The sequence below is a fragment of the Kocuria sp. KRD140 genome, assembly GCF_017168375.1.
Taxonomy (GTDB): Bacteria; Actinomycetota; Actinomycetes; order Actinomycetales; family Micrococcaceae; genus Kocuria; species Kocuria marina.
On sequence record NZ_JABFAW010000001.1, the window covers coordinates 260564 to 317382 of the forward strand.

Annotated in this window: 50 protein-coding genes and 1 pseudogene (1 of these 51 cut by a window edge); 19 read left to right on the top strand and 32 right to left on the bottom strand. The window is 69.9% G+C overall.

Annotation, left to right across the window (positions count from 1 at the left end; translation table 11 throughout):
* Positions 1–239: 239 nt before the first annotated feature.
* The 17 genes and pseudogenes from J1M36_RS01150 to dinB form a co-directional block, all read right to left on the bottom strand.
* Entirely contained in the window at positions 240–1052 is an 813-nt protein-coding gene (locus J1M36_RS01150; protein WP_064845733.1) for a YggS family pyridoxal phosphate-dependent enzyme, read from the bottom strand.
* On the bottom strand, positions 1052–1786 hold the full coding sequence (locus J1M36_RS01155; RefSeq protein WP_206478387.1) for a polyphenol oxidase family protein: 735 nt from the start codon (positions 1784–1786) through the stop codon (positions 1052–1054). The genes J1M36_RS01150 and J1M36_RS01155 overlap by 1 nt, the downstream gene beginning before the upstream one ends.
* Before the next feature lie 200 nt (positions 1787–1986).
* Positions 1987–3231, bottom strand: coding sequence for a cell division protein FtsZ (ftsZ, locus tag J1M36_RS01160; protein WP_064845735.1), 1245 nt, complete (start codon positions 3229–3231; stop codon positions 1987–1989).
* Between the two features lie 244 nt (positions 3232–3475).
* Complete coding sequence (locus J1M36_RS01165; RefSeq protein WP_342358262.1) at positions 3476–4693, bottom strand: FtsQ-type POTRA domain-containing protein; 1218 nt, start codon at positions 4691–4693, stop codon at positions 3476–3478.
* Between the two features lie 32 nt (positions 4694–4725).
* Positions 4726–6132 (bottom strand): UDP-N-acetylmuramate--L-alanine ligase, encoded by a 1407-nt coding sequence (gene murC / locus J1M36_RS01170; RefSeq protein ID WP_318281348.1) that lies wholly within the window; start codon positions 6130–6132, stop codon positions 4726–4728.
* Between the two features lie 32 nt (positions 6133–6164).
* A complete protein-coding gene (gene murG, locus J1M36_RS01175) occupies positions 6165–7298 on the bottom strand; it encodes an undecaprenyldiphospho-muramoylpentapeptide beta-N-acetylglucosaminyltransferase (RefSeq protein ID WP_206478389.1) in 1134 nt (377 codons plus the stop codon).
* A complete protein-coding gene (gene ftsW / locus J1M36_RS01180; protein WP_206478391.1) occupies positions 7295–8653 on the bottom strand; it encodes a putative lipid II flippase FtsW in 1359 nt (452 codons plus the stop codon). The genes murG and ftsW overlap by 4 nt, the downstream gene beginning before the upstream one ends.
* Positions 8653–10172: pseudogene (gene murD, locus J1M36_RS01185) on the bottom strand (UDP-N-acetylmuramoyl-L-alanine--D-glutamate ligase). Before murD ends, ftsW begins: the two are co-directional and overlap by 1 nt.
* Before the next feature lie 94 nt (positions 10173–10266).
* Positions 10267–11400, bottom strand: coding sequence for a phospho-N-acetylmuramoyl-pentapeptide-transferase (gene mraY / locus J1M36_RS01190; RefSeq protein ID WP_064845739.1), 1134 nt, complete (start codon positions 11398–11400; stop codon positions 10267–10269).
* Between the two features lie 4 nt (positions 11401–11404).
* Positions 11405–12883 carry a UDP-N-acetylmuramoyl-tripeptide--D-alanyl-D-alanine ligase gene (murF, locus tag J1M36_RS01195; protein ID WP_206478393.1) on the bottom strand — a complete coding sequence of 493 codons (1479 nt, stop codon included), beginning with the start codon at positions 12881–12883 and terminating at the stop codon, positions 11405–11407.
* A complete protein-coding gene (locus J1M36_RS01200) occupies positions 12880–14568 on the bottom strand; it encodes a UDP-N-acetylmuramoyl-L-alanyl-D-glutamate--2,6-diaminopimelate ligase (RefSeq protein ID WP_206478395.1) in 1689 nt (562 codons plus the stop codon). Before J1M36_RS01200 ends, murF begins: the two co-directional genes overlap by 4 nt.
* Before the next feature lie 97 nt (positions 14569–14665).
* Positions 14666–16519, bottom strand: a complete 1854-nt coding sequence (locus J1M36_RS01205; protein ID WP_286737652.1) for a penicillin-binding protein 2 — start codon at positions 16517–16519, stop codon at positions 14666–14668.
* Between the two features lie 84 nt (positions 16520–16603).
* The gene (locus J1M36_RS01210; RefSeq protein ID WP_206478397.1) at positions 16604–17224 is read right to left on the bottom strand and encodes a hypothetical protein; all 621 of its coding nucleotides are present in this window, start codon (positions 17222–17224) and stop codon (positions 16604–16606) included.
* Positions 17221–18204, bottom strand: coding sequence for a 16S rRNA (cytosine(1402)-N(4))-methyltransferase RsmH (rsmH, locus tag J1M36_RS01215; RefSeq protein WP_064845743.1), 984 nt, complete (start codon positions 18202–18204; stop codon positions 17221–17223). The genes J1M36_RS01210 and rsmH overlap by 4 nt, the downstream gene beginning before the upstream one ends.
* Positions 18205–18448: 244 nt before the next feature.
* Positions 18449–18880, bottom strand: coding sequence for a division/cell wall cluster transcriptional repressor MraZ (gene mraZ / locus J1M36_RS01220; protein ID WP_206478399.1), 432 nt, complete (start codon positions 18878–18880; stop codon positions 18449–18451).
* 265 nt (positions 18881–19145) lie between these two features.
* A complete protein-coding gene (locus tag J1M36_RS01225; RefSeq protein ID WP_206478401.1) occupies positions 19146–19562 on the bottom strand; it encodes a DUF3040 domain-containing protein in 417 nt (138 codons plus the stop codon).
* A 53-nt stretch (positions 19563–19615) separates the two neighbouring features.
* Positions 19616–20854 (bottom strand): DNA polymerase IV, encoded by a 1239-nt coding sequence (dinB, locus tag J1M36_RS01230; RefSeq protein WP_206478403.1) that lies wholly within the window; start codon positions 20852–20854, stop codon positions 19616–19618.
* A 352-nt stretch (positions 20855–21206) separates the two neighbouring features.
* Here dinB and J1M36_RS01235 point away from each other — a divergent pair, with 352 nt between their 5' ends.
* On the top strand, positions 21207–22316 hold the full coding sequence (locus J1M36_RS01235) for a polyprenyl synthetase family protein (protein WP_206478405.1): 1110 nt from the start codon (positions 21207–21209) through the stop codon (positions 22314–22316).
* 20 nt (positions 22317–22336) lie between these two features.
* Here J1M36_RS01235 and J1M36_RS01240 read toward each other — a convergent pair whose 3' ends face one another.
* A complete protein-coding gene (locus tag J1M36_RS01240) occupies positions 22337–22723 on the bottom strand; it encodes an Rv2175c family DNA-binding protein (RefSeq protein ID WP_206478407.1) in 387 nt (128 codons plus the stop codon).
* Positions 22724–22865: 142 nt separating this feature from the next.
* On the opposite strand from J1M36_RS01240, the gene J1M36_RS01245 reads away from it, so the two are divergent.
* Positions 22866–23987, top strand: coding sequence for a LysM peptidoglycan-binding domain-containing protein (locus tag J1M36_RS01245; RefSeq protein WP_206478412.1), 1122 nt, complete (start codon positions 22866–22868; stop codon positions 23985–23987).
* A 4-nt stretch (positions 23988–23991) separates the two neighbouring features.
* Positions 23992–25920, top strand: a complete 1929-nt coding sequence (locus J1M36_RS01250; RefSeq protein WP_206478420.1) for a protein kinase — start codon at positions 23992–23994, stop codon at positions 25918–25920.
* 151 nt (positions 25921–26071) lie between these two features.
* Here J1M36_RS01250 and J1M36_RS01255 read toward each other — a convergent pair whose 3' ends face one another.
* Positions 26072–27466 carry a class II 3-deoxy-7-phosphoheptulonate synthase gene (locus J1M36_RS01255; RefSeq protein ID WP_064845750.1) on the bottom strand — a complete coding sequence of 465 codons (1395 nt, stop codon included), beginning with the start codon at positions 27464–27466 and terminating at the stop codon, positions 26072–26074.
* Positions 27467–27475: 9 nt separating this feature from the next.
* Positions 27476–28351, bottom strand: a complete 876-nt coding sequence (locus J1M36_RS01260; protein ID WP_318281345.1) for a lysophospholipid acyltransferase family protein — start codon at positions 28349–28351, stop codon at positions 27476–27478.
* A 120-nt stretch (positions 28352–28471) separates the two neighbouring features.
* Here J1M36_RS01260 and J1M36_RS01265 point away from each other — a divergent pair, with 120 nt between their 5' ends.
* The 3 genes from J1M36_RS01265 (at position 28472) to J1M36_RS01275 (ending at position 31649) form a co-directional block, all read left to right on the top strand.
* On the top strand, positions 28472–29263 hold the full coding sequence (locus tag J1M36_RS01265) for an alpha/beta fold hydrolase (RefSeq protein WP_206478422.1): 792 nt from the start codon (positions 28472–28474) through the stop codon (positions 29261–29263).
* Positions 29260–29673, top strand: coding sequence for a hypothetical protein (locus J1M36_RS01270; RefSeq protein WP_035961177.1), 414 nt, complete (start codon positions 29260–29262; stop codon positions 29671–29673). The genes J1M36_RS01265 and J1M36_RS01270 overlap by 4 nt, the downstream gene beginning before the upstream one ends.
* 167 nt (positions 29674–29840) lie before the next feature.
* On the top strand, positions 29841–31649 hold the full coding sequence (locus J1M36_RS01275; protein WP_206478423.1) for a long-chain fatty acid--CoA ligase: 1809 nt from the start codon (positions 29841–29843) through the stop codon (positions 31647–31649).
* Between the two features lie 70 nt (positions 31650–31719).
* Here J1M36_RS01275 and J1M36_RS01280 read toward each other — a convergent pair whose 3' ends face one another.
* Positions 31720–33147 carry a mycothione reductase gene (locus J1M36_RS01280; RefSeq protein WP_064845755.1) on the bottom strand — a complete coding sequence of 476 codons (1428 nt, stop codon included), beginning with the start codon at positions 33145–33147 and terminating at the stop codon, positions 31720–31722.
* 59 nt (positions 33148–33206) lie between these two features.
* On the bottom strand, positions 33207–36656 hold the full coding sequence (locus J1M36_RS01285; RefSeq protein ID WP_064845756.1) for a pyruvate carboxylase: 3450 nt from the start codon (positions 36654–36656) through the stop codon (positions 33207–33209).
* A 280-nt stretch (positions 36657–36936) separates the two neighbouring features.
* Between J1M36_RS01285 and J1M36_RS01290 the strand changes: the two genes are divergently transcribed.
* Complete coding sequence (locus J1M36_RS01290; RefSeq protein WP_206478425.1) at positions 36937–37776, top strand: ParA family protein; 840 nt, start codon at positions 36937–36939, stop codon at positions 37774–37776.
* Between the two features lie 35 nt (positions 37777–37811).
* Here J1M36_RS01290 and J1M36_RS01295 read toward each other — a convergent pair whose 3' ends face one another.
* The 5 genes from J1M36_RS01295 to gcvH all read right to left on the bottom strand — a co-directional run bounded on the left by J1M36_RS01295 (position 37812) and on the right by gcvH (position 40729).
* Positions 37812–38354 carry a MerR family transcriptional regulator gene (locus J1M36_RS01295; RefSeq protein ID WP_064845778.1) on the bottom strand — a complete coding sequence of 181 codons (543 nt, stop codon included), beginning with the start codon at positions 38352–38354 and terminating at the stop codon, positions 37812–37814.
* Positions 38355–38591: 237 nt separating this feature from the next.
* Entirely contained in the window at positions 38592–39104 is a 513-nt protein-coding gene (locus J1M36_RS01300; RefSeq protein WP_064845758.1) for a bifunctional nuclease family protein, read from the bottom strand.
* Positions 39101–39856 carry a MerR family transcriptional regulator gene (locus tag J1M36_RS01305; RefSeq protein ID WP_064845759.1) on the bottom strand — a complete coding sequence of 252 codons (756 nt, stop codon included), beginning with the start codon at positions 39854–39856 and terminating at the stop codon, positions 39101–39103. Before J1M36_RS01305 ends, J1M36_RS01300 begins: the two co-directional genes overlap by 4 nt.
* An 8-nt stretch (positions 39857–39864) precedes the next feature.
* A complete protein-coding gene (locus J1M36_RS01310) occupies positions 39865–40308 on the bottom strand; it encodes an FHA domain-containing protein (RefSeq protein WP_064845760.1) in 444 nt (147 codons plus the stop codon).
* Between the two features lie 34 nt (positions 40309–40342).
* The gene (gene gcvH, locus J1M36_RS01315) at positions 40343–40729 is read right to left on the bottom strand and encodes a glycine cleavage system protein GcvH (protein ID WP_064845761.1); all 387 of its coding nucleotides are present in this window, start codon (positions 40727–40729) and stop codon (positions 40343–40345) included.
* A 149-nt stretch (positions 40730–40878) separates the two neighbouring features.
* Here gcvH and J1M36_RS01320 point away from each other — a divergent pair, with 149 nt between their 5' ends.
* Entirely contained in the window at positions 40879–42318 is a 1440-nt protein-coding gene (locus J1M36_RS01320; protein ID WP_082943210.1) for a TrkH family potassium uptake protein, read from the top strand.
* Positions 42319–42384: 66 nt separating this feature from the next.
* A complete protein-coding gene (locus J1M36_RS01325; protein ID WP_064845762.1) occupies positions 42385–43074 on the top strand; it encodes a TrkA family potassium uptake protein in 690 nt (229 codons plus the stop codon).
* An 8-nt stretch (positions 43075–43082) separates the two neighbouring features.
* On the opposite strand, the gene J1M36_RS01330 is transcribed toward J1M36_RS01325, so the two are convergent.
* The gene (locus J1M36_RS01330; protein WP_098055232.1) at positions 43083–44087 is read right to left on the bottom strand and encodes a GTP-binding protein; all 1005 of its coding nucleotides are present in this window, start codon (positions 44085–44087) and stop codon (positions 43083–43085) included.
* Between the two features lie 13 nt (positions 44088–44100).
* On the bottom strand, positions 44101–45129 hold the full coding sequence (locus J1M36_RS01335) for an LLM class flavin-dependent oxidoreductase (RefSeq protein WP_098055229.1): 1029 nt from the start codon (positions 45127–45129) through the stop codon (positions 44101–44103).
* Between the two features lie 347 nt (positions 45130–45476).
* Between J1M36_RS01335 and J1M36_RS01340 the strand changes: the two genes are divergently transcribed.
* The 6 genes from J1M36_RS01340 to J1M36_RS01365 are packed head-to-tail and all read left to right on the top strand — an operon-like array spanning position 45477 to position 51363.
* On the top strand, positions 45477–48428 hold the full coding sequence (locus J1M36_RS01340) for a DUF4040 family protein (RefSeq protein WP_206478433.1): 2952 nt from the start codon (positions 45477–45479) through the stop codon (positions 48426–48428).
* Positions 48425–48754: a cation:proton antiporter subunit C gene (locus J1M36_RS01345; RefSeq protein ID WP_098055225.1), complete on the top strand. Its 330-nt coding sequence runs from the start codon at positions 48425–48427 to the stop codon at positions 48752–48754. The genes J1M36_RS01340 and J1M36_RS01345 overlap by 4 nt, the downstream gene beginning before the upstream one ends.
* On the top strand, positions 48751–50352 hold the full coding sequence (locus tag J1M36_RS01350) for a monovalent cation/H+ antiporter subunit D family protein (protein WP_206478434.1): 1602 nt from the start codon (positions 48751–48753) through the stop codon (positions 50350–50352). Before J1M36_RS01345 ends, J1M36_RS01350 begins: the two co-directional genes overlap by 4 nt.
* Positions 50349–50735 (top strand): Na+/H+ antiporter subunit E, encoded by a 387-nt coding sequence (locus J1M36_RS01355; RefSeq protein WP_064845768.1) that lies wholly within the window; start codon positions 50349–50351, stop codon positions 50733–50735. Before J1M36_RS01350 ends, J1M36_RS01355 begins: the two co-directional genes overlap by 4 nt.
* Positions 50732–50989, top strand: coding sequence for a monovalent cation/H+ antiporter complex subunit F (locus J1M36_RS01360; protein WP_035961140.1), 258 nt, complete (start codon positions 50732–50734; stop codon positions 50987–50989). The genes J1M36_RS01355 and J1M36_RS01360 overlap by 4 nt, the downstream gene beginning before the upstream one ends.
* Positions 50986–51363 carry a monovalent cation/H(+) antiporter subunit G gene (locus tag J1M36_RS01365; RefSeq protein WP_098055217.1) on the top strand — a complete coding sequence of 126 codons (378 nt, stop codon included), beginning with the start codon at positions 50986–50988 and terminating at the stop codon, positions 51361–51363. The genes J1M36_RS01360 and J1M36_RS01365 overlap by 4 nt, the downstream gene beginning before the upstream one ends.
* Positions 51364–51456: 93 nt before the next feature.
* Here the strand turns inward: J1M36_RS01365 and J1M36_RS01370 are convergent, their stop codons facing one another.
* A complete protein-coding gene (locus J1M36_RS01370; RefSeq protein WP_206478440.1) occupies positions 51457–52602 on the bottom strand; it encodes a MalY/PatB family protein in 1146 nt (381 codons plus the stop codon).
* A gap of 28 nt (positions 52603–52630) precedes the next feature.
* Positions 52631–53104, bottom strand: coding sequence for a hypothetical protein (locus J1M36_RS01375; protein WP_064845771.1), 474 nt, complete (start codon positions 53102–53104; stop codon positions 52631–52633).
* A 280-nt stretch (positions 53105–53384) separates the two neighbouring features.
* On the opposite strand from J1M36_RS01375, the gene J1M36_RS01380 reads away from it, so the two are divergent.
* Entirely contained in the window at positions 53385–54152 is a 768-nt protein-coding gene (locus tag J1M36_RS01380) for a hypothetical protein (RefSeq protein ID WP_206478442.1), read from the top strand.
* A gap of 482 nt (positions 54153–54634) precedes the next feature.
* Here J1M36_RS01380 and J1M36_RS12965 read toward each other — a convergent pair whose 3' ends face one another.
* Positions 54635–54763, bottom strand: a complete 129-nt coding sequence (locus J1M36_RS12965; RefSeq protein ID WP_274606010.1) for a hypothetical protein — start codon at positions 54761–54763, stop codon at positions 54635–54637.
* On the opposite strand from J1M36_RS12965, the gene J1M36_RS01385 reads away from it, so the two are divergent.
* From J1M36_RS01385 to J1M36_RS01395, 3 genes are all read left to right on the top strand, one after another.
* Positions 54762–55298: a type 1 glutamine amidotransferase domain-containing protein gene (locus tag J1M36_RS01385; protein ID WP_342358271.1), complete on the top strand. Its 537-nt coding sequence runs from the start codon at positions 54762–54764 to the stop codon at positions 55296–55298. The genes J1M36_RS12965 and J1M36_RS01385 overlap by 2 nt on opposite strands.
* Positions 55295–55597 (top strand): antibiotic biosynthesis monooxygenase, encoded by a 303-nt coding sequence (locus J1M36_RS01390; RefSeq protein ID WP_206478443.1) that lies wholly within the window; start codon positions 55295–55297, stop codon positions 55595–55597. The genes J1M36_RS01385 and J1M36_RS01390 overlap by 4 nt, the downstream gene beginning before the upstream one ends.
* A gap of 141 nt (positions 55598–55738) precedes the next feature.
* Positions 55739–56819: the 5' portion of an FAD-dependent oxidoreductase gene (locus tag J1M36_RS01395; RefSeq protein ID WP_206478445.1), read on the top strand. Its footprint extends 50 nt past the window's final position; the window shows 1081 of its 1131 coding nt (coding positions 1–1081); its start codon is at positions 55739–55741; the stop codon falls past the right edge of the window.

The window sequence follows — 56819 nt, forward strand, 5'->3', positions numbered from 1 at the left end:
GTACTCGGGGGACCGGCGGGCCATGGAGGTGCTGCCGGTCTCGCTCACCGCAGTCGTGGAACCGCTCGAGGCGTGCTGGGGGGTCTCCCGAGGGCGGGGGGTTTCTTCGGAGTGGTACTCGTCGTCGCTCTCGGCCAGCCCGAGATAGACCATGGTGCGACGCAGCGCTCCGGCCATATTCTCTCCTCAATCACAGAACGGACCGACTCAGGTCGGCCCGCATGTCGTCCGTCCTTACGCTACCGCACGGCGGGCCGCGGCCCGAGAACATCCGAACCGATCCGCACGTGCGTGGCCCCCGCGGCCACGGCTGCTTCGAGGTCTGCGCTCATGCCTGCGGAGATCGCCCGCGCGTCCGGGAATTCCCGCTGCACATCCTGGGAGAGCTTCCACAATGTCTCGAAGGCCTCACGGGGTTCGGCGCCCAACGGGGCCACCGCCATCACACCGCCCACGCGCAACCCCTCGGTCCCCTCGAGCGTCCGCGCGAGCTCCAGGACGGTGTCCGGGTGCGCTCCCCCGCGGTGACCGTCCGGCTCGGCAACCGGGTCCAGGTTGACCTGCACGAGACACGGCAGATCGGCGTCGTCGCACGGGGCGGGCCGCGCGTCCCCCGCGAGGGCCGCGTCGCGGTGCGAACGCACCGCCTTGCCGAGCGCGGTGACGAGCGAAGGTCGGTCCACGGAATGCACCCAGGACGCGTACTTGACCACGTGCTTGGCCTTGTTGGACTGCAACTGCCCCACGAAGTGCCACGCGGGAGGGCTCACGGGAGGCTCCTGTCGGGCGAGGGTCTCAGCGACCTCCGCGGCCTTGGGCCCGGCCTCCTGGTCCTTGTTCTCCCCCACCGCACGCACGCCCAGTTCCCGCAGGCGCAGGACGTCCTGGGCGGGGAAGAACTTGGTCACGACCACGAGCGAAGGCAGCTCGCCCCCGCGGGCGCGCTCGGGCGCGCGGTCCTCGGCCGCGCGCAGGATCCGTTGGCGCACCGCGGACAACCGCTGCGCGAGTTCCGCGGTGCGACCCGCGTCCTGCGGATCAGTGGTGTCCATTATGCGGTGCCCCTCCCGTTGCGGGCCCACACGAGCCCGGCCAGTCGTTGCGGTGTGGTGTCCCGGCGGTACGAGTACAGCGCGCGGTGCTCGAGCGTGCACCAGGCCTTGCGATCCGTGCCTGCGGTCGCGACGCTCACGCCCCGCTCACGCAGCAGCGCGTCCGCGGCACTCGGCAGGTCCAGGCCGGGGGTGCCCCACGCCGTGGTGGTCGCGATTCCGGGCAGCGCGGCCTCGGCCGCCTCGGCCATCTCCGCGGGTACCTCGTAGCAGTCCCCGCACACCGCGGGGCCGATCCACGCGGTGATCCCGGTGGCACCGCGGTCCTCGAGCGCGCCGACGGTGTGCTGCAGGACCCCGTCCAGCAGACCCTTGCGGCCCGCGTGGGCCACCGCGAGGACCGGCGCCGCGGCGTCGTCGTTTGTGCGGCCCACGAAGACCACGGGAAGGCAGTCCGCCGTGAGGATCCCCAGGGGCGTGCCGTCCGTGCTCACGGCCGCGTCCGCCTCGGGGGCCTGTTCGGGGGCGTCGGTGCCCGTGGCGTCGTGCACGGTGGTGCCGTGCACCTGGTGTACGAACCGCACGCCGCGCGCCCCGGTGCCCAGCTCGCGCTCCACCGTACGACGCCGCTGCCGCACCACCGCGGGATCGTCGCCAGTGTGCGTGGCCAGGTTGCCCTCGGTCGCATCCGTGAACGCGATCCCCACACCGTGGTGCTCGCTGCGGAACCACATGCCGCTCTCCTTCCAGTGCCGCGCCTCGCGATGGGCGCGGGAACGTCGGCGGGGTGGTCACCTCAGCGGTGACCACCCCGTCGTGCATCCGTGGGCCGTTCGTGCCGTGGGGTGCTCGGGCGCCTCGGTACCGCGTGCCCGCGGCCACCGGACCCGGTGTCAGTCCCCCGGAACGGTGCGCGCGACGCGCACCGCCGGACTCACTTCAGGAAGTCCGGGAAATCCAGGGAGTCCTTGCGCCCGGAGGTGTTCGAGGACGACGGCGCGTCCGACTCCGCGGGCAGGTCGACGTCGAAGCCCGCGTCGTCGGGGATGTCGTCGTCCTGGTTCTGCCGGGACCCGAAGCCCCCGGCGGGAGCGCCGTAGGACGAGCCGCCGCGCTGCGGGGAACGACCCAGACCCGAGGGCCGGGTGGCGTCCCCGCCGAAGGCCGCGCGGGTGTTCTCCGCCTGGCGCTGCGCGGGAGAGGAGTTGTTCGCGTTGGTCTCCTGGGAGACCGAGTCGAAGCCGGCGGCGATGACGGTCACGCGGGCCTGGTCCCCCAGGGCGTCGTCGATCACGGCACCGAAGATGATGTTTGCCTCCGGGTGGGCGACCTCCTGCACGAGGCGCGCGGCCTCGTTGATCTCGAACAGACCGAGGTCCGAACCGCCCTGGATGGACAGCAGCACACCGTGGGCGCCGTCGATCGAGGCCTCGAGCAGCGGGGACGCGATCGCGAGCTCCGCGGCCTTCACGGCACGGTCCTCACCCTGGGCGGAGCCGATGCCCATGAGCGCGGAACCGGCACCCTGCATCACGGACTTGACGTCCGCGAAGTCCAGGTTGATCAGGCCCGGGGTGGTGATCAGGTCGGTGATGCCGGAGACACCGGACAGCAGCACCTGGTCCGCGGACTTGAAGGCGTCCAGCATGGACACGTTGCGGTCCGAGATGGACAGCAGGCGGTCGTTGGGGATCACGATGAGCGTGTCCACCTCGTCCCGCAGGGTCTCGATGCCGTTCTCGGCCTGGTTGGACCGGCGCCGACCCTCGAAGGTGAACGGGCGGGTGACCACACCGATGGTCAGCGCGCCGAGCGAGCGGGCGATGCGGGCCACGACGGGCGCGCCACCGGTACCGGTTCCGCCACCCTCACCGGCGGTCACGAAGACCATGTCCGCGCCCTTGAGGACCTCCTGGATCTCTTCCTCGTGGTCCTCGGCGGCCTGGCGTCCCACGTCCGGGTTGGCGCCGGCGCCGAGACCGCGGGTCAGTTCGCGGCCGACGTCCAGCTTGACGTCCGCGTCCGACATCAACAGCGCCTGGGCGTCCGTGTTGATGGCAATGAACTCGACGCCGCGCAGACCTTCTTCGATCATGCGGTTGACGGCGTTGACACCGCCGCCGCCGATGCCGACCACCTTGATGACGGCCAAGTAGTTCTGGGGGGTTGAGGAGTCCATATGCACCTAACTCGCGTGGGCTTGCGGAACAAGGGATGTTCGATTGGGGGTAAAGCTTCAACCTTGAGGTGAAACTCGTGAGGTATTGACACCCGCGGGTGCAATATTCCGATCAGGGCAAGGATAACAACCCCGCCCGGTTCTCCGTATCATGCTCCCACGTGTTACCGGAGTTTGCCATAAATCCCCTGGTCACGCCCAACTTTGAAGTTTCAGGAACTGGTTGAACGATTCCGACCCCTTCTCACCGGACCACGGGGTGCAGTGGTGCGGACACGTCGATGAGCGTGGCGTCCTTGGTGGCGTCCGAGTTCACGAGGGCGGCCACGACCTGGGATTTCAGTTCGCTCTCCCCCGCGTCCCCCCACAGGACCTTCTTGCCGCCCTTGAGGGTCAGCTCCACAGCTGAGCCGGACGGGGCGTCGGCCGCGTCCAAACGGGACAGCACATCCGCTGGCAGGGCGGCCAGGACCTCGGACACGTCGGTGAACTTCTGGGTGCTCAAGACACCCCGGCCACCCGCCACGAGGGGCACGTCCGGGCGCTGGGCGCGGGGCACCGTGCTGAGGGGTTTGCCCTCCGAATCAACGAGCACCAGGTTGGCTGCGTCCTCGACCACGGCCACCCCCACGCGTTCGTGCAGGTGCACCGTGATGGTGTGCGGGGGTCGCAACACCACGTCCACCGATTTCACCTGGGGGACGTCGCCGACCGAGTCCATGATCTCCTGCTTGGAGATCCGGGTCATGGGGACTCCCTCGTACCCGGCCAGGGCCTGCTCCACCGTGCGGGGGTCCGTGAGGGTCGCACCCTGCACGTCGATCGTGCGGGTCGCGAACAACGGCGAGAAGAAGACCACGAGCGCCAGCGCCGCGAGCACCACGAGGCTCAGCAGCAGTGCGAGCAGGCGGCGGCGCCGGGCGCGCCGATGCGGGCTCGGCGGGAACGGGACCACGGTCGTGGAGTCCTCGTCGGGCTCGACCGCGGTCTCCTCGGGTGCCTCCTCGGTGGCGCGAGCGGCCCGGCGCTGGGCCCGCCACGTCGAGAACCGTCCACCGGCACTCGGCACGGTCTCGAGTTCGTCCGTGGCCACACGCGTGACCTTGGCACCGCCGTGCACGCGGACGAGGGTCTGTTCGTCCGGGGCAACGCCCATCGCGTCCTCGGGCGCGCTGCCGCGGCCGCGCGCGGACCTCGACCCACCCGAGGACGCACCGGGCGTGCGTCCCCGCGATCCCCGACCCACGGCCGACGACCCCATTCCGGTGGGGCTCGACGTCGGGAACGGGAGGTCCGCGTCCCACGGGGTCGAGGCGTCCGTCCCGGTCCCGGAGATGTCAGAGATGCCGGACGTGTCGGTGGTTCCGGACGGGTCGGCGGTCCCGGTGCCAGGCTCGGCACCGGACGGATCGACGGTGTCGCGCGCGGCGGCGTCGTCCGCGTCGAATGGAGCGCCGCCCACACGGGGCTGGTGCGGAGGGACGGAGCGTGCCATCAGCGCTGCGCCAACGCGGAGAGGATCCGCGGCCCGAGAGCGGTCACGTCACCGGCGCCGATCGTCATGATCACGTCCCCGGGACGCGCGCGGGCCACCACGGTCTCGATCGCCTCCTCGGCGCTCGGGGTGGAGACCACCCGGTCGTCGGAGGCGTGCCCGGTGATCGCGGCGCCGGTGATCCCCGGCTGGGGTTCCTCGCGCGCGCCGAAGACGTCCGTGACGCACGCGAGGTCCGCGATCTCGAGGGCGCGGCAGAACGCCTCCGCGAACTCCCGGGTGCGCGAGTACAGGTGGGGTTGGAACACGGCGAGCACGCGGTGACCCTGGGCGACGTCGCGCGCGGCCGTGAGCGCGGCGGCGACCTCCGTGGGGTGGTGAGCGTAGTCGTCGAAGACCCGCACCCCGCCGTCCTCGCCCTTGGGGTCGAAACGCCGTGACGAACCGTGGAACGAGCCCAGGCCCTCGGCGAGCAGGTCCGGGTCCGCGCCCGCGGCAAGGCCCGCGGTGAACGCCGCCGCGGCGTCGGCCACGTTGTGCGCTCCGGGAACGGCGAGCGTGAGCGCCACGGTGCGCCGGGCGCCGTCGCGGTCGAACGTGAGCGTGCAGGACGAGCCCGTGCCGTGCGGCGTGGCGTCCGAGACGACGACGTCCGCGGCCGGGTTCTGCCCGTACGTGAGCGCGGCCTCCCCGCGGTCCCGACGACGCCGCGCGAGTTGCTCCGAGCCCGGATCGTCCGCGCACGCCACGAGGGTCCCACCGGGGCGGATCGTGTCGCAGAACTCGTCGAAGGCGGCGTAGAACGCCTGGGCGCTGCCGTAGTGGTCCAGGTGGTCCGGTTCCACGTTGGTGATGATTGCGATCCGCGGGTGGTAGGTCAGGAAGGAGCCGTCCGACTCGTCGGCCTCAGCCACGAACCAGTCGCCGGAACCGAAGCCCGCATTGGCGCCGAGATCCGGGACGTGGGCGCCCACGGCCCAGGACGGGTCCATGCCGGCCGCCTGCAGGGCCACGGCGGCCATCGAACTCGTGGTCGTCTTCCCGTGCGTCCCCGCGACCGCGATCACGTTCCTGCCGTGCATCGCCGCAGCGAGTGCCTGCGAGCGGTGCAGGATCCGCGCACCCGCGGCACGTGCGGCGGCCAGTTCCAGGTTCGTCTCCTTAATTGCCGTGGAGACGACCACCGTGGCGGCGTCGGCCACGTTGGCCGCGGACTGCCCCACGAACACCGTGGCTCCCAGCGCCTCGAGCTGCCGCAACCCGGCCGAGTCCTTCGCGTCCGAACCGCTCACCGCCACACCGCGCGCGAGCAGCAACCGCGCGACCGCGGACATGCCCGCCCCGCCCATGCCGATGAAGTGCACGCGGCCCAGGCCGTGGGGATCGAGGGGTTGCTGGGTGTTCACTGGTTCTCCTGGGGACATGGGGGGGAAGGTTTTCAGCGGCGGGCGTGGTTGAGGGTGAGCCGGGCCATCACCTGCGCGGCGTCGCGGACACCGTGGCCGGCGGAGGCGTGGGCCATGCGGCCGAGGCGCTGGGCATCGGTCACGAGGGGGACCACGGTCTCGCGGTAGAACGCGGCGGTGAACTCGGCGTCCCGCACGATCTCGGCACCACCCGCGGCTACGATGGAGCGGGCATTGAGTGCCTGCTCACCGTTACCGATGGGCAGGGGCACGAAAACGGCGGGCAGACCCACGGCGGCGACCTCGCACACCGTGGCCGCGCCTGCGCGGGCCACGAGCAGGTCCGCGGCCGCGTAGACCTTCTCCATCCCGTCCACGTACTCGGTCTGGACGTAGTTCGGCGCGCGCAGCAGCTCGCCGTCCGGGGTGCGCACTTCCTTGGCGCGCCCCGTCACGTGCAGCAGCTGGTACCCGTGCCGTGCGACCTCCCCCGCAATCGCGGCCACGGTCCGGTTCAGGGACTGGGCACCGGAGGAACCACCCGTGACCACCACGGTGGGCAGGTCCGGGTCCAGCCCAAGCGCCGCGCGGGCCTGCGCGCGTTCCGCGGTCCGGTCCAGCGTGGCGATTTCACGCCGCATGGGCATGCCCACGGTGCGCGCACTACGCAGCGGGGTGTCCGGGAAGGCGGTCGCCACGACGGACGCGAACCGGGCGCCCACCCGGTTCGCCATCCCGGGCTTGGCGTTGGCCTCGTGGATCACCACGGGAATCCGACGTCTCGCGGCCGCGAGGTACACGGGCGTGCACACGTACCCGCCCACGCCCACGACCACCGTGGCCTGTTGCGCGTCCAAGATCCGGCCGGCCTGGCGCACCGCGGCGGACAGCCGACGGGGCAGGCGCGCGAGGTCCAGGGACGGCTTGCGGGGCAGGGGCACACGGTCGATCAGTTCGAGGGGTACACCGGCCTGCGGGACGAGCCGCGTCTCCATGCCGGAGGCAGTCCCCACGGCGCACACCGTGGCGTCCGCGCGCAACTGCTGCACGGCGTCGGCGATGGCCAGCAGGGGGCTGATGTGCCCCGCGGTGCCGCCACCGGCGAGCACCACGCGGGCGGATCCGGCCCGCTTTTGCTGGTGGTCGATGTCGTGCGTGGTTGTCATTCTCGTCCCTTTCCGAACCGCTGGGTCACGCGCTGCGCCCACGACGTCCGGGGGCGTTCCGGTTGCGTGGCCAGCCCGCGCTCGTAGGCCTCCTGGTCGTCCAGGATCTGGGTGCCCGATGCCGCCCCGGACCGTCCGGGACCCACACGCACCGAGCGCGGGACCCGGGCGAAGGACATGACCACGCCCACGGCCGCCATGGTCATCAGCAGCGCGGATCCACCGTAGCTGATGAAGGGCAGCGGGATACCGATCACCGGGAGCAGGCCAGTGACCATGCCCAGGTTCACGAAGGCCTGGCCCACGAGCCACGTGGCCACGCACGCGGTGGTGATCCGCACGAACGTGCTGCGGGTGCGCAACAGGATCCGGGCCATGGCCACGACCATCACGATGAACAGCGCCAGGATGATCACGGTGCCCACGAGGCCGAGTTCCTCACCGATGATCGAGAAGATGTAGTCGTTGTGGGCCTCGGGCACGTAGTTGTATTTGAGCCGGGACTGGCCGAGCCCCACGCCCCACCAGCCGCCGGTGGCCAGGGCGTTGAGTCCTTGCTGTGCCTGCCAGCACGCGTCCGTGGCGCCACACTCCCCGAACAGCCACCCGGTGATCCGGTCCAGACGGTGCGGCGCAGTGATCACGAGGAACAACCCGCCCAGGACGAGGGCGGCCGCGCCCACGAGGAAGATCTTCAGGGGTGCGCGCGCGAACCACAGTGCCGCGGCGTAGATGAGGCAGAACACGATGGCCGTACCGGCGTCCCCGCCGGCCAGCGTGAGGAGGGTGGGGACCAGGAATCCCACGACGGAGGGCCACAGGGCCGGCTTCCAGTGCTGCGCGACCGCATCTCCCTGGCGCGCGAACATCGCCGCGAGCCAGATGCACAGCGCAAGCTTGGCGAACTCCGAGGGCTGGAACGACTGACCGCCCAGCACGAGCCAGTTGCGGTTGCCGTTGACCTCCCGTCCCAGGGGTGTGAACACGAGCAGGGACACGAGCACGCTGAGACCCCACAGCACCCACGCGATCCGCGTGTAGAAGTGGGGTGGCACCATCGACAGCGCGAACATCGCGATCAACCCCACGACCCCGAACAGCGCCTGGCGCGCGAACAGTGCGTACGCCGAGCGACTGTCGGAGATTGATTCCACCGCGGACGCGGAGAGCACCATCATCACGCCGATGCCGGTGAGCAACACCACGCACCCGGCCAGGGCGTAGTAGGAGTGTAAGAGCGGGCCGTTGGTGAGCTGGTGCCACCAGCCGCGCATCCTGGTGCTCAGGGCGGTCGATCGGGTGCCCGGCTGCGCGGGCTCGGCTGCCCGGGGACGTTCGGGGGTGCGGGTGGCCATCAGAACCCCAATTCTTCGTGCACGACGTGCATGAACGCGTTGCCGCGGTCCGCGTAGTCGGCGAACTGGTCCATGGACGCGGCCGCGGGTGCCATCAGCACGGTGTCCTTGGGCTCGGCGTGTTCACGGGCCAACCGCACGGCCCGGCGCATCACGGCGTGCCCGTCGGTCGGGTCGATGCCGGAGTCGTCCGGTGCGGTGCCGCCCTGGCCCGGGGTCGCCGCGAGGACGGGCACGTCCGGGGTCAGGCGGGAGAGCGCGTCCAGCAGGGCGGCGTCGTCCGTGCCGATCACGACGACCGCGCGCAGCCGGCCTGCGTTGCGCTCCACGAGGGTGTCGTACGTGACGCCCTTGGAGAGCCCGCCGGCGATCCAGACCACGGAGTCGAACGCGGACAGGGACGCCTGCGCGGCGTGTGGGTTGGTGGCCTTGGAGTCGTTGATCCAGCGCACCCCGTCCGATTCGGCCACGAGCTGGATCCTGTGTTCACCGGGGCGGTGGGCGCGCAGTCCGTCCCGCACGGCCTCGGGGCTCACCCCGGCGGCGCGCGCGAGCGCCGCGGCGGCGAGCGCGTTGGCCACGATGTGGCGCGTGGGGATGGAGCCGGTGTCCTCGATCGATCCGATCTCGGCGGCGGTCGTGATGCGCTCTGCGACGAACGCTCGGTCCACGAGCAGGTCGTCCACCACGCCCACCATGGACAGCCCCGGGGTCTGCGTGGTGAAGCCCACCGCGCGGCAGCCCTCGAGCACGTCCGCTTCCTCCACGAGTTCCTCCGCGCCGTCCTGTTCGGCGTTGTACACGCACGCGACCCGCGTGTTCTCGTACACACGGGACTTGTCCGCGCGGTAGTTCTCGAAATTGCCGTGCCAGTCCACGTGGTCCTGGGCCACGTTGAGCACCACGGAGGCCAGGGGCGAGACGGAGTGCGTCCAGTGCAGTTGGAAGCTGGACAATTCCACAGCCAGGACGTCGTACTCCACAGGATCGCGCAGTGCGTCCAGGATGGGCGTGCCCACGTTGCCCACGGCCACGGCCTTGAGCCCGGCGGCCTGCAGGATGGAGGCGGTCATGCCCACGGTCGTCGTCTTGCCGTTCGTGCCCGTGATGCACACCCATTCGGGGGTCTTGCGCCCTGCGCGGCGGTTCACGCGCCACGCGAGTTCCACGTCACCCCAGATCTGGATGCCCTCCTCGCGCGCCGCGGCGAGCAGCGGGTGGGGTCCGGGCGGGCCCCGGCCACGTCCGGGACGCTCGTCATGGCGTCCGGCCCCAGGACGACGTCGCTCGCGCCCACGATCTTCAGGGTGTCCGCGCTCTGCCGATTGCGTTCGGTGTCCCGGGAGTCCAGGACGGTGACGAGCGCACCGAGTTCGATCAGGGTGTCCGCCGCGGCGAAACCCGAGACCCCGATCCCGGCGACCACGGCGCGCAGACCGGACCAGGGCGCGTCCCAGCTGGTCAGCTCCGCGAGGCGGGGGTTGTCCAGGACGGGGTTGTCGTTGCTCGCGTGCATCATGTCTGGTCTGTGCCTCATCCTCGTGTCGGTCGTGGGTGGTCTCGCGGGTGACCGGCGCGCTCCGCCGCCCGAGAGCGGGGTGCGCGCCGCGCGGTCAGTGCAGCGCTTCCGCGCCGGGGAACGCGCCGCCGTTGTGCAGCAACCAGTCACCGTAGAACACACCGAGCGCGGCGGCCACGAACAGACCGGCGATGATCCAGAATCGGACCACGATCGTGACCTCCTGCCAGCCCTTGAGCTCGAAGTGGTGTTGCAACGGGGCCATCTTGAAGATGCGTTTGCCGTGGGAGAGCTTGAAGTAGCCCACCTGCAGGATCACGGACAGGGTGATGATCACGAACAGGCCGGCGATCAGGATCAGCAGCAGTTCGGTGCGGGAGAGCACCGCGAACGCCGCGAGCGCGCCGCCCAGGCCGAGCGAGCCCGTGTCCCCCATGAAGATCTTCGCCGGGGACGTGTTCCACCACAGGAACCCAATGAGCGCACCCACCAGGGCCGCGGCCACGATCGAGAGGTCCATGGGATCCCGAACCTCGTAGCACGCCGCCTGTGCCACGTTCTCGCACAGGTGCCCGGCCTGCCACAGTGTGATGAGCATGTACCCGCTGAACACCAGGATGGACGCGCCCGTGGCGAGCCCGTCCAGACCGTCCGTGAGGTTCACGGCGTTGGTGGTTCCGGTGGCGATCAGATTCACCCAGATCACGAACAGGATGGCCCCCACGATCGGCCCGGCGAATGCGAGGTCCACGCCGGTGTCCCGGGTCCAGGAGATCGCCGTGGAGGCCGGGGTGTGACCGGCCTCGTCCGGGAAGAACAGCACGAGCAGCGCGAATGCGATCCCGATGGCCCCCTGCAGGGCCATCTTCCCGGCAGCGGTCAACCCGAGGTTCTGTTTCTTGGAGATCTTCTTGAAGTCGTCCAGGAACCCCACCAGCCCCATGCCGAGCATCAGGCCGAGCGCCAGGACGCCCGAGAGGGTGATCCCACCGTTCTCAGGCCACGCGATCACGCTGATCAGGTGGGTCACCAGATAGGCGGCCACGACCGAGAGCAGGATGGCCACGCCACCCATGGTGGGGGTGCCGCGCTTGGTCTGATGGGACGTGGGTCCGTCGTCCCGGATATACTGGCCGTACCCGCGCCGGGCGAGCACCCGGATCAGGGCGGGCGTACCGAAGATCGAGAACACGAGGCCGAGCCCCGCTGCCACGAGCAATTGGATCACGGGTTCAACCCTCCTGGTGGTTCGTGTCGGTGGTGGCCTGGGCCACCCGGTCCCCCAGGTGCTGCAACCCCGCGGCGTTGGACGCCTTGAACAACACGATGTCCCCCGGGCGCAGCGTGTCACTCAGGTACTGCTCGGCGTGCTCGGTGTCCGGGACCCAGGCCGCTTCCTCACCCCACGAGCCCTCCAGGGTCGCAGCGGTGTAGACCGGCCGGGCAACCTCCCCCACGGCCACGACATGCGAGACGTTCAACCGCACGAGCAACTGCCCGAGGTCCGCGTGGGCGGTGATGGACTCGTCACCGAGTTCGAACATGCCACCCAGCACGGCGATCGTGCGCCGCGCGGGGTGCTCCTCGTCCCCGCGGCCCAATTGGGCGAGGGTCTGCAGGGCGGCCCGCATGGACTGCGGGTTAGCGTTGTAGGCGTCGTTGATAACGGTCACGCCGTCCGGGCGCTCCGTGCGTTCCATCCGCCACCGCGAGCGGGGGCCGCGGCCCGTCAGACCCGCTGCGATCTCGGCCGCAGGGACCCCGGCGCCGAAGGCCACGGCGGCCGCGGCCAGCAGGTTGGTCACATGGTGCGCGCCGATCAGCTGCGAGTGCACCGGGTGGGCGGAGCCGTCCGGGAAGTGCAGCGTGAAGGCGGGGCACCCGTCGGTACCGACGGTCACGTCCTCGGCCCACACTCGCGGGTCCTCGTGGGCCGGGTCGTGGGCGTCGGATCCCTGCCCGAAGGAGATGATGCGCGCGTCGGTGCGCTCGCGCATGGCACGCACGCGGGCGTCGTCGTCGTTGAGCACCGCGGTGCCGTGCGCGGAGAGGCCCTCGACCATCTCGCCCTTGGCGCGCGCGATGTTCTCCACGCCACCGAACTCGCCCGCGTGGGCCGAACCCACGCACAGTACGGCGCCCACGTCCGGGCGGACGGTGTCGCACAGGTAGCGGATGTTGCCGATGTGCGTGGCGCCCATCTCGATCACGAAGTATTCGGTGTCCTCGGTGGCCGTGAACACCGTGAGCGGGACACCCACCTCGCCGTTGTACGAGTTGCGCGGCGCGACCGTGGGGCCCTGCGCCGCGAAGATCCCGTGCAGCAGGTCCTTGGTGGTCGTCTTGCCCACCGAACCCGTTACGGCCACCACGGTGACCGGGTGCGCGGCACGCAACTGCTCGAGCACGTGGCTCGCGAGCGCGCCCATCGCGAGCACCACGTCCGCCACGACGACGCACGGGTACGGAGCCCCCGCGTCGTCGGTCACCACGCGTTCGGTCAGGTGCAGCACCGCGCCGGAGTCCGCGGCGGCCGGCACGAAGCGGTGCCCGTCCGTGGTCTCGCCCGGCTTGGCGACGAACAACGCGCCGTCCGTGACTTCCCGGGAATCGGTCGTGACGGAGGTGACGGTCACGGACTCGGGGTCCGGGACCCCCGCGAGCTCACCGTTCACGGCCCGCGCGAGCTGCGCGGCGGAAATGGCAATCATTGCTGCTCCTTCGTGTCCGCGTGCAACGCCGCCAGGGCGTCCCGCAGCTCTTCGCGGTCGTCCAGGTGCACGACCACGCCGTTGAAATCCATGGCGGTCTCGTGACCGCGGCCCGCCACGATGATGGCGTCGTCCGGGTGGGCCATGCGCACTGCTGTGCGGATCGCGGTCGCGCGCGGTTCGATGACCAGCACGTCCGTGGCGCGAGCTAGGTTCGCGACGGCCTCACGAGCGCCCTGCGCGACTTGCTCCCGGATGGGCGCGGGTTCCTCGGCGTGGGGATCGTCGTCCGTGATGATCACGACGTCCGCCTCCTCCGCCGCGACCCGGCCCATGATGGGGCGCTTGGTGGTGTCGCGCTCGCCGGTGGCGCCGAAGACCACGATCACGCGACCGCGCCCGTCCTCGGGGGTCACGGCGCGCAGCGAGCGCGCGAGCGCGTCCGGGTTGTGCGCGAAGTCCACGAGGGACGTGGGCCGCGTGCCCACAAGTTCCATGCGTCCGGGCACGCCCGCGCTCAGGGGGTCGTGCTCGTCCAGGACGCGTTGCAGGGTGTCCAGTGCCACGCCGGAGTCCAGGACCATGAGCACGGCCAGCGCCGCGTTGGCCACGTTGAACTCACCGGGCAGTCCCGTGTGCATGTCCAGCGCGCGCCCGTCCGTGTGCCGCAGCGTGAACGCGTGACCGATGCCCCGGCGGGTCAGCGAGCGCAGGGTCCAGTCCGCGGCGTCCGCCCCGCCGGTCCCGACGGGGGCGGTGCCTTCCGCATCGCTCGCGTCCTGACGCGTTCCTTCCGGGCCGCGCAGGGCAACGGTCGTGACGTTCTCCGCACCCAGGTTCTTGCGGGCCCGCTGCGCCATCGCGGCGCTCCACGGGTCTCCGTCCCCCAGCACGACGACGCCGCGGCTCGTGCGCTCGCGCGTGAACAACTGCGCCTTGGCCTCGAAATACTCGGCCATGGACCCGTGCAGGTCCAGGTGGTCCTGGGTGAGATTGGTGAACCCAGCGACGTCGTAGTGCACCCCGTCCACCCGGTGGAACTCGAGGGCGTGGGACGAGACCTCCATGGCGGTGGCGGTGATCCCGCGTTCACGGGTCAGGGCCAGCAGGGAATGCACGTGCGGAGCCTCTGGCGTGGTCATGCGTGACGGGATCGGCGTGTCCCCCGCGAGGATCTCGATGGTGCCGATCAACCCGGTCATGTGACCCAGGGCGCGCAGGATCGAGGTGATGAAGTAGGTCGTGGTGGTCTTGCCGTTGGTGCCGGTCACCGCGAAGAGCTCCTGGCCGGTGCCGTCCGCAGGTTGGGAATCGTAGACCGCGCGGGCCACCGGACCCACCCATGAACGGGGTTCGGGACTCACGAGCACCGGCAGGCCCACGCCCGTCTCGGCCACGGACCGCGCGCCGTCCGGATCGGTGAGGATCGCCACGGCACCGGACGCGGCGGCGTCGGCGGCGAATCGCGCCCCGTGGACCTTGGCGCCGGGCAGCGCGGCGTAGAGATCACCCGGCTGCACCTCCCGCGAGTTCAGGACCACTCCCGTGACGGGAGCGGTGGTCCCCGTGGGGGCGGGGACCACCCGCGCGCCCGTGAGCCGCGCGAGCTCCTCGAGCGAGTGGGCCACGGGCCGAGACGGACGCAGACTCTGCGCGTCGGTCCCTTCTTGGGCAGATGCCACCATAGAAATCCTCTTCGAACCTGTCTGTGGACGTACCCCGTCCACCCGGGCCGGTGTCTCACCGGTCGTTGCTGCCGCCATGTGCTTCTGTGTGGGAAGTTTAGTCCTGGGACTCGTCCCTCCCCGGCTGCGGCCACGTTTGCTCGAGCGCGTTCGTGGGTGTCACGTCCCGGTCCACGTTCTGCGGCACCTGCATGTCGAACGTGGGCCCCGTGGTGGTGGAGGGCGCCACGTTGAAGTGGTGCAGCACCTGGGACATGATCGTGGAGAACGTGCTCGTCACGCCCAGGGTGCGCACGTCCCCCTGGGGGCGCTGCATGGTGACCGCCACGAGGTACTGAGGGTCCTCCATGGGGGCCACACCCACGAAGGACGTGGTGTAGCCCTCGTACCCGCCGCCCTCGCTCGGCGCCTCGGCCGTACCCGTCTTACCACCCACGCGGTATCCCGGCACGGCCGCTTCCTTGGCGCCGCCCTGCGTGACCACGTTCTCCATGATGTCCAGCGTCTGCTGCGCGGCGGACTCGGAGAGCACCTGTTTGGGTTCAGGACGTTCGGGCTGCGTGACCGTCCCGTCCGGCGCGGTCACGGAGTCCACGAGGCGCGGTTCGATCTGACGGCCCTTGTTCGCGACCGCCTGGAAGATCGACGCCGTGCGCAACGGGGTCTGGGACACGCCCTGACCGAACAACACCGTGTACTCCTGACGCGGGTCCCACTGATCCGCGGGCGCCAGGATGCCCGTGGACTCCCCCGGCAGTTCGATGCCCGTGGCGGAACCCACCCCGAAGTTCGCGAGGTTGTCGTGGCGGGCCTGCTTGTCCATCTTGGAACCCATGATCACGGTGCCCGTGTTCATGGAGTCCGCGATGATCCCCGCGACCGTGCGGTTCTGGGTGCCATGGTCGAACGCGTCGGTGATCTTCTCGGAACCAATCTGCAGGTACGGCGGGACCGTGATCTCCGTGGTGGGGGACACGATCCCCCGGTCCAGGGCGCCGGCCACCGTGGCGATCTTCTCCGTGGAACCGGGCTCCACGGCCTGGGACACGGCGCGCGAACCGAGGTCGGCGGCGTCGGCCTTGCCCGGGACGTTGGGGTCCACCGAGGAGGTGTCCGCGAGCGCCAGGACCTTGCCGGTCTTGACGTCCATGACCACGGCCGTGCCCCATTCGGCCTTGAGCTGCTTGGCCCGTTCGCGCACGGCCTGCTCCGCGAAGAACTGGACGTCGCTGTCGAGCGAGAGCTTGACGTTCGAGCCGTTCTCGGCGGCCTTCTGTTCCTGCGGGGCCACGGGGATGCGCACGCCGTCGCCGGAGATCTCGAAGCGGCGCTCGCCGTCGGTGCCGCGTAACAGGGAGTCCTGGGTCTGTTCGATCCCGCCGAGGGCCTGGTTGTCCCCGCCCAGGAACCCGACCACGGAACCGCCCAGGGAACCGTCCGGATAGCTGCGCTGGAACGTGGGCTGGCCGTAGATGTACGGCAGGTTCAACTCCCGCAGGGCGTTGTACTGCTCGGGGGTTACGCCCCGCGCTACGTAGTTGAAGCTCTTGTCCCCGTCCAGCGCGGCCTTCACGTCCGTGTCCTTCATGCCCAGGGCGTCCGCGATCTTGTACACGGCCTGCGTGGGGGTCACGGTCTCGGTGGAACCGTCCTTGTGGGGCACGGTCACGGCGGCGACGGCGCTCTGGTCCACGGTGATGTCGTAGCGCTGCAGTGTGCGGGCCAGCACCGTGCCACGGCTGTCGGTGATCTCCCCGCGCACCGCGGGGATGGACTCCACGAGCGTGCGCTGGGCGGCCGCGGCCTCGGCCCGGCCCCCGGGGTCCAGCCCCTGGACCCAGAACAGGCGGCCCACCACGAGAAGCAACAGGACCAGCAGGAAGGCGATGCCCACGTGCATGCGCGAATAGGGCCGGAACAGTCGGTTCTTGCGCGCTGACGATGCTGACACGGTCTTCCTCGATTTCTGGACTTCAGCGTGGTGGGGCCACCTCCGACGGGTTCTACTCCCGGTCCGCGGCGCGGACCGGCGCGTTCACTGGCCAGGCGCGCGCTGCGACGGCGCGGGGATGGAGCCCCCGTTGAGATCCCGGGACTCGTCGGCCTTCTGGGCCGCTTTACGCTGGGCGGTCTTCTTGTCCGCTTCTTCCTTGGCGCGCTTCTCCGCGCGTTCCTCGGCGGCGATCCGGTTCGCCTCCGCGGCGTCGGAACCCTTCATCTGCGCGGGCGGCACGAGGATGTTCTGCGCGTCCGTCTTCTCCGCGGGGGCGCTCGGGGCCGTGACGGCACCCGTGCCGAGCTGGATGCTCCCCACATCCTTGGCCGGGACCATGCCCAGGTCGTTGGCGCGGGCGGCCAGGTTCTGCGGCGCGGAATTGGCCTCGATATCCTGCGTGAGCGCCTCGTTCTCCTGGGAGAGAGCGCGCTGCTGACCCGTGAGCTCGGTCAACTGGTACTGCCCCTGGGTGATCTGGATGTTGAGCAACAGGATGCCCACGAGAGCTGCGGCCAGGGCGAGGGTGCACATGACCACGGTGGAGACCCGGCTGCGGCGGGCCGCGCGGCGCGGCACCACGGAGAGCGGCCTACGCCCGTCCGCCCCCCGGCCCGAGGGGTCACCCGACGACGGGGGCGAGGCCGGCGTCGCACTGCTCATCGCTCACTCCCTGGTCTCGTGGTCTCCCGGAGCCGCTCGACGGCACGCAACCTGGCCGAGGCGGCCCGGGGGTTGTCCCGGACCTCCTGCTCGCCGGCGCGTTCCGCCCCGCGGGTGAGAACCTTCAGCGTGGGCTGGTGTTCCGGCAGTTCCACGGGAAAACCTCTGGGGGCCGTGGAACGTGCACCGCGAGTGAACTCCTGCTTGACAATTCTGTCCTCCAGGGAGTGGTAACTCATGGCGAGGACACGCCCTCCCACCCTGACAGTTTCCACGGCGGCGGGCACGGCACGCTCCAGGACGTCGAGTTCCTCGTTGACCTCGATCCGCAACGCCTGGAAGGTCTGCTTGGCCGGGTGGCCCTTCTTGTGCTGGGCCGCGGCGGGGACCGCGGAGCGGACCACGTCCACGAGCTGGGCGGTTGTGCGCAGCGGGGCCTCGGTACGGGCGGCGACGATGGCGCGCGCGATCCGCGGCGCGAAGCGGTCTTCGCCCCAGCGGTAGATGATGTCCTTGAGCTGGGCCTCCGAGTACTCGTTGACCACGGTGTACGCGGACAGTTCCGCCCGGGAGTTCATGCGCATGTCCAGGGGTGCGTCGAACGAGTACGCGAAGCCGCGCTCGCGTTCGTCCAGCTGCAGTGAGGACACCCCGAGGTCGAACAGGATGCCGTCCACCCGGTCCACGCCGGCGGCTGCGGCGGCCTGATCGATGTGGTCGTACGTGGTGTGGATGCCCGTGAACCGCTCCCCGAAGTGCGCAAGGCGTTCCCCGGCGAGTTCGAGGGCCTGGGGGTCCCGGTCGATCCCGACCACGCGCAACCCCGGGAAGCGTTCGAGCATGGCGTGGGTGTGCCCGCCCATGCCCAGGGTCGCGTCCACGACCACGGGGTGTTCGGTGTCCAACGCCGGCGCGAGCAGGTCCAGACAGCGCTCCAGCATCACGGGGATGTGTCGTTGCTCGGCGGGGGCGTGGTCCATGCCGGGCTCCTGGTCTGTCGCGGATCGTGCGGGTACTACGGGTCGCAGGTCTCGGTGCGCACGGCACCGATGTCCTCCGGGGGCATCCTACGGTGCGCCCGGACACCAGATCCCCATCCGCCGCTCGCCCCTCGAATCCGGCCTGACTCGGGGGAAGTCGAGTCAGGACGGTGACGTGGGCGGCTGGAGATCTCATGTCCGGGGACGGCACCGGCGGGGGTCCCGCGCGGTGGTCCTCGGGTGATCAGAACAGCCCGGGTATGACCTCGTCCTCCGTGGCGGAGAAAGCCGTTTCCTTCTCCGTCAGGTACTGCTGCCACGAGGCCGCATCCCAGATCTCGGCGCGGCTGCCCGCCCCGATCACCGCCAGTTCCCGGTCCAGGCCCGCGTACGAGCGCAGGGACGCCGGAATGGTGATGCGACCTTGCTTGTCCGGGACCTCGTCCGATGCCCCGGAGAGAAAAACGCGGATGTAATCCCTGGCCTGCTTGGACGACAACGGGGCCGCCCGCATCTGTTCGTGGACCCTGGCGAACTCCTGCGCGCTGAACACGTACAGGCAGCGTTCCTGCCCTCGGGTCAGCACGAGTCCGTCCGCCAGTTCGGCCCGGAACTTGGCCGGGAGAATCAGCCTGGCCTTGTCGTCCAAACGCGGTTCGTATGTTCCGAGAAACACAGCCACCGCCTTCGAATCAGGGCCAGCCCAACCCTCGCTTCTCTACCACCCTCCACTTTACTCCACTGCCCTCCCCCGTCAACGCGCATCCCCTCCACGGCACGCCACGACGGCGCTGCTCCGGGGCGTCGTCGACACACCTTTCCCGGCGTGGTCTGCGGGCACGCCGGAGACGATGGGTCCGGACATGAAAGAACTCCCCGGCGCGGTGCCGGGGAGTTCTCGGAAGTTCTACGGGCTGGACAGCCTGCGGGGAGGCTCAGCGTTAACCCTGATTGCGTTTGTCCCACTTCTCCTCGAGGTTCTGGAGGAAAGTGGAGGACTTGCGTGGACCGGAGGGACCGCGGCCGAACGGCCCGCCATTGGACGGCCCGTTCCCGGGGCCTCCGGGATTGGCGGCGCCCTTGCCCGGGGTGGCCCGGCCCCGCACGGTGGCCACATACGCGCCGGCGGCCATCACGATGAAGCCCAACACGCCCACGATGATCAGTTGCAGGGCGACCCCGGCGAGCAGAACGCCCAGGCCAACCACGGCGATCACGACCCCCAGCACGACGTTGCGCATGGACCCGCGCCCCCGAACCGCTTCGGTGTGCATGGTCGACGCGAAGCGGGGGTCGTCGTCGTGCAACTGCTTCTCGAGCTGGGCGAGAAGCTGTTGTTCGTGCTCGGAGAGAGGCACGATTCCTCCTGTGGTGTTGAGGGAGCGAGGCGGGGGCGGTACGGCTGCCTTCCTCACGTACCGTCCAGAATATCCCGTGCGGGACGGATTGGCATCGTCGTTTCCATGAGTTTGGCTGGGCGCACAATTCCGGGGCCGAATCGGTGGTGCACGCGGTCCATGGCTTCCTCCGCGGCACCCCATTCCTCCTCCCGTCCGTCCAGGCTCAACTGGAACGCGTGATCGGCCCCGGTGAGCTTCTCCGCCCTGATGCCCACGAGCCGCACGGCCTGCGCTCGCGGGCCCAGACCGTCCAGTAGCGCGCACGCTTCGGTGTAGAGATCGTGGGCCGCGGTGACGGGGTGACTCAGCGTCCTGGAGCGGGTGATGGTCGAAAAATCGGCGTAGCGCAGCTTGAGTCCCACGCGCCCGGCGCGCAGTCCGTGCCTGCGCAACCGGACCGCGGTGTCGTGGGCCAGGCCCAGCAGCACACGTTTCAGAGCCGCACTGTCGGCGACGTCGCGCTGGAACGTCCGTTCGGCCCCGATGCTCTTCTCCTCGCGCGCGGGCGTCACGGGACGGGGGTCGTGGCCGGTGGCCAATTGTTTCAAATGTGTCCCGGACGCGGTGCCCACGAGCGCGTGCAACCGGGGCAACGGCGTGGCGGCGATGTCCCCGACCGTGGACAGCCCGGCGGACTGCAGGATCTCGGAGGTGCGCTTGCCCACCCCCCACAACTTGCCCACCGGCAGCTGTGCCAGGAACGCGAGGGTGTGCTCGGGCGTCACCACGAGCAGCCCGTCCGGCTTGCAGTACGCGGAGGCGATCTTGGCGACCGTCTTGTTCTCCGCGACCCCCACGGAGGCGGTGAGTCCCGTGCGTTCGTGGATCACGCGCCGCAGGGTCCGGGCGATCTCGACGGGCGGTCCGCTGCGCCGGATCGCCCCGGACACGTCCACGAACGCCTCGTCCACGCTCAGCTGCTCCACGCGGTCCGTGACCGAGCGGAAGATATCCATCACGATCCGTGAGTAATGGGTGTATGCCTCGCGATGCGGTTCGAGCACCACCGCGGAGGGGCAGCGAGCGCGGGCCTGGGACACGGGCATCGCGGAGTTCACGCCGTACCGGCGGGCCTCGTAGGACGCGGAGAGCACCACCGAGCGCGGACCGGAACCGGCCACGATCACGGGGCGGCCGCGGTACTGAGGGGCGTTGAGCAGTTCCACGCCCACGTAGAACATGTCCATGTCCACGTGCAGGATGGCGCAGCGCCGGTACTCGGCCAGTTGCTGCGGACTCGGCCCGCTCATGGCGCCTCCTTCCACGACCCTCCGGCATCGGGAACCCATGGCCACGCGGGACCCGTCCGGATCGAGACCCGTTGATGACGGACATGCCACCCGCGCGGGATCTGGTTCGTCTTTCATAAGCCTAGGAAGGGGCTCCGACACGCACACGGGCCACGGCACCACGAACTTGTCCGACCCTGGGCCGCTCGACGGGGCGGCACCGCTACGCATCCGCGGCGCCGCGTCCGGTTAGGCTGGTCGGGCGCCCGCGGGGCGGCCCGGCGTCGTGGAGCCCGTGCCCGTGACGCCCGCCGCGACCCGCGGTACCGCGCAGCGCGGCCGACAGCATCCCCTCGATCAAAGGTGCCCTGGCATGACCCCTCCCGACGCGTCCGTCACCGCGACGCAACAGGACCGTGACTTCTCCGCGCTCCTGGACGAGCGGATCACCGAGTTCTTCGCGCGGGAACGCGAACGGGTCACCGGGATCTCCTCGCACGCGACCGTGCTCGTGGACGCGATCGAGGACCTCACGCGCGGCGGCAAGCGCCTGCGCGCACGGCTGTGCTACTGGGGCTGGCGCGCGGCTGGCGGGGCCGTGGCGGACGACGTCGCCGTGGCCGCCGCGGCGTCCCTCGAACTTTTCCAGACCGCGGCGCTGATCCACGACGACATCCTGGACCGCTCGGACACGCGCCGCGGCAAGCCCAGTGTGCACCGCGTTTTCGAGGCCCTGCACCGCGACGCCGGGTGGTCCGCGGACGCCGCCCACTTCGGGGTCAGCGCGGCCGTCCTCACCGGGGACATGAGCCTGTCCTTCGCGGAACAACTCTTCGCCAACGCCACCGCGCGGGTCGCCGCGGACGCGGCCGCGACCGCACGGGAGATCTTCTCCACGATGCGCACCGAGGTCATGGCCGGGCAGTACCTGGACATCCATGCGGAGGTCGCTCCAGCCGTGGGCGACCCCGAGGAACAACTCGAGCGTGCCATGACCGTGCTGCGCTACAAGTCCGCCAAGTACTCGGTAGAGCACCCCGTGGAGATCGGCGCGGCACTCGCCGGCGCGGACCGCGCGTTCCTCGCGGACTGCTCCGCGTTCGCGCTGCCGGTCGGCGAGGCTTTCCAATTGCGCGATGACGTCCTGGGGGTCTTCGGCGACCCGGAGACCACGGGCAAGCCCGCCGGGGACGACATCCGCGAGGGCAAGCGCACCGCGCTGATCGCACTGTGCGCGGCATCGAGTTCGGCCGAGGACATCGCGTGGCTCGAATCGGTGCTCGGCCGCGCGGAACTCACCGAGCAGGAGGTGCACCGCGCGCGGGACCTCATGCGGGACAGCGGCGCCCACGCGCGCTCGGAGGACCTCATCGCGTCCCTCGTGCGCACCGCGGACACGCAGCTGGCGCGCTTGCGCACCGACGACATCGCCCGGGCCGGACTGCAGGCGCTCGCCGACGCCGCCGTGCGCCGCGCCAAGTAGGCCGCCTCAGCGGGCGGGTGTCACCAGCCCAGGGCCTGGGCCCTGCGGCGCACCTCGGTCTTCTGGCCACGGCGCAGCGCGTCGATGGGCCGCCCGGGCAGGGACTCGTCCTCGGTGAACAGCCAGCGGATCGCCTGGGCGTCCGCGTAGGCGGCATCCCGCAGGACGACCACGGTCCCCTTGAGGGAGTCCACGGGGCGGTCGCCGTCCATGAATTCGGCGGGGACCACACGCACGCGGTCTTCGGGTCGGCGCACCTCGAGCAGGGCGCCGTCGTCCACGAGCCGGTGCACCCGGGTGATCTGGATGTCCATGGCCTCGGCGATGTCGGGAAGGTAGGTCCACTCGCCCACCAACGAGTCGAGTTCGGCGAATTCCTGGGCGGAGAGATCGGTTGAGTAGTTCACGAACCCTACTGTGCCACGGCGCACCGACCGGCTCACACACCGGTCGCGACCAGGGGTCGGGTAATCTGGGTGCACCGTGCTGTACCGGAGGGTGCCGCCGGATCTTCCCCCGTTCCCCCGTCCAGAGGTAGGAATCGCGAACATGCCGGCTGACCCGCCCCACGACCGCCGGTCCCCCCGTTCCACATGGTCCCGCCGCGCCGCGCAGGGCTCCGCCGCCGCGCTGGCCGCCCTCACCGCCCTGGGCACCGTGGGTTCCGCGCACGCCGCGCCGGCGCCCGCCCCGAACGTCCACGTGGCGCAGCATGCCCAGTCCACGCACGCGACCGTGGCCCCCGGGGACTCCCTGTGGTCCCTGGCGACCGCCCACGGGGTGCGAGTCCAGGACCTGATGAGCGTCAACAAGCTCCCGGCCCACGGCATGATCCGCCCCGGCCAGCGGCTCGTGATCCCGGGATCGGACCGCGCTCCCGCCTCCTCCTCCGCGGCCGCATCGCGCGCCGACGACGCAGACCCGGCCGGCTCCGACCGCGGCGGCTCCCGGCGCCACACCGTGGCCGCCGGTGACACCCTGTGGGACCTCGCGCAGCGCTACGGCGTGAGCGTGGCCGAGCTCATGCGGGCCAACGGGGTCTCCGCTGCCTCCGTGTTGCGCCCGGGCCAGGGACTCACGATCCCGGGCGGGGCGGCGGGACCCGCCCGAGCGGCGTCGTCGTCCGAACCCGCCGCGACGGTGCGTGACGCTGGCACGGCCGCGGCCCCGAAGCACAAGGCCGCCGTGGGTGACACGTTCGCGGGCCGCACGTACCCCCGCGAGGTCGTGGAGTCCGCGAACCGACACCACGCCCAGTTGCAGCAGCGCCAACTGCCGGCCCCGGAGCAGATCCGCGAGATGGTGCGAGCGACCGCCCAGGAGTTGGGGGTGGACCCGGCGCTCGCGCTCGCCCACGCCTCGCAGGAATCCGGGTTCCGCCACGGGGTAGTCTCCCCCGCGGACGCCGTGGGCACCATGCAGGTGATCCCGTCCGCCGGTGAGTGGGCGTCCGCGATGGTGGGTCGGGACCTGGACCTGCTGGACCCCCAGGACAACATCACCGCGGGGGTCGCGCTGATCCGGGAGCTGCAGGCCAAGGCCCCCAACAGGGCCGCGGGGATCGGCGCCTACTATCAGGGACTGCACGGCGTGAAGACGTACGGTATGTACCCCGACACCAAGGCGTACGTGAAAGCCGTGAGCGCACAGGAACGAGAATTTGCCCAGTAGCAGCATGAACGACCACCGCGTGGGATCCCTGCTGGAGGGCCGGTACCAGGTCCGCCGCCTGATCGCCCGCGGTGGTACGGCCACGGTCTACGAGGGGCTCGACGAACGGCTCGAACGTCCCGTGGCCCTGAAGATCATGCACCCCCACGTCGCGGACGACCCGTCCTTCGTGGCCAGGGCACGGCGTGAGGCCAAGTCCGCCGCGCGCCTGCACCACCCCAACGTGGTGGCCGTCCTGGACCAGGGTCACACCGCGGATGGCGTGCTCTACCTGGTCCTGGAATACGTGGACGGGCCCACTCTGCGCGACGTCGTGGCCCATGAGGCGCCCATGACACCGCGCCGCACGCTCGACCTGCTGATCCCCGTGCTGCGCGGCCTCACCCAGGCGCACCGGATCGGCCTGGTCCACCGGGACGTGAAGCCCGAGAACGTCCTGCGGACCCGGGGCGGGCAGGTCAAGGTGGCCGACTTCGGACTGACCCGCGCCGTGGACGAGCACACCACGAGCACCACGGTCATGGGCACGGTGGGCTACGCCGCCCCCGAACTCGTGGGGGACGGCCCCGTGGACCAGCGCAGCGACGTCTACGCCGTGGGGATCATGGCGTACGAGATGCTCACGGGCTCACGCCCGTACACCGGTACCGCCCTGCAGGTCGCGACCGCCCACGTGAGCCGGGACGTCCCCGCCCCCGGTGGGCTCGCGCAGGGCGTCCCCGCTGCGCTCGACGAGTTCGTGCTGCGCGCGACGTCCCGCGACGCTGCCCAGCGCCCCGCCGACGCCGCGGCGCTGCTGGACCTCGCGCTGGCCATCCGACGCTCGCTGCCCGAGCAGATCGACCCGCCCTCACTGCGGGACACGGACACGGTCGTCCTGGGAGGCGGGTCCCACGCCTCGACGGCTGCGGCGGCGGTCGCCGGAGGGGCACTGGCCGGCGCTGCGGGAGCGTCCGCCGCTGCCGGCGCGGCCACCGTTCCCACCGCGGGAGGCGACGCCGCCGAGGCGCCGACGCAGGCACTCGGCGGAGTACCCACGGAGGCCCTCGGCGATGCGGGAGCGGATCCCACCGGGGAGAACGCCACCACCCCGCTCGGTAGTCAGCACACGCATGGAATGGGCCGTCCCGGCGAGCGCGGGGCCGGTGCGCCGATCCTGCCCGCCTTCGAGCCCGACGCGACCGGGACCATCGCCATGACCCAGGTGGGCTCCACCGCCCACCGCTCCCGCGACACACCCCGGGTCCGGCTGAACCCCCAGCCCCCTGCCCTGCACCTGGCCGTGGGCGCCGTGGTCTTCGCGCTGCTGCTCTCGGTGGCCGGATTCCTGGGCTGGTGGCTCGGCTCGGCCCCCGGGACGGCGTCCGCGACCGTCCCTGCCGTCGCGGGTCAGGACACCGCAACCGCGGAACGCGCCCTCAACAGCGCGGGGATCTCCAACGTGGGCGTGCGCTCGACCACAAGCCCCGAGGTCCCGCAGGGCATCGTGATCGCCACGGATCCCGGGGTCTCCACCACCGTGCGCGGTATCGAGCAGGTCAACCTGGTGGTCTCCGAGGGTCCCGCCCGCGTGAGCGTTCCCACCGTGGTCGGTTCAGCGGGCGACGACGCCCGGGCCGCGATCACCGGCGCCGGGCTGCGCGTGGGCAAGATCTCGCGGGAGTACTCCGCGCAGGCCGTGGACACCGTGCTCGGGCAGTCCCCCGCTGCGGGGACGAGCGTGGACGAGGGCACGACCGTGGCCCTGACCCTCGCCGCGGACACCCCGCAGGGTGCACCGCCCAACGTGGTGGGCCAGGACGCGGACTCCGCCCGGCAGAGCCTCGAGGAGCAGGGGTACACGGTGGAAATCAACTCACCCGTTGGTTCCCACCTCAATCGGGTGGTGCGCCAGCGTGAGGACGGGAACACGGTGATCCTCACCGTGTTGTGACGGTCGTGCGGACACGACCGCATGAGTGGCGACCGTGCTGTCACGACCACGCCGTGACACCCGCGCCCCGAAGGCGATGACGACACGGACGCCTTACACACGAAAGATGACCCCGGCACCAACGGTGCCGGGGTCATCGCATGTCAACGGATCAGTTCTGCTGGGAGAGGTACTCCGCGACAAGGAACGCGATCTCCAGGGACTGCATGTGGTTCAACCGGGGGTCGCACAGCGTCTCGTAGCGTTCGGCGAACGAGGACTCGTTGACCGGGTCGGACCCGCCCAGGCACTCCGCGACGTCGTCACCGGTCATCTCCACGTGGATGCCGCCCGGGAACGTACCCAGCGCGCGGTGCACCTCGAAGAAGCCGCGGACCTCATCCACGACGTCGTCGAAGTTGCGGGTCTTGTACCCCGAGGGCAGCGAGACCGTGTTGCCGTGCATGGGGTCCGTGACCCACACGGGCTTGGCACCCGACGCCTCCACGGCCTGGATCACCGGGGGCAGCTTCTCGCGGATGTTCTTGGCACCCATGCGGGTGATGAACGTCAGACGACCCGGCTCGCGCTCGGGGTCCAGGGCATCGATGAGCCGCAGGGCGTCGTCGCCCGTGGTGGACGGGCCGAGCTTGACGCCGATGGGATTGCGCAACCGGGAGAGCAGGTCCACGTGCGCGCCGTCGAGTTCGCGCGTGCGCTCCCCGATCCACAGGAAGTGCGCGGATGTGCCGTACGGCAGGTTCGTGCGGGAGTCGATGCGGGTCAGTGCACGCTCGTAGTCAAGCAGCAGCGCCTCGTGACCCGCGAAGAACTCGGTGGTCTTGAGAGCGTCGAAGTCGGAGCCGCACGCGGCCATGAACTTCACCGCGTGGTCGATCTCGCGCGCCATGGACTCGTAGCGGGCGTATGCCGGGTTGGCCGCGAAGCCCATGTTCCACGCGTGCACGCGGCGCAGGTCCGCGAACCCGCCCTGGGTGAAGGCGCGAATCAGGTTCAGCGTGGACGCGGACGTGTGGTAACCGCGCACCATCCGCTTGGGATCGTGGACGCGGGACTCCTCGGTGAAGTCGAAACCGTTGACCATCTCCCCACGGAACGAGGGCAGGGTCACGCCGTCGCGGGTCTCGTCGTTGGACGAACGCGGCTTGGAGAACTGCCCCGCCATGCGCCCCATCTTGACCACGGGCAGCGACGCGCCGTACGTGAGCACCACGGCCATCTGCAGCAGCGTGCGCACCCGGGCCGAGATCTTGTCCGCGGTGGCACCGGCAAACGTCTCGGCGCAGTCGCCGCCCTGCAGGAAGAACGCCTCACCGTTGGCCACCTGGGCCAGGCGCGCGCGCAGCCGGTCGACCTCCCCCGCGAACACGAGGGGCGGGACGGCGTTGAGCTCCTGCATGCTGCTCGCGAAGTCGGGGTGCTGCGCCCACTGGGGGTGCTGACCGATCGTCTTGTCCCGCCACTCGTCCAGGCCGGGATAGTTCGCCGCGCTCGGGGAGGGGGACGACACGGTTCGGATCTGTTCAGGCAGGGTTATGGAACTCATTCGGACAGTCTAGGCGGATTCCTTGGGACCGCGCTCGTCCGTTCCGTCATGTGAACGTCCCTGCAGTTTGGCGCCCAGGTTGCTCGCCTGCTGGGACACGGCGTCCGTGACCGCGCGTCCCTTGTCCCGGGTGGCCTCGACGACGTCGCGGGCCTGGTTCTTGAGCGCTGCGGTCTTCTCCTCGGCGAGCGCGCGCTTGTGATCGGCAGCGTAGACGTCCGCCATCTCCTGGCCAGAGATCTTCTGGATCGCGGCCATGATCTCGTCCGTCACGCGGCGCATGGTCGCGTGGTCCCCGCGCCGGGACATCAGGTCCGAGAAGTCCATGGGCTCACCGAAGACCGTGGTGACCTTGGCACGGCGCGGATCCGGGAACCGTGAGCCCAGGGGCTGCATCTTGTCCGTGCCGAACATCGCCACGGGGATCACGGGGGCCCCGGTCTCCAGCGCGAGGCGGGCCACACCGATCTTCCCCTTGTAGAGCCGACCGTCCGGGGAGCGTGTGCCCTCCGGGTAGATCCCGATCAGCTTGCCCTCGGCGAGTGCCTGGCCACCGGCACTGAGCGATTTGGCGCTGGCCTTGCCACCCCTGCGGTCCATGGGGATCTGGTTGATGGCTTTGAAGAACGCGCCGATCACGCGCCCCTTGAGCCCGGGGGTCGTGAAGTACTCGGACTTGGCCAGGAAATACACCTGGCGCGGCACGGCCACGGGCATAAAGACGGCGTCCGGGACGGACAGGTGGTTGCTCGCGAGGATCGCGGGGCCGTGCTCGGGGACGTTCTCCAGACCCACCACGGTGGGTCGGCACACCAGGTTGACCACGGGGCCCACCACGTAGGTCTTCAAGAACATGTACACCATGAGCGGGAGCCCTTTCGTCATCGCGGGAGTCATCGGATGCCCGCGGTGGCCCGGCCGTGCACCGGTGCGCACACGCGGCACCGTGCCTTTGTTCCGCCACATTCTCTCACGAGTTCTCGCGGCGGCTGGCACAATGGCGCCATGTTCTCCGATCAGCAACTCCACGGCCCCCTGCACCTTCCCGGCTCCTCCTCCGTGGGGGTCCTCCTACTGCACGGCTTCACGGCCACCACGGCCTCCGTGCGGGATTGGGCGCACGCCGTCCACGAGGCCACCGACGACGCCGGAGCCCACCCGGGCGTGCGCGTCCCCCTGCTGCCCGGGCACGGGACGCAGTGGGAGGAACTGGCCGAACAACCATGGCAGGCCTGGCGGGACGCCGTGGACGAACAGTACTGGGCGTTGCGCCGCGAGCACGACCGCGTGGTCGTGGGCGGGCTGTCCATGGGCGGCGCGCTGGCCCTGCACACCGCAGCCCGGCGGGAGGTCGCCGGGGTGCTGCTCGTGAACCCCGCGCTGTCCCTCGTGAACCGGATGGCGCGGTTCAGTCACCTGCTGAGTCCCGTGGTCGCGTCCCTGCCCGGGATCGGTGGCGACGTCAAGAAGGAGGACGTCCTGGAGTCCACCTACGACCGCACGCCCCTCGCCGCCGTCGCGCAGCTGAACGTGCTGATGCACCGGACCGTGCGCATGCTCCCTGCGATCACCGCGCCCACCGTGGTGTTCCGTTCCGAGGTGGACCACATCGTCTCCGGGGGCTCCGCGGACCTGGTGGCCGAGCACAGTTCCGGGGACGTCCGCGTGGTCGATCTGCAGAACAGCTACCACGTGGCCACCCTGGATCACGATGCCCCACTGCTCGAACGGATCTCCCGGGACGCGGTCCAGCGGTTGTCCCGGGGCGAGCAGTTCCTCCCCGAGGACCCGTCGTGAGTTCACGCCAACCACCGGAGGACCCGTTCGAGCGGATCATCCGCGGCAACTCGTGGGACGACGTCCCCCGCGACGACGAGGACCTCGAACCGTGGGCCGAGGACTTCCCGTGGGAGCCCCGCGAGCAACCGGCCGAGGAGATCCCCGTCGAACTGCGGGACACCCGGGAGGACGAACGCTACGAGCCTGATCCCGGGCCCGTTACGAGCGGGATCTCCCCCGCCATGCTGCGCGCCCTGAGCACCGTGCTCGCGGTCATCGTGATCATGGTCGGACTCGCCCTGTTGCCCGGTCCCCTGCCCCCGGTTATGTGGCTGCTGGGCCTCGTGGGTCTGGTCACGGGTCTGTACCTGGTCTTCCGCGCGCTGCCGCAGGACTCCCCCGAGGACGACGACGGCGCCGTCGTCTGACGCGTCCGCGCGGCGCGTTCCAGCGGGACCGGCTCCCCGGACGCGGGCGTCTCCGCCACAATCCTGCCGGGGTCGCCGTCATGTGGTGGACACGTCCAGTATATGCCGGGAGTGAGGCGCGACACACAGTAGGCTGAGAGCCGTTCCCATCAGGAAGGTGCCCCTCCATGCGACGCGTCAGCGCCCCGGCCATCGTCGATCCCCTGCCGTACCCCGGCATCGCCCACATCCTCGCCGAACGCGCCGAGCAGAAACCCGACACGGTGCTGTACACCGTGCTCGCAGAAGGGCGCGAGCGGGACGTCACGGCGCGACAGTTCCGTGACGAGGTCGTGGCCCTGGCCCGTGGGATCGCCGCGAAGGGCATCCGCCCCGGCGAGCGCGTGGGCCTGCTGAGCCGCACGCGCTACGAGTGGACGCTCGTGGACTTCGCCCTGTGGTGGGTCGGCGCAGTGCCGGTGCCCGTCTACGACACGTCCTCCCCCGATCAGATCGCCCACATCATGTCTGATTCGCAGGCCGTGGCGATCTTCGTGGAGACCGACGAACTGGCCGAACGCGTGCAGCGGGCCACCGGGATCACGGAGTTCGCGGCCGCCCGGCGAATCTGCGTCTTCGACACCGCCTCCAGCGAAAACTCCCTGGAGGCCATGATCGCGGGCGGCGCCGACCGCACGGATCTGCAGACGCCCTACGACGGCGTGACCCTGGACGACGTCGCGACCCTCATCTACACCTCGGGGACCACGGGTGCGCCCAAGGGCTGCGAACTGACCCACCGCAATTTCGTGTCGTGCTCGCAGAACACCATCCCGGTGGCCGGTGCCGTCATGGCCGGGGGGTCCCGCACCCTCATGTTCCTGCCGCTCGCGCACGTGTTCGCCCGGTTCGTGGAGGTCACGTCCCTGGACGCCGGGATCACCCTGGCCCACACGCCGGATGTCTCCCACCTCATGGAGGACCTCGCCCGGTTCAAGCCCACGTTCATCCTGGCCGTGCCCCGCGTGTTCGAGAAGATTCTGGTGGGCGCGCGGTTCAAGGCCCAGACCGGTTCGCCCGTGAAGAAGCTGATCTTCGAGCGGGCCGTTGCGACCGCCGTCGCGTGGTCACGCGCCGCCGTGAAGGGCCCCGTGCCGCCGCTGCTCGAAGCCCGCCACCGCCTCTACGACAAGCTCGTGTACTCCACGCTGCGCCAGGCCATGGGCGGGGACGTGCGCTATGCCGTCTCCGGGGGTGCGAGTCTGGGCGACTACCTCGCGCACTTCTTCAACGGGATCGGTGTGTACGTGGTCGAGGGCTACGGGCTCACTGAGACGACCGCCCCCATCGCGGCGAACTTCCCGAGCCTCAACCGGCTCGGCACGGTGGGCCACCCGATCCCCGGCAACGAAGTCGCGATCGCCGCGGACGGGGAAATCCTCGTGCGCGGCGCCAACGTGTTCAAGGGCTACCACGGGCTGCCCGATAAGACCGCCGAGGCGTTCTTCGACGGTTGGTTCGCCACCGGGGACCTGGGCCACCTGGACGACGAGGGGCTGCTCACGGTCACGGGGCGCAAGAAGGAGATCATCGTCACCGCGGGCGGCAAGAACGTGATCCCCAACCAACTCGAGGACCCCATCCGCGCCTCCGCGACCGTGGGGCAGATCATGGTCGTCGGGGACGACCGCCCCTTCGTGGCCGCCCTGATCACCCTGGACCCCGAGACGCTGCCCAAGGTGCTGCCCGGACTCGGGCTGGATCCGCACATGAGCGTCGACCGGGCCGCACGCGAGGAGGCCGTCATCGACCACGTCCAGAAGATCGTGGACCACGCCAACGCCAAGGTCTCCCGCGCGGAGGGCATCAAGGCCTTCCGCATCCTGGACCGTGACCTCACGATCGAGGACGGCCACCTCACTCCGTCCATGAAGCTCAAGCGGGCCAAGGTCGCCCAGGACTTTGCGCGCGAGATCGAGGACATCTACGCGCGCTGACAGCCCGCCGACGCCGTGGGGTGCCCGGGCCAGGAACTGCGCTTCGCATACCGGGCTCCGGGGGCCCGGTTTAGTCCTCCGTGCGCTGCCCGGGGACGTCCAGACCCAGTAGCGCGTTCTCCACCACCTCCGCGAGCGCGGGGTGGATCCAGTACTGGCCGCGTGCCATTTCGTGGGCCCGCAGCCCGAAGGACATGCCCTGGACGAGCGGCTGGATCAGGTTGGAGGAATCGCGGCCGATGAGGTGTGCCCCCAGCAGCTCGCCGGTGCGGGCGTTCGCGATGAGTTTGCAGATCCCGGCGTGGTCCTCCATGGCCCAGCCGTAGGCCACGTCCCCGAAGTCCTGTTCCTTGATCGTGATCCGCTCGTCGTTCCGGGCGGCCCAGTCGCGGGCCTGGACCTCGGTCATGCCCACGGACGCGATCTGCGGTTCAGTGAACACCGCGGACGGCACGTAGCGGTGATCGGTCGCGCGCAGATCCTGCGGGTGCACCACGTTGTGGGAGACCGTGCGGGCCTCGGCGTTGGCCACGTGCTTGAGCTGGTACGGGGAGCACACGTCCCCGAGGGCCCACACGCCGGTCACGGGTTCCCCGTCCGAGAGCACACGCTGGTACTCGTCCACGGCGAGCAGACCGCCGCCGGTGACGTCCAGGTGGGCGGCTTCCGGGCGCAGCGTGTCCGCATTGGGGACGCGCCCCGTGGCCAGCAGGACGACGTCGGCGGTGCCGTCCCAGTGCTGTGCGGAACCGTCGGAGGCCTGCGCCGACACCGTCAGGCGGCCGTCCTCGGCACGCTCGATCCCGGAGAGCGTCCACCCGAGTTGTAGGTCCCACTGTTCGGCGGCCTCGCGCGTGAAGCGTTCGGCGATCGTGTCGTCGTGTTCGCGCAACAAGCGCTGCGAACGGTTGAGCTGGGTCACGGAGGCGCCCAGTCCGCGGAAAACGTGGCAGAACTCGGCGGCCACGTACCCGCCGCCCACCACGATGACGTCTCGGGGGAACTCGTCCAGGCGCATCACGGTGTCCGAGGTATGCACCCCGGGCAGGTCGGTACCCAGCACGTCGGGGATGCTGACCCGCGAACCGTTGGCCAGCACGATCTCATCGGCGGTGATCCGCTGCCCGGACTCGGTCTCGAGGACCTTGGGTTCCACGAAGTGCACGTACTCCTGGATCACCGTGACGTTGTCGAGCGACTCGCGGTACTGCAGCCCGTTCTTGGAGATCGCGTCGATCCGGGCGAAGATGCGATCCCGCATGCCGGGCCAGTCCACACCCTCGATCACGGCGTCCAGGCCCAGCCGTATGGCGTCCCGCGCTTGGTCCCCCACGGTGGCCGGGTACGCGTACATCTTGGTGGGGATGCACCCCACGTTCAGACACGTCCCCCCGAACCGGCCGGGTTCCACGATGGCGACGTCGAGGTCCGCGTACTCGTCTGTAAGGATGGAGTTGCCGGAGCCGGAGCCCACGATGATCAGGTCGAAAGAACGCATGTGCCCCATCCTAGGCCGCCGCCCCGCGCGTCCGAGGACAGGCGGGGCGGCGGGATCCGTCACTCGGGATCGATCACCAGCACCAGGTCCCCGCCGCTGACGTGCGCGGTGTCCGCAAGTGCCACGCGGGAGACCGTGCCCGAGACCGGCGCAGTGATGGACGCCTCCATCTTCATGGCCTCGATCGTGGCCACTGAGTCCCCCGCGGCGACCTTTGCCCCCTCGGAGACCGTGACCGTGACCGCACCTGCGAAGGGTGCCGCCACGTGCCCGGGCTTGGAGGTGTCCGCCTTCTCGGTCTCCACGGCCTGGGACTTCACCGACTCGTCGCGGATCTCGAGCAGGCGCAGCTGACCATTGAGGGTCACCATGACCGTACGCATCCCCTTCTCGTCCGGTTCGGAGATCGCCTGCAGGGTGACCAGCAGCCGCACCCCCTTGCCGAGCGAGATGACGTGCTCGTGGTCCTGTTTCAGCCCGTACAGGAAGTCGCGGGTGTGCAGGAGGGAGATGTCCCCGTACTTGGTGCGCGAGTTCTGGTAGTCGCGTGTGGGGCCGGGGAAAAGCAGCCGGTTCAGGGCCGCGCGGCGCACCTCGCCCGGCTGGGCGAGCTCCTCGACATCCTGCTCCGAGAGCTCCTCGTCCGCCAGGTGCACGGTGCGTCCCTCCAGCGCCTTGCTGCGGAACGGTTCCGGCCAGCCCGCGGGCGGGGTGCCGAGCTCGCCGGCGAGGAAGTTGATCACGGAGTCGGGGATGTCGAACTTGCGGGGATCGGCCTCGAACTCGGCGGGGTCCACGTCCATGCCCACGAGCTGCAGGGCGAGGTCGCCCACCACCTTGGACGACGGCGTGACCTTGACCAGGTGCCCCAGCATCCGGTCCGCGGCGTGGTACATGTCCTCGATCGCCTCGAACTTCTCCCCGAGCCCCAGCGCGATGGCCTGCTGGCGCAGGTTTGAGAGCTGCCCGCCCGGGATCTCGTGGCGGTACACGCGGCCGGTGGGCCCGGTCAGCCCGGACTCGAAGGGCTTGTAGATGGAGCGCACCACTTCCCAGTAGGGCTCCATGTCGCTCACGGCGTCCAGGTCAAGTCCGGTGTCCCGGTCCGTGTTCTCGAGCGCGGCCACGAGCGCGGAGCCCGAGACCTGGGACGTGGTGCCGGCCATGGACGCGGATGCGGCGTCGACGGCGTCGACCCCGGCCTCCGCAGCGGCGAGCAGCGTGGCGAGCTGCCCGCCCGCGGTGTCGTGGGTGTGCAGGTGCACCGGCAGATCGAAGCGCTCGCGCAGGGCCGCCACGAGACGCCGCGCGGCCTCCGGGCGCAGCAACCCCGCCATGTCCTTGATCGCCAGGATGTGCGCGCCGGCGTCCACGCACTGCTGAGCGAGGTCCAGGTAGTAGTCGAGCGTGTAGACGTTCTCCTGCGGGTCGAGCAGGTTGCCCGTGTAACACAGGGTCACCTCGGCCACCGCGGTGCCCGTGGCCCGCACCGCCTCGATGGCCGGGCGCATCTGCTCGACGTCGTTGAGCGCGTCGAAGATCCGGAAGATGTCGACGCCGGTCTCGGCCGCCTCCGCGACGAACGCGTTGGTCACCTCCACCGGGTACGGCGTGTACCCCACGGTGTTGCGCCCGCGCAGCAGCATCTGGATGGGGATGTTCGGCATCGCCTCGCGCAGCAGCCGCAGCCGCTCCCACGGGTCCTCCCCCAGGAAGCGCAGCGCAACGTCGTACGTGGCACCGCCCCAGGCCTCGACCGAGAGCAGCCCCGGCAGCAGGTGCGCGTACGCGGGTGCCGCCGCGAGCAGGTCGCGGGTGCGCACACGGGTGGCCAGCAGGGACTGGTGGGCGTCACGGAACGTGGTGGACGTCACTGCGAGCGGTTCGTAGTTCCGCAGGGTGCGCGCGAAGCCCTCGGGCCCCTGCTCCTGGAGCACCTGGCGCCAGCCGGAGGGCACCTCGTGGGAGGACGGACCGTCGAACGGGCTGCGGAAGGGTTCGTCCCGCTTGTCCCCCGGGTAGTGCGGGAGCTTGTCGCGCGGGTCCATGCCGTCGATGCGCTCGCCGTGGGGCTTGTTGACCGTCACCTCCGCGAGGTAGTTCAGCGCGCGGGTGCCGCGGTCCGCCGAGCCCTTGCCCTTGAGCAGGTCCGGGTGGTTCTCGATGAAGTCCGTGGCCACGTCCCCGGCCAGGAAGTCCGGATTGTGCAGCACGGCCTGCAGGAACTGGATGTTGGTGGCGATCCCGCGGATGCGAAACTCGGCGAGCGCACGGCGGGCGCGGTGCACCGCGGTGGTGTAGTCGCGTCCGCGGCACGTGAGCTTCACGAGCATCGAGTCGAAGTGCGGGGAGATCTCCGCGCCCGCGTAGAGCGTGCCGCCGTCCAGGCGCACACCGGCGCCACCGGCGGAACGGTAGGCCGAGACCTTCCCCACGTCCGGGCGGAAGTCGTTGGCGGGATCCTCCGTGGTGATGCGGCACTGCAGGGCGGCCCCGCGCACGCGCAGCGCGTCCTGCGAGATGCCCAGGTCGTCCAGGCTCTCACCGGCGGCGATGCGCAACTGGGACTGGACCAGGTCCACGTCCGTGATCTCCTCGGTCACGGTGTGCTCCACCTGGATCCGGGGGTTCATCTCGATGAACACGTGCTGCCCCGCGCGTTCCCCCGCGGTGTCCACGAGGAACTCCACGGTGCCCGCGTTGACGTAGCCGAGCTCTTTGGCGAACTTCACCGCGTCCCGGTGCAGGGCGTCACGGATCTCCTCGTCCAGGTGCGGTGCCGGGGCGATCTCGATGACCTTCTGGTGCCGGCGCTGCAATGAGCAGTCCCGTTCGAACAGGTGCACGATGTTGCCCTCATTGTCCGCGAGGATCTGCACCTCGATGTGCCGCGGACGCAACACGGCCTGCTCGATGAACACGGTGGGGTCACCGAACGCGGTGTCCGCCTCGCGCATCGCGGCGTCGAGCGCTTCCGCCAACTGTTCGGGCTTCTCCACGCGCCGCATCCCGCGGCCACCGCCACCGGCGACCGCCTTGACGAACACCGGGAAGCCGATCTTCTCCGCGGCCTCGATCAACGTCTCCTTGTCCGAGGAGGGGTCCGAGGACTCGAGCGTGGGGATGCCCGCGCGCCGCGCGGCCCGCAACGCCTCGACCTTGTTCCCGGCGAGTTCCAGGATCTCGGCGCGCGGACCCACGAACGTGATGCCCTCCGCCTCGGCCGCGCGCGCCAGGTCCGGGTTCTCGGACAGGAAACCGTAGCCCGGGTAGATGGCGTCCGCCCCGGACTCCTTGGCCACGCGCACAATCTCGGCCACGTCCAGGTACGCGCGGACCGGGTGGCCCTCCTCCCCGATGTGGTAGGCCTCGTCCGACTTCTGGCGGTGGATCGAATTGCGGTCCTCGTACGGGAAGACGGCAACGGTCTTGGCGCCGAGTTCGTACGCCGCTCGGAACGCGCGAATGGCAATCTCGCCGCGGTTGGCCACCAGGATCTTGGAGAACATGACTACCGTTTCCGCACGCGGCGCCCTGTGGGGCCCGCGCACTGAGTGAGGAGACGACTACCGGGACAGCTTACGTGAGCCACGCCTCGGTAGGGTAGCCCGGATGTCGTGTCCCCTGCGCCGGTCCAGGCAACATCCGCCGCTCGTGGTGACACCTACCGCTCATGACGACGACGCCGCGCGGCACCGCCCGGCCCGGCTCGCGACGTGCGGTGATCCACCCACTAGCATGGAACAGGCTGGTGGACAGCCCCCATTTCAGGTGACAGAAGGGTGATCCGTGCAGATCGTCAGCATCAGCAGCCTCAAGGGCGGGGTGGGCAAGTCCTCCGTGGTCCTGGGGTTGGCCTCCGCCGCTCTCGAAGCACACGTCCCCACGCTCGTGGTGGACCTGGACCCCCACGGCGACGCCTCCACGGCGCTCGGCGTCCACGCCCGCCCGGGGCACGAGGTGGGCACCGTGCTGCGCCGCCCCCGCAAGGGTGCACTGGCCTCCGTGGCCACGGCGTCCTCGTGGACCAAGCATCCCATCACCCCGCACACCGTGCCCGCGGGCCCGGGCGCGCCTGCCGACGGGTCATCGACCGGGGACGGCGCACGAGCCGTGCTGGACGTGGCACCCGGCTCCGCGGCGTCGTCGCACCTGGACCACGCCGCGTTCCGGAGCAAGGACCTCAAGCGTCTCGAGACCGCGCTGCGGGGACTGGCCCGCTACGAGCTCGTGCTGATCGACTGCCCGCCCACCCTGAGCGCGCTGACCCGCATGGCGTGGGCCGCGTCCCACAAGGTGCTCTCCGTGGCCGAGCCGTCCCTGTTCTCCGTGGCGGGTACCAAGCGCACCATGACGGCGCTCGCGCAGTTCGAGACCTCGCGGATCTGGGCCGTCCCGGAGGCCGGGGTGGTGATCAACCGCGTGCGCGACGACTCGGTCGAACAGCGTCACCGCATGCGGGAACTGCAGGAGTTGTTCGGACCGCTCGTGGTGGATCCCGTGCTGCCGGACCTGTCCGTGATGCAGCAGATCCAGGGGGCCGCGTGGCCCGTCCACCGCTGGCCGGGTGCCCCGGCTCAGGATCTCGCGCAGCGCTTCGGCACCATTCTGGCGGGCCTCACGCGCTGATCCCGCAACCCGCGGCGGCGGGGTGCGGTGGCGGGTCAGCCCGCGTTCTTCTTGCGACGGCGTGCGCGCCGGGCGGACAGCTCGTCCTCCGGGAACGGATCCGCGGCGGGGGCCCCGTCCAGGCTCGTGTGTTCGCCCGGCATGGAGGCCAGCGTGCCCTCGACCTCGCGCCACACCCGACCCACCGCGATCCCGAACACGCCCTGACCGCCCTGGACCAGGTCGATGACCTCGTGGGGGGACGTGCATTCGTAGACGCTCGCGCCATCGGACATGAGCGTCAACCGCGTGAGGTCCTCGATGTTGCGCAGCCGCAGCGCGCCCACCGCCGAGCGGATCTGCTGCAGGGAGACACCGGTGTCGAGCAGGCGCTTGACGACCTTGAGCACCAGGATGTCCCGGAAGCTGTAGAGCCGCTGCGACCCGGAACCCTTGGCGCCGCGCACGGTGGGTTCCACGAGATCGGTCCGGGCCCAGTAGTCGAGCTGGCGGTACGTGATCCCCGCGGCCTTGCACGCGGTGGGACCACGGAAGCCCACGGTCTCGTCGTAGCCGCCCAGGTTGTCAGTGAACAACATCTCCTGGGTGCCGCCGGCGAGGGAAGATGCGCGCAGCCGTGCCGCGTCCAGCGGCAGCTCCGGATTGCTCAAGCGTCCTCCTCATGCGTGGGTAGGGGTGTCCGATCCCCCGGACACGGGCACCAGCTCGCTGACGCCTCCTCGACGGTAAACCCACGGGTGGAGCGGGTCAAAGACATTGTCCACGGGCGGGCCCGTGTCGTCAGCCTACCCGCACGGGGCCCGGACGGGGTGGAATCAGGACTGGAAATCGTCCGGATCCACGTGGTCCAGGAAATCCCGGAATTCCCGGACCTGGGCCTCGGCCTCCTGCGGCTGGTCCCCCGCCTGTTCCCGCAGCTCCCCGTCCGGGCTGAGCACCAGACCGGCCTCGTCCAGCACGGCCGCGGCGCACAGGATGGGGCACGACGTGCGCGCGGCGATCGCGAGGGCGTCCGAAGCGCGGGCGTCCACCACGGTGCCGTCGTCGAAGGAGATGGCCGCGTGGAACACCGTGTTCTCCACCGTGTGCACCACGACGTCCCGCACGCTGCGCCCGAGCTGGTCCACCACGGACAACAGGAGATCGTGTGTAAGGGGGCGCGGGGGCTCGATGCCCTGCAGCGCGAACACGATGGACGTGGCCTCGTTGGTCCCCATCCAGATGGGTAGACGCCGGGCGCCCTGGAGTTCGCGCAGCACGACCACGGGCTGGCCCGTGGGCACGTCCATGCGCACCCCGGCGATCTCCATGCGCACGTTCGGGCTCATTGCGCGCTCCCGTCCGTGTCCGGCGAGGCGAACGGTTGCACCGTCTCCTCCACCTGCGAGGTCACAAGCGCGGTCATCACGGTGAGGCACAGCGAGGCGATCTCTCGAGCCCGCTGCACGGCCCTCCGCCGCGTCTCGGGGTCCCTGCGGTTGCGCAACGGTGAGATGCTGCCCTCGACCAGGGCGATCACGCGCTCCGAGGCGCCCCGCAGCACCCGCAGGTGCCGCGGTTCGATCCCGTACCCGTTGAGCTTGCCCGCAGCCACGGCCACGGTAAGTGCGTGGCCGTCGAACGCGCCGACCCGTTCCACGAGCAGGCCGTGGTTGAGCAGTTCCCGCAGCAGCGGCACGTCCGTGCCCGACCGCGCCGCGAGCTCGCGCAGGGTGTACCGCCGACCGCCGTCCGGAACCGGTGAAGTGGGTTCGGGGTCGACGCCGTCCCCGGAGCGTCCGGTCCCCGGTTCCTGCCGCTCGGTGTCCTGCGCGGGATCCTCGCCCCGGTCCAAGCGGTCACGGATGACCCGCAACGGGAGGTAGCGCTCACGCTGCAGCGTCAACACGGTCTCCAACCGGGCGACGTCCTCGTGGGAGTACTTGCGGTACCCCGAGGCGCTCCGCAACGGGTGCACGAGTCCCTGGTCCTCGAGGAAGCGCACCTTGGACGCGGTCAGTTCAGGGAACTGCGGCTGCAATCGGCGCAGTAACGCCCCGATACCCACCCGCGGGATCTGCGGTCGTTCGGAATCAGGCATGGAGCGCGTCAGGAACCGTTCTGCACGGAGTGGTAGTACGTAAACCGGAACTTGCCGATCTGGACCTGGTCGCCGTTCTCCAGCACCTTGGTGGCGACCCGGTCACCGTTGACGTAGGTGCCGTTGAGGGAGGACTGGTCCACTGCCTCGAACGTACCGCTGCGTCGGATGAACTCCACATGACGGCGGGACACCGTGACGTCGTCCAGGAACACCGAGCACGCCGGGTGACGACCCGCGACGATCTCGTCCCGGTCCAGCAGGAACCGGGCACCGGTCAGCCCGCCGTTCGTCTCCAGCAGCAGCGCGGAGCCCGGGGGCAGGGAGGCCACCGCGTTCTGCTCGCTCTCGGAAAGTTTGTGGTGAGCGGCATGGGCCAGCACATCCCCCACGATCTGGATGGATGTGGTCTCCGGACCCGCCTGGGTACCGGATTTCTCATGGTTCGACATCAGGGTTCCCTCACCTCACGTGAAGTTGGCGTATTCAGTCCAGCAACTGCTGGTAAGCATCGGCGTCCAATAGCTGCCCGGTGGCATCCGAGGAGTCCACGCGCACGGTGAACAGCCAGCCGGATCCGTACGGGGACTCGTTGAGCGCGCCGGGGTTGTCCACGAGGTCGTCGTTGACGCTCACGATCTCGCCGCTGACGGGCGCGAAGAGATCGCTCACGGACTTGGTGGACTCGACCTCCCCCACCACGTCCCCGGCGGAGACGGTGTCCCCGACCTCCGGTAGCTGGACGAACACGACCTCGCCCAGTTCGTTCTGTGCGTGGTCCGTGATGCCCACGCGGAAAGTGTTGTCCTCGTGGAGGTCCTCGACCCACTCGTGTTCTTCGGTGTACGCGAGTTCCGCGGGAATGTTGGTCATGTCGGTCAGTTTAGGGCACGACTCACGCAGTCGGGTTCATCACACGTGCGAGTGTGCAGCGCGCCGGTGTCAGCTGAACGGCCTACGAGGTTCAGGCGCGCTCACGCGGCGCTTAGCCGGTACCGCCCCGGCGGGTGTACTTTGACCCCGTGCCCATCACCGAGGCCCTCCGCCAGGCCGCGATCCGCGCGCGCACGCACGGGTCCAGGATCCCCCGCGCCGTCCCCCTGAGCCGACGACGCCGCGATCCGCTGCACCTGCACGAACTCACCCCCGCCCGGTCCGCACGGATCATCGTCACGGCCTTCCTGGTGGCGGTGCTCACGGGCACCGCGCTACTCATGATGCCCCCAGCCACCACGGCTCCCGGGGGCACGGACGTGCTCACGGCGGCGTTCACCGCGACCTCCGCGTTGTGCGTAACCGGCCTGGTCACGGTGGACACCGCGACCTACTGGACGCCATTCGGTCAGGTGGTCATCATCTGTCTGATCCAGGTGGGTGGCCTGGGTGTCATGACGTTCACGACCATGCTGGGGATCCTGCTGGCCCGTAAATTCGGCCTGTCCTCCCGGTTGCTCGCCAACGCGGAGACGAAATCCCGCGGCGGAGCGCGCAAGGTGGTCGCACGCATCGTGGCGACCACCGCCGTGATCGAGAGCATCGCGGCGCTCATCCTGTTCCTGCGGTTCTGGGGCCACTACCACTACCCGCCGGGCACCGCCCTGGCCCACGCGGGGTTCCACGCCGTGTCCGCGTTCAACAACGCGGGATTCGCGCTGTACACGCTCAACGTCATGGACTTCGCGGGCGACGCATGGATCCTGCTCACGCTCGCGGCGTGCGTGATCCTGGGCGGGCTAGGCTTCCCGGTGCTCTACGAACTGCGCCGCCACATCCGGGTGCCCCGGCGCTGGAGCATGAACACTCGGCTCGTGCTGCTCGCGACCCCCGTGCTGCTCGCGGGAGGCACGCTGTTCCTGCTGATGCTCGAGTGGAACAACCCGGGCACCCTGGGCGGCCAACCGCCCGCGGTCAAGCTGCTCAACGCGTTCTTCCAGTCCACGATCTCCCGCACCGCGGGCTTCAACAGCATCGACATCGGTCACATGCACCCGGTGTCGTGGCTCGGGATGGACATCCTGATGTTCATCGGCGGCGGCCCCGCGGGCACGGCCGGCGGTCTCAAGGTCACGACGTTCGGGGTGCTGTTCTTCGTGGCCCTCACCGAAATCCGGGGTGGCGCCGCGGTACCCGTGCTCGGCAAGCAGCTCTCCCGCTCCGTCCAGCGCGAGGCCATCACGGTCGTGGTGCTCGCGACCGTGGCGGTGATCGGTGGCACGATGCTCATCATGCTCACGGACACCGGCCTGGGCCTGGACCGTGTCCTGTTCGAGTCCGTCTCCGCGTTCGCGACCGTGGGACTGAGCACGGGGATCACCCCCACGCTCGCCCCGTTCGCGCAGTGGGTGTTGATCGCCCTGATGTTCACGGGCAGACTCGGCCCGGTCACCGTGGCCGCGGCCATCGCATTCGGCCGCCGCCCACCCCGTTACGAACTGCCCAAGGAACGACCGCTCATCGGATGAGCCCGGGCCAGCCCGCGCCACCCGTGGACCCGGTGCTCGACGACCACGACCCACGAAGGAAGCCCCATGTTCGGATCCCACCCCGCCGCGTCATCCCGCAACGCCATGGCCAACGCCGTGGTCGTGATCGGGCTGGGCCGCTTCGGCGGTGCCCTGGCCACGGAACTGATGCGCAACGGCACGGACGTGCTGGGCGTGGACATGGACGAGACGGTGGTCCAGCGCTTCAACGGCAAGCTCACGTCCGTGGTGCGCGCGGACGCCACGGACGAGGACGTGCTGCGGGAGCTGTCCGTGGACGAGTTCGACCGCGCGGTCGTGGGCATCGGTTCGGACATCCAGGCGAGCATTCTCGCGGCGTCCCGGCTCGTGAAGTTCGGGTGCCCCGCGATCTGGGCCAAGGCCATCACGGAGCCCCACGCGGAGATCCTGACCCAGATCGGCGTGCAGCACGTGGTCAATCCCGAGAGCGACATGGGCACGCGTGCCGCGCACCTGATCCAGCACCGGATCCTGGACTTCGTGCCCATCGACGCGGACTACGCCCTGGTGCGGTGCACCCCGCCGGAACCCATCCAGCAACGACCCATGGACCTGCTCAACGTGCGGCGTCGGTTGGGGGTCTCGGTGGTGGCCGTGTGCCGCCCGGGCGGTCAGTGGGAGCCCATCGAACCCGGCACCATGCTCTACGACGACGACCAGATCCTCGTGACCGGGCCCACCGCCAAGGTAGAGCACTTCTCGAACCTGACCTGAGGGTGTTCCTATAGGAACCGAGTCAGTCGGCGCAGCTCACGGGCCGTGGCCGCGGGAGCGCCGTCGGGGCGCACGAGGGCGTCGAGGCGGCGGCGCAGTGCGGCGTCGTCGCACTCCAGGCCGATGGCCACGACCCGGGACCGCGCGGGCTCGTCGGAGGGCCGTGACACCCGGTCCACCGAGACGTATCCCGCCACGGAGTGCGCCACGAACCGGCGGATCCCCCGGCCCGCGGCGACATCCACGATCGCCTTGATCCGGTGGACGGACGCGGGCGGGTCCTCAAGCAGCTCGGCGAGCGCCGCGGGGTCCACGACCGAGGGCGCGTCCAGGGCCGTGGCGCGGTGGTGGACGTGGTGGTCGTGGCCGGGGGCCCGGCCGAACTCCCACAGCGCGAGCTGGCCGCCCTCGGGTACGGGGTGCTCGGCGGCGTCGAAGAACAACCGGGGATCGGCCGCCCCGTGGGGCGCGTCGATGACGAGCGCGTGGGGATTGGCGTGCGCGATCCGTTCGCGCACCGCGGCGGTCTCCCGGGGATCGGCGAGGTCGGTCGTGGTCAGCAGCACGACCGCCGCGGCCTTGACGTGCTGCGCGAGGTCCCAGCCGCTGGCCTCCGCGAGCGCCACGCGGGCCACGGCGATCACCTCGACGAGCCCGCCGAAGCGTACGTCGCGCACCTCGCTGCCCAGGACCATGTGGATGAGCCCCGGGGGCTCGGCGATCCCGGAGCCCTCGATCACGACCGCGTCGAGCTCGAGGGAGGGCCGGGACAGCGCACGCAGGGCGTCGTCGAGCTGGCGGGGGTCCTCGATGCAGCACAGGCACCCGCCCGCGATCGACACGGGTTCGGCAACGTGCCCCGCCACGAGCGCGGCATCGACATTCACGTCCCCGAAGTCGTTGATGATCACACCGATTCGCGCGCCGCCGGTCGCGAGGAAGTGGTTGAGCACCGTGGTCTTGCCGGAACCCAGGTAGCCGGTGAGGATCAGGACGGGAAGCGAGCTCGGCATGGGTCCATGCTTATCAGTCCGCGAGCATGTCCCGCACGAGGGGCGCAACACGCGTGCCGTAGAGCTCGATACTACGCATGAGCTTTCCGTGGGACAGCGGGCCCGTGGAGATCTTCAGGTCGAAGCGCGAGGCACCCAGGGCCCGCACGCCCGCGGCGATCTTACGGGCCACGGTCTCGGGAGATCCCACAGCCATGGACCCGTGCTCCACCTCCTCCAGGAAGGACTCCTCGGTGGGTGCGGGCCACCCGCGCTCGGCTCCGATGCGCTCGGTGGAGATCGTGTAGGGGCGGAAGAACTCCTCGCGGGCCTGCTCGTCGGTGTCGGCGACGTACCCGTAGGAGTGGTAGGCCACGGGGTTGTCGGAATGGCCGAACTCGGCGAGCGCGCGGCGGTAGAGGTCGCTGAACGGCGAGAACCGCTCCACGGGCCCGCCGATGATCGCGAGCATGAGCGGGAGGTCGTAGTGCGCGGCCCGCACAACCGATTGCGGGGAACCACCCACCGCGATCCACGTGGGCAGCGGTCCGTTCTCGAGCGGCGGGTAGAGGCTCACGTCCCGCAGGTCCTGGGTCAGCGTGCCCTTCCACGTCACCGGCTGACTCGTGCGCAGCGCCGCGAACAGCGCGAGCTTCTCCTCGAACAGTGCCTCGTAGTCCTGCAGGTCGTATCCGAACAGCGGAAAGGACTCGGTGAACGAGCCACGGCCCAGCACGACCTCAGCCCGCCCGTGGGACAGCGCGTCCAGCGTGGCGAAGCGTTCGTACACGCGCACCGGGTCGTCCGAGCTGAGCACCGTCACGGCCGTGCCCAGGCGCAACCGCTCGGTGCGCGTGGCGATCCCCGCGAGCACGACGTCCGGGGCGGAGATCGCGAAGTCGTCCCGGTGGTGCTCCCCGATCCCGATCGAGTGCAGCCCCACCTGATCCGCGAGCACCGCTTGCTCCACCACGTTGCGGACGGTCTGCGCGTGCGAGACGGGGCGGTCGTCGTCGTCCCACGTGACGTCCCCGAAGGTGTCGATTCCCAGTTCAACGGCCATGCCACGCACAACATTGTGGACACGTCAGCTATTCCGGTGGCGGCCCATGCGGGTGGCCGGTCGCTTCCCCACCCCGCGGGCTCTTGCTAGGCTCGATCGCGATGCCCACGTTCCCGATCGCCACTGCCGCGCGCCCGCACGCCGTCCCTCGCGGCAGCGTGTCTCCGGGTCTGCTCGTCCGATCCGTGGGTACGAACGGCCAGGTGTCCTCGTGGGGCGCCAACCAGGCCGGCGCACCGCCGTCGGCCTCCGTCCACTGACCCCGGAGCCGTTGCCGGCGCTCGTGAGCGCCCACACCGTCCTCCGGCCCGCTCTGACCTCATGTCACCCCGGACCTAGGTGGACCCTTGCTACTTGCCTGCCTCGCGGGCGCACTCCTCACGTGCGCGCTCGCCCCTCTATTGACCCGCGCGATCGGCCGCAACGTCGGATGGCTGCTCGCGGTGCCCCTGCTCGGCGCCGCAGCGCTGATCGCGCTGGGGTACGACGACGCCGCGCACTCCCCCGCCGAGCCCACCCCCGCGGTGGTCGAGTCGCTGCCGTGGATCCCGTCCCTGGACGTGGGGCTCGACCTGCGCCTGGACGGGCTCTCGCTGGTCTTCTCCCTCCTGGTCCTGGTGATCGGGGCCGCGGTGCTGTGTTACGCCACGCGCTACCTCGAGCGCACGGACCGGGCCGATCGCGGGAAGCACGCGGGGTTCTATGCGCTCATGACTGGCTTCGCGGCGGCCATGCTGGCCCTCGTGCTCGCCGACGACCTCGTGGTGTTCTACGTCGCGTGGGAGGCCACCACGCTGTGTTCGTTCCTGCTCATCGCACGCTCGGGGGACGGCGCACGGGAACCCGCGATCCGCACATTGCTCGTGACCGTGGCCGGCGGGCTCGTGCTGCTCGCGGCCGTCACCGTCATGATCGTGGCCACCGGCACCACCCGGATCAGCGCCGTCCTGACGCACGACGTGTGGGGTGCGCAGCCCGGGCTGACCACGCTCGTGGCCGTCCTCGTGGCGGTCGCCGCGTTCACCAAGTCCGCCCAGTTCCCGTTCCAGGCGTGGTTGCCGGACTCTATGGTCGCGATCACCCCGGTCTCCGCGTACCTGCACGCCGCGGCCATGGTCAAAGCCGGCATCTACCTTCTCTTGCGCTTCTCCCCCGTCTTCTCCGGAGTTCCCGCGTGGACCGTCCTGCTCGTCACGGCAGGACTCGTCACCGCGATGTTCGGTGCCGTGGCCGCGCTGCGCCGCTACGACCTCAAGGAACTGCTGGCCTACTCAACCATGAGCCAGCTGGGTCTGTTAACCGCGATGATCGGGGTGGGCACCACGGCCGCACTGTCCGCCGCGGTGGTGCACACGATCGCGCACGCGCTGTTCAAGTCCGCCCTGTTCATGGGCGTGGGCGTGATCGATCACAGCGCCCACACCCGGGATCTGCGCGAGCTGGCCCGGATGAACCCGCGGATGCCCGTGACCGCCACCCTCATGGTGCTGGCCGCCGCCTCCATGGCGGGGATCCCGCTGTTGCTCGGTTTCGTGAGCAAAGAGTCCATGCTCGCGGCCTTCCTCGAGGCTCCCGGTCCCGCGTGGGCCCCGTGGCTGCTCACCGCCACAGCCGCCCTCGCCTCGGTCTTCACGGTCGCCTACGCTGCGCGCCTCGTGCTGGGCGCGCTCGGTGGCCGCAACGGCACCGTGGTGCGCGAGGCCCCGGTGTCCTTCTGGGCCGCGCCCGCCTCGGGTGCCCTCGCGGGGCTCGTCCTGGGTCTCGTGCCGTTCCTGCTGGACGGACTCGCCTCCGCGGGTGCGAGCGCGGCCGCCGGGTCCACCGTGGAGAAGCACCTCGCGGTGTGGCACGGCCCGGTCCCCGAACTGTTCGTCTCCCTCGCCGTGCTCGCCTCGGGTGCCGCACTCGTCCTCACCCGACGCCGCGTGCACGCCGTCCTGGCCCCGCGCGCCTTCCCGTTCTCCGCCCTGGACGGCGTGGACCGGGCGCGCGATGGGACCATCCGGCTCGGCGGCGTCGTGGGCTCGTGGACGAACAGCCCCGCCCCCGCGCGGCACCTGTCGATCCCCGCGGTGTGCCTGAGCGTCGTCGCGCTGCTCGCCGTGTGGAGCACGACCGAGTTGCCGCCGGTGCGGATCGCGGCGAGCGAGCCCTTCGACTGGCTGCTCGCGCTGCTGATCGCGTGCGGTGTGGCGGCCATGATGAACGCGCGCAGCCTGATCTCCGCGATCGTGGTGACCGGGGTGGTGGGCTTCTCGATCACCGTGTGGTTCTTCGACCTGGGCGCCACGGACGTGGCCATGACCCAGCTGCTCGTGGAGATTCTCACGGTGTGCGTCATGGTCCTATTGCTGCGCCGCCTGCCCGCGCGCTTCTCCTCTCCCGGCGCACGACGCCGCGTGGTCGCGCTGCTCGTGGCGGGCGCCGCGGGGCTGGCGACCACCGCGGGCGTGTGGATGCTGACCGGACGGCGCGAGGCCTCACCCGCGTCCGAGTACTACCTGACCCACGGCTACAACGAGACCGGCGGGTCCAACCTGGTCAACACGATCCTCGTGGACTTCCGCGCCCTGGACACCCTGGGCGAACTGACGGTGCTGGGTGTCGCCGGGCTCACGATCGCCGCCCTGCTGCACGGGCGCCGCCCCGCCGCGGACGACCCCGCCCCGATCGACGAGCAATCTCCCGTGAGCGACCCGGAGACCAACACTGTGTTCGTGCGCACCGCCGCGCGCCTGCTCGGGCCCGTGATCGTGGCGATGTCCGTGATCCTGCTGCTGCGCGGACACCACGAACCCGGCGGCGGCTTCATCTCCGCGCTCGTGGGCGGGGCCGGCTTCATTCTGAGCTACCTGGCCGCGCCGTCCGACGAACGCGCCCGCGTGCGCCTGCCGTACCTGTGGTTGATCGGGGCCGGCGTGGCCGTAGGAACCGTCACGGGCCTGCTGGGGTACCTGGACGGGTCCTTCCTGCGGCCCCTGCACCCGCGCATCCTCGGATTCGAGATCACCACCGCGCTCGTGTTCGACGGGGGCGTGTACCTCGCGGTGATCGGCGTGATCCTGGCCGCGTTCAACCTGCTGGGGCGGCCGCCGTCGGACACCACCAAGGTGCTGCCCCGCGAACCCGAACCCGGTGCCGCGGGGCCGGACGACCAGCCCGGTTCCGGCGCGTCCCCGGGCGCGCGCGCCGGGGCCGGCGAGCGCCGTCGTGCCGCCCGGAGCGGTACCGCCGCGAGTCCCGCGACGACCCGTTCGTCACACACGACCCACGAGACCGGAGAGGTGACCCCCCGATGAGCGCAGCCGTGATCGCCGGACTCCTCGTGTTCGGTGCCGTGTACCTGCTCATGCAGCGCGAGATGCTGCGTGTGATTCTGGGCTTCGTGCTCCTGGGCCACGCGGGCAACGTGGTGCTCATGGCCGCGGGCGGCAGCGCGCGGCGCCACGAGCCCTTCGGTGCCCCCGAGGACCTGTCCACCGTGGCGGATCCCCTGCCCCAGGCGTTCGTGCTCACGGCGATCGTGATTGCGTTCTCGATCACGATCGTGATGCTCGTGCTGGCCGTGACCGGCCGGGACGATGACGACGACACCGAGGCGAAGCCCGAGGAGGTGCGCTCATGAGCGGCGCCCTCCTCCCTCTGTTCGTCGCACTTCCCCTGCTCGTGTCCGCGGTGTTGTTGATCGTGGGCGACCGCCGCGTGCTGCACGCCGCGGGTCTCCTCGGGACCCTGTTGCTCGTGATCGCCGGAGGCGTGTGGCTCGTGACCGATTTCGCCGGCAGCGGCGGGGCCGTGGCCCACGGTGTGGCGCAGTGGCCCGTGGGGATCTCCATCCCGTTCGTTGCGGACATGTTCGCCGCGCTCATGCTCACGGTCACCGGGGTGCTGACTCTGGTGTGCTCGTGGTTCGCTTACGCCTCCGGCCGGGCGGCCACCGTGTACTTCGCCCCGCTCGTGCTCGTGCTCACGGCGGGCGTGAACGGCGCGCTGCTGACCGTGGACCTGTTCAACCTGTTCGTGTTCGTCGAGGTCATGCTGCTGCCGTCCTACGGGCTGTTCGTCCTCGCGGCGCGGCACCGGGGCACCGAGCGGCAGGTCATGGGTGCACGGTTGTACGTGACCCTGAACCTGCTCACCTCCACGATCTTCCTCATGGGCGTGGGCTTCATCTATGGCACCGCGGGCACCGTGAACATGGCCGAACTGGCCGGCCGCGCCGCGACCGACGGCACCGTGGCGATCTCGACCGCCGTGTGCTTGTTCGCCTTGGCGATCAAGGCCGCGGTGGTCCCCATCCACGGGTGGCTCGCGGTCGCCTATCCGGCCACCTCCCCCGCGATCACCGCGCTGTTCTCCGGGCTGCACACCAAGGTGGCCAGCTACGCGATCTACCGGATCTACGCCGTGGTCTTCGACGGCGACGCCCATTGGCTGTGGATCGGCGTGGCACTGTGCTGCCTCACGATGGTCGCAGGCGTGCTGGGCGCCGTGGGCGAGAAGACCACACGCTCGATCCTGGCGTTCCACATGATCAGCCAGATCGGGTACATCCTGCTGGGGGTCGCACTGTTCACCCTGGCCGGGCTCGCGGCGGGCATCTTCTACCTGCTTCACCACATGATCGTGAAGGCCTCCCTGTTCCTGTCCACCGGCGCGATCGAGGTGCGCTACACGACCGGGAGGATCGGCGCGCTGTCCGGGATGGCGACGCGCGAACCGGTCATCGCGGTCGCGTTCTTCGTGGCCGCGCTGTCCCTGGCCGGGCTGCCGCCGTTCTCCGGGTTCGTGGCCAAGTTCTCGCTCATCCTCGCGGCGGTCGACACCGGTCACGTGATCGCGGTGATCGTGATGCTCGCGGTCAGTCTCATCACGCTGCTGTCGATGCTCAAGATCTGGAACGGCGTGTTCTGGGGCTCCGCGCGCGAGTCGTCGCTCGAGAACGGGGGCGGTTCCGGGGCCGGTGGTGGTCCCGCCGCCCGCACTGCCGGTTCCGGTGCGGGGGCCGTGCCGGAACCTGCCCCGGCCACCCGTGACGACGGCGCCGTGGCCACCGCGAGCGGGCGACGCATCTCCGCGGCCCTGGCGGGGCCCGCCGTCGTCACCGCGTGCCTGACGCTCGCGCTGGGCCTCGGCGCGGAAGTGCTCATGGGCGTATCCACGACCGCCGCGGAGGGCCTGCTGGACACCTCGACCTACGTGAAAGCGGTGATGGACTCATGAGTTGGCTCACCTGGCCTGTCCGGGTCGTGGGGTTCCTGGTGTGGTACGCCGGGCAGATCATCTCCTCGAGCACCGCGGTGCTGCGGGACAACCTGACCCCGGGGCAGAACTCGACTCCCGGTGTGGCCCGCGTGCGGACGCGCTGCCGCTCGGACCTGGAAGTGACCCTGCTGGCCGCCCTCATCACGCTCACCCCCGGCACGCTCACGCTGGGGATGCACGACGCACCCGTGGCGGCGCAGCGCCGTCGTGACGAGGACGAGATCCGCACGCTGTACGTCCACTCGCTGTACTCGGGTAACGCCGACAGCGTGCGGGTCGAGGTCCGGGAACTTGAGACACGACTGCTGCGCGCGGTGCGCCGCACGGGAGGGACGTCATGATCGGTGTGACCGTGGGGATCGTGATCCTCGCCGTGGCCTGCCTCGCGGCGGCCTTCCGGATCCTGCGCGGACCCACGGAGGCGGACCGCGCGGTCGCGGGTGACCTGTTGCTGTTCGGGTTCGTCGGTCTGATCGCGTTGTTCGGTGTGCGCGTGGCCAACGAGTACACCTTCGACATCGTGCTCGTGGCCGCGCTCGTGGGATTCCTCAGCGCGCTGTCCCTGGCACGGGCTCTGACCAGGGGGAAGCGATGAACGAAATCCTGACCGTGCTGGGCAACGTCCTGATCGTGGCCGGGGCCCTCGTGTTCGCGACCGCCGCCCTGGGGGTGGCCCGTTTCCGGGACGCGTACATGCGGGTCTCGGCCGTGGGGACCGCGGGCGGGCTCGGCATCGTGTTCGTGGTGACGGGGGCATTGCTGCTGCAGCCGTCCGTGTCCAACGTGGTCAAGGTCGTGCTCATCATCACGATCCACCTGATCACGTCCGCGGTGGGGACCATGGCGATCGCGCGATCGGCATATCTCACGGGGACTCCCCTGGAGCGGTACGCGTTCGACGAGCTGGCCGCGGATTCGCCCGGCACGGAGCGGGACCCGGAACCCGCACGGAAGCCTGCCGTGGACTGAGGACCGCACGTCCCGCCCCCCGTCACCGGGTGTGGACCGCGGTCCCTCGTGGCGTACGGCTGGCGCTTCAGCGCCCGGAACGGCCACCCGGGGTCAGTGTGCGGCCCCGCTGAGCCGGTCTACCGCCTCCACGACGGTCTCGGGCGCGCACGCGAGGTTCATCCGGGCGAAGCCCTTGCCCGCGCCACCGAACATGGGTCCATTGGACAGTGCCACCCCGGCGTGCTCGAGTGCGTAGGCGGCGGGATCATCGCCCCATCCCAGGGCGCGCATGTCGAGCCACGCGAGATAGGTCGCGTGACCTCGGCGCACGACGACGCCCGGGAGCTTCTCGCTCACTTCGCGCTCGAGCAGCTCGGTATTGTCCTGGATCGCGGTGATCGTCTCGTCCAGCCAGTCGAGGCTGTTGCGGAAACCCTCCCGCGTGGCGAGCAGGCCGAAGCTGCCGGTGCGGTAGGACACCTCGTCCGGCAACTGCTCGAGCCACCGCATCATGGGTTCGGAATCCACCACGAACATGGCAGTCTTCAAACCGGCCAGGTTGAACGCCTTGCTCCCCGATTCCGCGGCCACGCCGTGCGCGCGCGCGGCATCGGACACCGAAAGGTATGGCGTGAACTTGGTCCCGTGATGCGTGAGCGGGGCATGGATCTCGTCGCTGACCACGAATCCGTCGTGCTCGGCCACGATCTCGGAGAGCCGTTCGAGCTCCTCGCGGGAATGTACGAGCCCCACGGGGTTGTGGGGATTGCACAGCAGCACGCCGCGGGCACCCGCGCGCAGGGCGGCGTCGATGCCGCGCAGATCAAGACGGTAGCTCGCGGCGTCGTCGAGCAGCGGGACCTCCACGACCCGCCCGCCGGCCTCGACCACGAGGTCGAAGAACGGCGGGTAGACGGGCGGGGTGATGATCACGCCGTCGCCGGGCGCCATGAGACGGCGCAGCGACTCCACGATCACCACGCTCACGTCCGTGGTGTAGGAGATCCGCGCCGGGTCCGGGCGCCACCCCCACCGCTGCGCGGCGAAGTCCGCGAACGCCTCCGCGGCGCCGCGGTCGGTCGGGGTGGCGTACCCGGTGTCGCTGTTCTCGATCGCATTCTGTAGCGCCGCCTTGATGGCCGGCGGCGTGGGGAAGTCCATTTCCGCGACGAACATGGGCAACACGTCCCGCGGGTACGTGCGCCACTTGGCGCTCGTACGACGTCGCAGGGCGGGCATGTCATCGGCGGTCGTCATGGTCCCTCCTCCCGTTACTGTCTGGTCCTCAGGACTCCGTGAGTTTCTTGGCCTGGCCCAGACGCAGCGACTCGAGGGTCTTCTCCTGCTCCTGCGCGCGCTCGTAGAGGTTCTGCAACAGGTCCTTGTCCAACCGCTCGTCCGGGACCTCCAGGAGCAGCCGCCAGCCGAGGCCCTTGGCGTGCACGGCGGCCACGAGACCCTCGAGTTCCTCGATGTCCGACAGCGGCGAACGTTCCTTGATCCGCTCGTTCGGCTTGAGGCGTGCGAGCTTCTCCCCCGCCTTCGCAGGGAGATCCTTGTGCAGGGCAGGCTTGGCCCCGACCATGGACATGATGTCCTCCAGGGACTTCTGATCGCGGGCGATCTCCGGGACCAGTCGCTCGACCTGTTCCCGCACCTCCGGGTCCCCGTGGCCTTCGGCCACACGGCGGAACACATCCACCCCCGCGGCCGATCCGGCGTGGTGGTCCTGCAGGTACGTGGTGATGACGTTGCTCATGGGATACCCCTTTCGTCGTGTCCCTCCACCTAAGCATGCTGAGCGCCGGACGGTCACACCCGGGTGGGTACATGACGTGCGCATTTGCCCGATGACTCGCGCCACCCCGCCTGCCACACCCGCGTTCTAATGGAGCAAAAGCAGCTTCGGTGCACCGGATCACGCCTTAGCTCAATAAAGGCAGAGGGGTGCGGCGTCGTCGTCCGGGGTGCGGGCGCGGCATACTGGACGGGTACGCGCCGTGCCGGGGGAATCGGGGCGGATCATCTCAGGGGGGACAGTGGCACCGGAAACTTTCGTGGACTTCACCGCGCCGAACGGACTGAGCTCGTGGTACCACGTGTGGGACTCGGGCACCGCGGGGATCATGTACTACTTCGACGGCGACTACTGGGACCTGGACGACACGTCCATCAACTGGCCGGACGAGGGCGATCTGGCCCGGCTCGCGGTGGCAGCACGGGCCCGGGACCTCATGTTCGTGGCCGTGAACACGCCGGACGAGGACGGCTCCGGCGACGGCTACACGTGGTGGGAGGACTGCAAGGCGAACGGCAAGTACTTCCGGGCGCTGCACGAGCACATCGTCGAGCGGAACCCGCAGGTGGACGCGAGCAACATCTGGCTCCTGGGGTACAGCGGCGGCGCCGAGTTCATCACCTACGAACTGCTGGACCGGGGTATTCCCGGGATGACGCACGGCGGCGCGGTGATCATCGGCGGCGGCGGAGCGAACGCGCCGGTGGCCACCAAGAAGAAGGCCCGGCCGTGCATCGGCAACACGACCATGCACTGGTGGGTGGGCGATCAGGACGTGGACGGTGCCACGAACCCGCCCGAGTGGAGCGCGCTGGGCGCCGCCGAGGAGGGCGTCGCCGCGTTCCAGGCCGCGGGCTTCGACACGAACCTGCACGTCCTGCCGGGCGTGGACCACTCCGGGTACGACGCCGTGGCATGCCTTTCGCACGCACTGCCCGCGGTCTCGCGCAAGGCGGGCCTGCGCGCTGCGCTGTCCGACGGATGGGTGCGGCTCACGCGGGACACCTGATGAGTGACGAGGAACGGCCGAGTGGCGGGTCATGATTTCTAGTGAAGTTAAAACAGCTTCGCCGCACCGAAATGTGCTCTAACGCCGCTAGAAATTCGGGTGGTAGCCATGAGCGGGACCGTGCACCAAAAACCGGCTCCGGCCAAGGATTTCTGCCTGGCCGGAGCCGGTTCACTCGGTCGGGATGACAGGATTTGAACCTGCGACCCCTTGACCCCCAGACGTCCAGACTGCTCCGGCCAGACCGGATTCTGCGTGATTCCTGGCGTCAGATCATGCAGAACACGTCACGAGATGCATGGAGTGCATGATTCTGGTCCCCTTCTGGTCCCCCTCGTGGGCAAGCTCACTTCGCGGCCAGAACCGTGAGAGGCGCTACGGCGGCGTGGAACCTGTTGCCCACGAGCAGCACGACGATCTTGTGGCTGGCGCTGCCTTGCTGCGGTTCTCCGGGTGGTGATGTCGGGGGCGGACGGGCCAGCTCAGGCCGGTTGCGGGATGGCGGCGATGTTCGCGAAGACCGCGACGATCGCGGCTGCCCAGGGCCACGTCTCCGGGATCTTCAGGCGAGTTGATATGTCCGAGACGCTATAGGGCAGGAGAGTCGCCATCCTCGCCGCCGACGGGGTCGAGCGAGTCGAGCTCGAACAGCCCCGCGAGGCACTGGAGCGGGCTGGCGCACAGACCGAGGTGCTGTCGATCCATGACGGTGAGATTCGGGCGCGTGAGAACGATCTGGATGCAGCAGGCACGTTCACCGTTGACGGGTTGGTCGCGGACGCCTCTGTCACCCACTATGACGCCCTGCTTCTCCCGGGCGGCACGGTGAATCCCGACCAATTCCGGGTTGACCCCGACGCGGTCTCCTTCGTCCGCGAGTTCGTCGAAAGCGGCAAGCCCGTTGCGGCAATCTGTCACGGGCCGTGGACGCTGATCGAGGCCGGTGTGGTCGAAGGCCGCACCTTGACGTCCTTCCCGAGCATCCGCACGGTCCTGCGCAACGCCGGTGCTGACGTCGTCGACCAGGACGTCGTGGTGGACGGGAACCTGATCACCAGCCGCTCGCCCGATGACCTGCCTGTGTTCTGCGATACAATCGTGGTGAAATTTGCGAGCAATTCGGCCCAGGAAGAGGTGATGTCATGAGCGTCACGAAGGGACTGCTTGTCAGGCTGGAGGCCCTGCCCGGCAAGGAAGACGAGGTCCAGGAATTCCTCGGCATCGGGCGAGGGCTCGTCGAGGAGGAACCGGCCACCGTCGCGTGGTTCGCGATCCGTCTCGGTCCGTCCTCCTTCGGGATCTTCGACGTGTTCCCCGATGACGTCGGCCGCGACGCGCACCTGTCCGGCGCAGTTGCGACCGCTCTCGGCGAGCAGACCGGCAAACTGTTCAGCGAGCCCACGATCGAGAAGTTGGACGTCCTGGGCTCCAAACTTCCCGCCTGACACCACAGACCGGCAGTACTGGCCCAGAGAGGAGGGGTCGTTGCGCGCGGTGACTTCGGGCTTACACAGCCCGCTGACGTCGTGGCAGCGGCCCCTTCTCTTGTGGCCTATCGCTCATCACCAACAGATCGAGGAACCGCGATGACAGGAACTGACAACGGCGTTACCACGACGCGTTCACCCGAGGTAGCAGTGATCGGGGGCGGGATCGTCGGTCTGTCGACGGCGTACGCGCTGCAGGAGCAGGGCGTGCCGGTGCGCTTGTACGAGGCTGGTCTGCCCGGGACGGGTCAGTCCGCAGGCGAGTCGCGGATCTTCCGGCATGCCCACGACGACCCGCGACTCGTCGCTTTCGCGCGCGAAAGCCGCGGCGTATGGGATGAGTGGGCCGAACGCTTCGACGTCGAGCTGGTCTCATCAGACGGTGTCCTGGCGATCGGAGACAGCGCCCTGGCGCGGCTGCGGGTGCTCGACCAGGTCGGCGGCGTGGAAGCGCACGAGATCGACGCGGCCGAGGTCGCCCAGCGGATGCCGCTGCTCGCTGGGTACTCGGGGCCAGCGGTGCTCGACGAGTCGGGCGGCGCGATCCGCACCCGCGCCGCGATCACGGCACTCACGGGTGCCCTCGCAGATGCGGTCACCACCAGTGAGGTCATCTCCATCGATCCCCGCGCCGACGGGACGGTCGAGGTGCGCAGCGTCACCGACCGGGCTGTCTACTCCAAGGTGGTCGTGTGCGCCGGCCGCGAAACCGCCCGCCTGGCACGCAGCGTGGGCCTGTCGCTGCCGGTTCGTCTCGCCGCACACGTACGGCTGACCTTCGACGTGAAAGCCGCCGCCCCGACACGAGTCGCGTGCCTGCAGGACAGCAGCGGCGTCTTCGGCGAAGTCGGCGTCTACGCGACGCCGCTACCGGGCAACAGCAGCTATTCGGTCGGACTCAGCGACACCGTCGGCGTCCGCGACGACGGAACTTTCATCGACCCGGCGGCGATTCGATCGCTGGACGAACGCGCACGCGAATACGTGACACGGGCGCTGCCCGGTCTCCACCCAGAGCCGCGCGACTTCCTCCACTGCTGGGTGACCGACCTCCCGTGGAGTGAGGACGGCGTGGCCGTGTGGGAGGCAGGCTCTGTCTTCTTCGTGGCCGGTCACAATTTGTTCAAGCAGGCACCTGCGCTGGGTCGCGCTCTTGCCCGGGCTGCGACCGGCGGCGGTC

What these genes read in the sequence shown, in the direction of transcription:
- J1M36_RS01150 (WP_064845733.1), bottom strand. Translation starts at nt 1,052, where the DNA reads ATGGACACCACTGATCCGCAGGACGCGGGTCGCACCGCGGAACTCGCG.
- J1M36_RS01155 (WP_206478387.1), bottom strand. Translation starts at nt 1,786, where the DNA reads ATGTGGTTCCGCAGCGAGCACCACGGTGTGGGGATCGCGTTCACGGAT.
- ftsZ (WP_064845735.1), bottom strand. Translation starts at nt 3,231, where the DNA reads ATGGACTCCTCAACCCCCCAGAACTACTTGGCCGTCATCAAGGTGGTC.
- murG (WP_206478389.1), bottom strand. Translation starts at nt 7,298, where the DNA reads ATGACAACCACGCACGACATCGACCACCAGCAAAAGCGGGCCGGATCC.
- ftsW (WP_206478391.1), bottom strand. Translation starts at nt 8,653, where the DNA reads ATGGCCACCCGCACCCCCGAACGTCCCCGGGCAGCCGAGCCCGCGCAG.
- murF (WP_206478393.1), bottom strand. Translation starts at nt 12,883, where the DNA reads ATGATTGCCATTTCCGCCGCGCAGCTCGCGCGGGCCGTGAACGGTGAG.
- J1M36_RS01200 (WP_206478395.1), bottom strand. Translation starts at nt 14,568, where the DNA reads ATGGTGGCATCTGCCCAAGAAGGGACCGACGCGCAGAGTCTGCGTCCG.
- J1M36_RS01210 (WP_206478397.1), bottom strand. Translation starts at nt 17,224, where the DNA reads ATGAGCAGTGCGACGCCGGCCTCGCCCCCGTCGTCGGGTGACCCCTCG.
- rsmH (WP_064845743.1), bottom strand. Translation starts at nt 18,204, where the DNA reads ATGGACCACGCCCCCGCCGAGCAACGACACATCCCCGTGATGCTGGAG.
- dinB (WP_206478403.1), bottom strand. Translation starts at nt 20,854, where the DNA reads ATGAGCGGGCCGAGTCCGCAGCAACTGGCCGAGTACCGGCGCTGCGCC.
- J1M36_RS01235 (WP_206478405.1), top strand. Translation starts at nt 21,207, where the DNA reads ATGACCCCTCCCGACGCGTCCGTCACCGCGACGCAACAGGACCGTGAC.
- J1M36_RS01245 (WP_206478412.1), top strand. Translation starts at nt 22,866, where the DNA reads ATGCCGGCTGACCCGCCCCACGACCGCCGGTCCCCCCGTTCCACATGG.
- J1M36_RS01250 (WP_206478420.1), top strand. Translation starts at nt 23,992, where the DNA reads ATGAACGACCACCGCGTGGGATCCCTGCTGGAGGGCCGGTACCAGGTC.
- J1M36_RS01255 (WP_064845750.1), bottom strand. Translation starts at nt 27,466, where the DNA reads ATGAGTTCCATAACCCTGCCTGAACAGATCCGAACCGTGTCGTCCCCC.
- J1M36_RS01260 (WP_318281345.1), bottom strand. Translation starts at nt 28,351, where the DNA reads ATGACGAAAGGGCTCCCGCTCATGGTGTACATGTTCTTGAAGACCTAC.
- J1M36_RS01265 (WP_206478422.1), top strand. Translation starts at nt 28,472, where the DNA reads ATGTTCTCCGATCAGCAACTCCACGGCCCCCTGCACCTTCCCGGCTCC.
- J1M36_RS01275 (WP_206478423.1), top strand. Translation starts at nt 29,841, where the DNA reads ATGCGACGCGTCAGCGCCCCGGCCATCGTCGATCCCCTGCCGTACCCC.
- J1M36_RS01280 (WP_064845755.1), bottom strand. Translation starts at nt 33,147, where the DNA reads ATGCGTTCTTTCGACCTGATCATCGTGGGCTCCGGCTCCGGCAACTCC.
- J1M36_RS01285 (WP_064845756.1), bottom strand. Translation starts at nt 36,656, where the DNA reads ATGTTCTCCAAGATCCTGGTGGCCAACCGCGGCGAGATTGCCATTCGC.
- J1M36_RS01295 (WP_064845778.1), bottom strand. Translation starts at nt 38,354, where the DNA reads ATGTTGTTCACTGACAACCTGGGCGGCTACGACGAGACCGTGGGCTTC.
- J1M36_RS01300 (WP_064845758.1), bottom strand. Translation starts at nt 39,104, where the DNA reads ATGAGCCCGAACGTGCGCATGGAGATCGCCGGGGTGCGCATGGACGTG.
- J1M36_RS01305 (WP_064845759.1), bottom strand. Translation starts at nt 39,856, where the DNA reads ATGCCTGATTCCGAACGACCGCAGATCCCGCGGGTGGGTATCGGGGCG.
- J1M36_RS01310 (WP_064845760.1), bottom strand. Translation starts at nt 40,308, where the DNA reads ATGTCGAACCATGAGAAATCCGGTACCCAGGCGGGTCCGGAGACCACA.
- gcvH (WP_064845761.1), bottom strand. Translation starts at nt 40,729, where the DNA reads ATGACCAACATTCCCGCGGAACTCGCGTACACCGAAGAACACGAGTGG.
- J1M36_RS01325 (WP_064845762.1), top strand. Translation starts at nt 42,385, where the DNA reads ATGTTCGGATCCCACCCCGCCGCGTCATCCCGCAACGCCATGGCCAAC.
- J1M36_RS01330 (WP_098055232.1), bottom strand. Translation starts at nt 44,087, where the DNA reads ATGCCGAGCTCGCTTCCCGTCCTGATCCTCACCGGCTACCTGGGTTCC.
- J1M36_RS01335 (WP_098055229.1), bottom strand. Translation starts at nt 45,129, where the DNA reads ATGGCCGTTGAACTGGGAATCGACACCTTCGGGGACGTCACGTGGGAC.
- J1M36_RS01345 (WP_098055225.1), top strand. Translation starts at nt 48,425, where the DNA reads ATGAGCGCAGCCGTGATCGCCGGACTCCTCGTGTTCGGTGCCGTGTAC.
- J1M36_RS01350 (WP_206478434.1), top strand. Translation starts at nt 48,751, where the DNA reads ATGAGCGGCGCCCTCCTCCCTCTGTTCGTCGCACTTCCCCTGCTCGTG.
- J1M36_RS01355 (WP_064845768.1), top strand. Translation starts at nt 50,349, where the DNA reads ATGAGTTGGCTCACCTGGCCTGTCCGGGTCGTGGGGTTCCTGGTGTGG.
- J1M36_RS01360 (WP_035961140.1), top strand. Translation starts at nt 50,732, where the DNA reads ATGATCGGTGTGACCGTGGGGATCGTGATCCTCGCCGTGGCCTGCCTC.
- J1M36_RS01365 (WP_098055217.1), top strand. Translation starts at nt 50,986, where the DNA reads ATGAACGAAATCCTGACCGTGCTGGGCAACGTCCTGATCGTGGCCGGG.
- J1M36_RS01370 (WP_206478440.1), bottom strand. Translation starts at nt 52,602, where the DNA reads ATGACGACCGCCGATGACATGCCCGCCCTGCGACGTCGTACGAGCGCC.
- J1M36_RS01375 (WP_064845771.1), bottom strand. Translation starts at nt 53,104, where the DNA reads ATGAGCAACGTCATCACCACGTACCTGCAGGACCACCACGCCGGATCG.
- J1M36_RS12965 (WP_274606010.1), bottom strand. Translation starts at nt 54,763, where the DNA reads ATGGCGACTCTCCTGCCCTATAGCGTCTCGGACATATCAACTCGCCTG.
- J1M36_RS01390 (WP_206478443.1), top strand. Translation starts at nt 55,295, where the DNA reads ATGAGCGTCACGAAGGGACTGCTTGTCAGGCTGGAGGCCCTGCCCGGC.